This is a genomic window from Chryseobacterium sp. C39-AII1 (assembly GCF_039672645.1).
Classification (GTDB): Bacteria; Bacteroidota; Bacteroidia; order Flavobacteriales; family Weeksellaceae; genus Chryseobacterium.
This window is the reverse complement of sequence record NZ_JBDFPQ010000006.1, coordinates 1-56367: the sequence shown is the minus strand read 5'-3', so window position 1 is coordinate 56367 and position 56367 is coordinate 1. Positions and strand designations below refer to the sequence as shown.

The following is a 56367-nucleotide window of genomic DNA, read 5'->3' as shown; positions in this document are numbered from 1 at the left end:
TTCTCAGGGAATGATCTGCGCAGAAGATGAGCTTGGTCTTAGCGATGATCACGGTGGAATCATGGTCTTGGATGAGGAAAAATATGAAGTCGGAAAAAATTTCGCTGATTATTTTGAATTAACGAATGATGAGGTTTTTGAAATCGGTTTAACGCCGAACCGAACAGATGCCATGTCTCACTACGGTGTTGCAAGAGATTTGTATGCCTTTCTCTCTACCAATCAGCAAAAATCTACTTTTGAAAAAGTGTCTTCTGTTGCTTTGAATAACGAAGGTTCTCACGATTTCACATTAGAAGTTGAAGATTCAGAATTGTGCCCTAGATATATTGGTGCAGTGATTGAGAATGTAAAAGTTGCAGATTCTCCGTCTTGGTTAAAAAACAGATTAAAAGCAATCGGATTAAGCCCAATTAATAATGTTGTAGATATTACCAATTATATTCTTCACGGCTACGGACAGCCGCTTCATGCTTTTGATGCAGATAAAATTGCAGACAAAAAAGTGAAAGTAGGAACCGTAAAAGAAGGGACAAAATTCACGACTTTGGATGGTGTTGAAAGAACATTGAACGGTTCTGAGATCATGATCAAAGACGGAAAAGATACACCAATGTGTATTGCCGGAGTTTTCGGTGGTGCTACTTCGGGAGTTTCTAATGAGACTAAAACTATTTTCCTGGAAAGTGCTTATTTCAACCCGGTTGCGGTAAGAAAAGGAGCTAAATTCCATGGTTTAAATACAGATGCGTCTTTCAGATTTGAAAGAGGTGTTGACCCTAATATTACAAGAACGGCAATCACACATGCTATCAAATTGATTCAGGAATTAGCGGAAGGACAATTGGTTGGTGATTTGTTAGAAGAATATCCAAAGAAACTGGAAGATAATTATGTGATCATCAGATTCTCAAAAATCGAACAGATTTTAGGAACAAAAATTCACAGAGAGAAAGTAAAAGAAATTTTGAAAGCGTTGGAAATTCAGGTTTTAAACGAAATTCAGAATGGTCTTGAGATTTCAGTTCCGGCTTACAGAGCAGATGTGACTAGAGAAATCGACGTTATTGAAGAGATTTTAAGAATTTACGGATATAATAAAATTGATGCTCCGCAGAAGATTTCGTTCACGCCTGTAAAATTAAGTGCAAACGATCAGGATGAACTGGAAAATAACTGGGCAAGAACTTTGCAAAGTTTAGGTTTCAACGAAGTGATGAACAACTCATTAACTTCTGTAAAAGATGAAACGGATGCTGTAAAATTATTAAATCCTTTGAGCGGTGATCTGGCAATTATGAGAAAGTCTTTATTAGAAGGTCTTTTGCAAAATGCGATCTACAATATCAATAGAAAAAATCAGGATATTAAGTTTTTCGAATTCGGAAAAATTTACCATAAAAGAGAGAAATACGAGGAAAGAAAACAATTGGCAATCCTTATTTCCGGTAGAGAAGTTGCTGAAAACTGGTTGCAGCCAAAATCTGCTACAAGTTTCTATAACTTAAAAGCTTATGTGAAAGTTTTATTGGAAAGATTAGCAATTGATTTTAAAGAAGTTGCTTTGTCTGACGAAAGATTTTCTGATGCATTGGCGTATGAAGTTGATGGTAAATCTTTGGTAAGAATCGGAAAAGTGGCTCCTCAGTTAATGAAAGATTTTGACATCGATCAGGAATGTTTCTATGCTGAAATCGAGTTAGAATATGCTCAGGAATTGCGTTCTAAAAACGAATTGAAGTTTAAGGATATTCCTAAATTCAACAAAATCAGAAGAGATTTAGCATTATTGATTGATAAGAATGTAAACTATCAGGATCTTTATCAGACGGCTAAAAAGAACAAATCTCCTTATATTAAAAATATCAACTTGTTTGATGTTTATGAAGGAAAAAATCTTCCTGAAGGTAAGAAATCTTATGCCATGAGTTTTGAACTTCTAAATGAAGAAAAAACATTGGAAGAAAAAGAAATTGCTTCTGTAATGGATTCTTTAATCAAATCTTTTGAAAAAGAATTTGATGCAGAATTAAGAGGATAATTTTTATTAAAATATATCATAGAAACGGGCTTTTAAAGTCCGTTTTTTGTTTTTATATTATAACTTGTTGATAGTATTAGAAATGTCCTGCTGAGCCCGTCGAAGCATCTAAAATTTACACTCTTTTTTCTGATCTTCTAAAGAAATTTTTCAATGAAAAATAATCTTAAAAGAATAATAAAATTCACCGAAAACCGTTTAAATAATTTAATTTACGTAAATTTGGTTTAAATCAATAAAGGAAAAATGAAAAATCTTTTTTTAAGTATAGGTGCGGCTGTGGTTTTGGCATCATGTGGGACAATGACGAGTGCTTCGGCTTCTAAAGTTGGTAAAGCACAACCTTCATTATCCAGTACAAAATGGACTTTGGCTGATAATGTGAAAGGTAAAGTTCCGTCACTTAATATTGAAGGAGAAAAAATCAGCGGAAATGCAGGATGTAATAATTATTTCGGAACTGCAAAAGTAGACCCTTCAAGCGGTAATTTTTCTGCAGGTGCATTAGGATCAACAAAAATGGCTTGCGACAACATGAGCGTGGAGCAAAACTTCATGGATATGGTTGGGAAAGCTAACAAATATGTAGTTTCAGGAAATACTTTGGAACTGTATAAAGATAATCTTTTACTATTGAAATTCAATAAAGCAGAATAAAAAAACAAAAGGAACTCAATTTGAGTTCCTTTTTTATGTTTTGATTGTTAATTATTCTTCGTCCTCCTCTTCGTCGTACTTAGCTAATTCTTCATCACACCATTTGAAAGCAGCTTCTACCACTTTAGTAGCCTCATCTGCCATCGTTTCTTCATCATCACCTTCCAAATCATCTAACCACTCAACTTCTTCTTCCTCTACGTTTAAGATAAATCTTGGGTATTCTGTATGAACCACGAATAAATCTTCTGGAAATTCCGAATTATCTGCTAATAAAAACTTTGGTAATTTCATTTTTTTAATGTTTTAACTTTAAATCAAAGATAATAAAATTATTGATATTTGTTCTTGTCGATTTTAATTTTTTGTAAAACTTTGTAACGCGTTAAGGTAGTTCTCTTAAGACTGTCTTCCGGTTTGAAAGTTACCCTGATTTGTGGGTTTACGGTACTCAGCAATTCCGCAACCTGAATTTTTTCAAGGTCTTCTTCTGTTTCGAGATAAAATTGTAAAGGAACCTTATCTAATTTTTCAGCCTGTAAAAACTCCTTTGCTGCTTTTCTGTTTTCAAGATAATTTCCCTTGGAAAGCCATGTGAAGATCATCCCAGTCATTAAACTTAAAAATCCGATCACATACACTTTTGTATTAAAGATTTGGAACATTTTTTTGAAATAAACCAACCATATCGGAAAGCTGAAAGGCGCCATCAATCGATAGTCTATCGCATTTACAGAATAAAAATATTGTACAAAATAAGAGCACGCAATAGCAGAAACTCCAATTACGATGAAGAAAGATTCTGTATTTGAAAGTTTTTTCTTTATAAACAAGAATATGATTAAAAGTATATTTAATAATCCGATTCCGTAAATTCCATAATTAACGATTCCTCCTCCCGGATTTGCAATATGAACAAAAGGATTAAAAGTAGTACATAAACCCTGAAATAATTGAACCAAAAGCTCAGGAGTAGTATGCAATCCCATATTGAGGTTTTGCCCAATATAATCTTCGTTAAAATAGTCAATAAAGAGAAATTTATACAGAACAATAAAAATAAAACCGATAATTCCTGAAATGATAAAACTTGAGGCAAATTTTCTTTTCCAGTAAAGCAATCCGAAAAGTCCGGTTCCTCCCACAATGAAAAGTCCGGTATATCGAATGTTATAAATGGCAATTAAACTTAATGAAAGATAAATAATACCTTCTAATTTCCCGATTTTATCCTTAATAACAAGCATGGATGAGTAGAGTAGAAGCAGTACAAAAGGCAATGTTAATGCCTCGCTCATCGTAAAAGAGTAAATAGATAAAAAGCTGAATAATGAGCTTACAACAATCGCTTCTTTGAAATAAAAATTTTTCTTCCAGGCAAAGAGAATGATGAAAAGAAATGCTAAAATTCCCATGAGTTTACTTCCCCAAAATTCATCAAAACCAAAAAAAGTGAAAAATTTGATTGCTGCAGGATAACCCGCCGGAGTAATGGTATTATCAATTTCCGGAAGTCCGTGAGCAAATCTCATATATCGTATAGAATCCGGGCTTACTCTTCCTTTTTCGTTCAGTAAAAAACGTAAAATGGTCATCACTAAAGTAATGATGACCATTGATATTTGTATATATTTTTCTTTAATTTTTATCAAGGTTGCAGTTATTAGGTTAGAGATTGCGGGTTTTGTGGCCCAAATTTATAACTTATAAAGCACAACTTAAAAATTATTTTGAAAACATTTTTGCTACTTTTTCTGCTTTTTTACTTTCAGAGTAGTCATAAAAACCTTCGCCTGATTTTACGCCTAATTTCCCTGCCATTACCATGTTTACCAATAATGGGTTGGGTGCATATTTCGGATTTTTGAAACCGTCATACATCACGTTTAAGATCGCTAAACAAACATCAAGACCGATAAAATCTGCCAATTGAAGAGGTCCCATCGGGTGTGCCATTCCCAATTTCATTACCGTATCAATTTCTTCAACTCCTGCCACGCCGTTGTAAAGCGTTTCGATAGATTCGTTGATCATTGGCATTAGGATTCTGTTGGCTACAAATCCTGGATAATCATTTACTTCCACAGGAACTTTTCCTAAAGTTTTGCTCATTTCGTAAATTAATTCAAAAGTTTCTTTAGAAGTAGAATATCCCTTTATAATTTCAACCAATTTCATGATTGGAACGGGATTCATAAAGTGCATTCCGATTACTTTATCTGCCCTTTTGGTAGCGGCAGCAATTTTGGTAATAGAAATAGAGGATGTATTGGTTGCCAAAATACAGTTTTCAGGTGCAAATTCATCCATCTGACCGAAAATTTTCAACTTTAATTCCTGATTTTCAGTAGCTGCTTCCACGATAAGATCCGCAGATCCTACAGCATCTTGTAAAGCCGTGAAAGAGGTGATATTTCCTAAAGTTTCTGTTTTTTGTTCTTCTGTAAGGTTACCCTTTGCAATTATTCTGTCAAGATTCGTAGTAATGGTCTTTAAGCCTCTGTCTAAAGCATCTTGGGATACATCTACCAAATTTACTTTAAAACCACTTTGTGCGAAAGTGTGAGCGATACCATTTCCCATGGTTCCTGCTCCGATAACTACAATGTTTTTGATCATTTTTCCTTATTTAGTTAAAATTATTTTTTATAGATAGTTAAGTTTTTTGCGTTGGCTAGATCTTTATTGGAAACAATCGTAACCTCTTCAAAATTGACGATTCCATCCTGATTTTGCTTTCTTTTTGCATTCTGAGAAAGCACTGCAGCCTGAAGTCCTTTGATGAAAGCAGGTCTCTGTGTTTTAGAAAGAGCATCGATCCCGATATATAAATTGAATTCACCTTCTCTTCCAAGTCCAGATTGCTTCAAGACTTCAATTGATTTTATTTTGTTCTTTTTCTGAAATTGGTTTACATAATTCATTACTGGATCTGTGGACGGAGTTCCGCAACAAATGCTTCCGTACCCAATCTGTAGATAGCTTTGCCCTTTCTGCGCAAATGAAAATGCAAAACAGAAAATAGCGATTGTTAAAAATATCTTTTTCATGATAAAGTCTGCTTTTGTAAAGATTTTACTGCTTTAAAAATAAGCTTAAAATTCTATTTATTAAAATAGTCGAAAACGACTTTAGAAATATCCGAAATAACCTTGCAGTTTACCACATCAGATTCAGTGGAATTGCTTATAAATACGGCAATTGCGTAATGTTTTCCATTAGGTAGCGTCACAATTCCCATATCATTTTCAGCCACTGTCAAATCATTATCATACTTCCCGGAAGATCCCGTTTTATGAGCTGTAATTCCTTTTGGAAGCTGTTCTTTCAACTTATTGGTTCCGGTAGAAGTATTCAGCATGATATTGTACAGATAATCTGTAGATTTTTTGGAAAGTATTTTTCCGTCATAGAATTTTTTAAGCAAAGCAACCGCAGAATTGGTGGTGCTGTAGTTTTTGTATTGATTTTTCCAGTCTTTATGCATTTCGTCTTCATTTACTTTAATCTGAAAACCTTTTACACCTTTAGAATCCATGAATTTTTGAACCGTTTGAGGTCCGCCAATTAACTTCAATAAAAAATCACAACCGTTATTATCACTCCACGCAACCGTGTAATCAATGATTTCGCCTAAACTCAGCGTAATATCTCCTTTCGGATATTTCTTTTTGATGGGCGACCAGGTATTAGCTAATAATTCAGATTCTTTTAATGTATATTTCTGATTGAGCGAAAATTTTCCTTTATCTACCAAATCCAGAACCGCACAGGCAATATGAAACTTAAAAACACTTAAAGTAGGTAGATTTTTATCACCGTTCTTGTTGTATTTAAAGTTGTTTTCAAAGCCTAAAACAGAAACTCCGACGGTCGCTTTTTTATCTTTTATAATGGAATTGATTTTCTTATCTAAAACCGACTGTTGCGCGAATGTAAACATCCAAATAAAAAGAAATAACAGGCTTATTTTTTTCATAATATTTTGTTTAAAAATAAATCCCTCTTAGAAACTAAAAGGGATTTGCAATTTAAGCTATTTCTTATTTTACTTCAAAATAATTAAGGTTTACACCATCATTTTCAAAAAATATTCGGATTTTATTTTCTCCTTTTTTAAGGTTTAAACCTTTAGCAGAAACGGTTTTCCAGATTTCATTTCCGCCGGTAGAATTTAAAGAGAAAGTTGCCAGTTGTTTTCCGGAAGCATCTTCAATTCTGATCTTTGCATTGTTATTGCTCGAATATCTGATGTCAAAACCATAGGCTTTATCGGCTTTTGCATTGATGGTGTACTGAAGCCATTCTCCTTTTTCAGTTTTTCCGACATAATATTTGTTGGTGATTTTATCATTACAAAGGTAAATATCAACGCCGTCATTTCTCATCTGATTTCCTGAATTCCATTCAGATCTTTTAGCCGGATCGCTTACCCAAAGATTTACGTAATCATTATCCTGATATGCAGATCCAATTCTTCCCAAATCATATTCCGAAGCGAAAACTCTTCCCGGAACGACATGATTTTTAAATGGTTTTGTAGAGGCATCCGTTGTCTGCCTGAACATCGCATCAATCACATCATTTTTAATTTCCGTATTACTGAATTTATAATTGTCAGCAATTTTCATCAAAGCTTTTGTTGCAAATTCTTTAGATGGTTTTTCACCACCATTTTTCCAATAATCCAATAGTTTTTGATATTCAGGCGTAATTTTTACGTTTGTAATTCCGGCAATATTGTCGATTTTTTTCATTGGCCAGAACGCGTAACCTATATTATGTTTGTTCAAAAGCTGAATCAGTTCTGTAAACCAAACGTTCGAATTTTCCCCCGTTTCTCCCAGCCAAATCGGGATATTATGCTTTTCTCTTAACTCTAAAATAGGTTTCAAAGTTGCGTCATCATTATTATTCCAATATTTATGAAAGCTGAATACCAGATTTTTATCCCAAAGCGGAGTCAGCCCGTTATAATTATTTCCCCAGCCGTTTCCCTCAAGAATAACGATGTGCTTTTTATCAACCGTACGAATGGCTTCTGTAATATCTTTTTGCAGCTTCCAAAGTGGAGCATTCGACATTTCATCGGTTCCGTTCGGGTTTTTTCCTGTGAAATTAATGTTGGGTTCATTTATTAAATCATACCCACCAATCCAAGGCTCATCTTTATATCTTTCCGCTAATTTTTTCCAGAGAGCAATGGTTTTTTTCTGATTTTCTTCGCTTTCCCAAAGAGATGGTTTAGATTTATCATTATCAGAAATATTGACGTCATTTCCCTGTCCGCCAGGTACGGCGTGAAGATCGAGGATGAGATATAATTTATTGTCGGCGCACCATTTCAAAAGATCATCCGTCATTTTAAAACCTTCTTCCAGCCAGGTATTTTGTCCTTTTACAGGTTCTTTTTCAATCGGTAAAGTATATAAATTATAATGCATCGGAAGCCTGATTGAATTGAAACCTGCTTTCTTCAGAAAATCAATGTCCTGCTTCGTGATACCGTTTTTCAGATAGGCTTTGTAGAAGTTTTCCATTCCATCTCTACCGATCAGTTCAGCAATTTTTTCTTTGATTTTGTATTGCGGGCCGGCAAAGTCTGCCGTTTTCAGCATATATCCTTCCTGCAGCATCCATCCCCCTAGGCCAAGGCCTCTGAGCTGAATGTTTTCTCCTTTATCATTAACAATTTTTTGACCATCCGTTTTTAATAATTGCGATGTCCCAAATTGAGACAATAATAAAGCGGATATTAGAATGGCTCTTTTCATAGTAGTTTTAATTTATTTGAGTATTAGGGATTGTTTAAAGAATGATAATTTAAAGTATTGACAAATATATTTAAAATTATTGAATGAAAATTAAAAAATAATAAAAGAAAAATTAATCCTTTGTTTTCGCTTAAATAATTAATAATTGTAAGGTTAAGTTTTGATTTAAAATAAAACAAACCGTCTACAATAGCAGACAGTCTGTGTATATTAATTTTAATATTTCGATTAAAAATTATGAAATCAGCTTCATAATTTGCAATGCTATTTTCAATGCTTCGGTTCCGTCTTCAATAGAAACTTCTACATTTTTATTTTCGGTAATAGAATCTGCGAAAGAATTTAATTCATCCAAAATGGCATTATTCGACTGAATATTTGGATATTCAAACAAAATCTGATTTTTTTCACCATCTGCATTTTCAATAATCATATCAAATGGAGTAGGGTGCTCAGGAGCATCTTTCATTCGGATCACTTCTGCTTTTTTCTCAAGGAAATCAACAGAAATATAAGCGTCTTTCTGGAAAAAACGACTTTTTCTCATCGCTTTCATCGAAATTCTTGAAGTCGTAAGATTGGCAACACAACCATTTTCAAACTCAATTCTTGCATTTGAAATATCAGGAGTTTTACTCACTACACAAACGCCGCTTGCATGAATATTTTTGACTTTAGATTTCACAATGCTTAATAAAATATCCAAATCATGAATCATCAGATCTAAAACCACAGAAACATCCGTTCCGCGAGGATTGAATTCCGCCAGTCTGTGGATTTCAATAAACATCGGTTCTTTGATGTATTCCTTTGTTGCGATAAATGCAGGGTTATATCTTTCAACATGTCCAACCTGTGCCTTAATTCCGTTTTCCTGACATTTGCGAAGAATTTCTTCAGCCTGTTCAAGCGTTTGCGTCACTGGCTTTTCAATAAAGAAATGAAGTCCTTTTTCAATCGCTTTCAATGCATAATCATAATGATAAAGCGTTGGAGTCACGATATCCAACATATCAATTTGATCCAGCAAATCATCAAAATTTTCAAAATATTTATATCCGAATTCGGCCTCTAATTTTTTTCCGTTTTCTACATCTTTATCATGGAAACCTACAAATTCATATTTATCTGATTGATTCAGAAGTCGTAAATGTATTTTTCCTAAATGTCCGGCTCCTACCAAACCTGCTTTTAACATAGCTGTATTAAATTTCTGTAAAGATAATGATTTTAGGTATTGGGCAATAGATGATAGGTTTTAGGTTGATAAATTATGAATGTTTTTTTACTTTTGTAAAAACTGTAACCTATAACTTAACAGCTACCATCTAAATGACGCAGGATTCGTTTGTACATAAAGGAAAAAGAAAGATTTTAGTAGATTATCTTCGAAACAGAATTGGGATTGCTGACGAAAATGTACTTTCGGCAATGAACCAGGTTCCGAGACACCTTTTTATCGAAAGTATTTTTGAAGATTATGCCTATGAAGACCGTGCCTTCCCGATTCTGGCACATCAAACCATTTCGCACCCATCTACCGTGGCAGAACAATCTGAACTGTTACAAGTAAGAGAAGGTGAAAAAGTTCTTGAAATCGGAACCGGTTGTGGTTATCAGACTGCTGTTCTTTTAGCAATGAAAGCCCATGTTTATACCGTTGAAAGGCAAAAAGATCTGTTTGATTTTTCAAAGAAGAAACTGCGCGAAATGCATTTGTATCCGAAATTCCAAAGCTTTGGAGATGGTTTTGCTGGACTTCCGACTTTTGCACCTTTTGACAGAATTATCGTCACTTGCGGAGCTTCCGTTTTACCAACAGAATTATTAAAACAATTGAAAGTAGGCGGAAAAATGGTTATTCCTTTAGGTCCGACCGATGAACAGGTTTTATACCGATTTACTAAAGTTTCTCCGACTGAATTTGAAAAAGAAGAATTTGGAGCCTATAAATTTGTGCCGATGTTGGGAAGCACAAACCAATAATATTGTTTAGAAACGTGAAGAATCTATAGGGAATTGGTAAGGGGGCTGGTCTCAAAAACCAGTTCTTTATCGTATCAATAGGAACGGGCTAAAGCCCGTTTTCATAATCAAATTTTCGTTGTTTGGCTTTAGCCTAAACTTATTTTACAGGATTATTTCATAATTTTATAAGATAATTAAGGTAAAATGAATTCCGATATCCAAAATTATAATGAATCCCAATCAGAATCTGATCAGATGATTTGCGAAAAATTATCAGAACTCATCAATGAAAATCTGACTGATGCGGAATCAAAAATATGGCATGCACATCCCGTTTGGTTTCTAGATGAAAATCCAATTGTAGGTTATAGCAAGCAAAAGAAAGGAATTCGATTGATGTTTTGGAGTGGAAAATCATTTAACGAAGAATTTTTAAATATTCATGGCGAAAAATTTCAGGACGCTTCGGTTTTTTATAATGATATTGCTGAAGTGAATGAAAATGATATTAAAAGAAGTCTTGAAAAATCAAAGGAAATTCAGTGGGATTATAAAAATCTTGTCAAAAGAAAAGGAGCGTTGATTTTGATAAAAAAAATAAATATTAAGAAAGGTTCGGAATGATAATTGAATTCAAAAAAATAGAATTTATTTAATAATAATGAACTTTTTGGATGACAATCAATTTTTATATATTAAAGTTAAATAGAACCTTACTTTTTTAGGAGTGAGGTTTTTTATTTGAAAATAGTAATCAAAATAATAACAAAATAGAATGAAAGTTTTCGTAAACAAAAGAATTCCCGAGATAGGAATCAACATGCTGAAAGATGCGGGATTAGAAGTATTCATCCCCGAGCATGAGACTTTATCACATGATGAATGGCTAAGCTACTGCAAAGAAAACGATGCGATTTTAAGCGTTGGAGGTGCATTTAAATACGATCAGAATTTCTTCAACGAATGCCCGGATATCAAAACAATTGCTTTGTATTCCGTAGGATTTGATCATGTTGATATTAAAGAAGCCAACCAAAGACATATTCCGATCGGAAATACACCGGATGTATTAAGCAAAGCGACTTCCGATGTTGCCTTTTTATTAATGCAATCGGTTGCAAGAAGAGCAAGTTTTAATTTTGAGAAAGTAAAAAGCGGAAATTGGGGCGATTTTGATCCGCTTCATGCGTTAGGTCAGGAACTGTACGGAAAAACATTAGGGATTTTTGGATTGGGCAGAATTGGCTTTGAGATGGCTAAAAAGGCTCAGAAAGCATTTGATATGAATATTATTTATCACAATCGCCATCATAATGAAGAAGCAGAAAGAGAACTCAATGCAAAATATGTTTCGTTTGATGAACTCATCGAGCAGTCCGATGTTTTAAGTATTCATGCGAATTTCAGACCTGAACAGAAAGAATTATTCAATGCTTCTATTTTCGAAAAAATGCAACCGAATGCTATTTTTATAAACACGGCGAGAGGTGGTTTCCATAATCAGAAAGACCTGTATGATGCTTTGGCTGAACATAAGATCTGGGGTGCCGGACTGGATGTAACGAATCCTGAACCAATTTTCAAAGACGATCCTATTTTGGAACTTTCCAATGTTTGTGTTTTGCCACACATCGGTTCTGCAACAATAGAAGCAAGAGAGGGAATGGCGAGACTAGCTGCTGAAAATATCATTGCGTTTTCAAAAGGAGAGAAGCTTCCGCATTGTGCAAATCCTGAAGTGTATACTCAATAATGTGAATTTTACAGGCTGGAAGATGGAAGCTGGAGGTTGATTTTGAAAGACGCTTTTAAAACTTCCAGCTTCAATCTTCCATCTTCCAGCCGATAACCTCATTTCTAAATCAAAAAATTAAAATTTCATTTAAATTTTCCTTTTCAGAAAGCTTGGAATCATTTTTGAGGATTACAAATTACACTAAAATATTAATATTATGATACCAGAAGATAATCCTAAAGAACAGGAAAGAAAATTAGAACAAATGGATTATAATCCGAACGAAGATATTTTTAATCAGGAAAAACATATTCCCTTAGATGGCGACGGACATCCGATTTTTAATGAAAATAAAGATGATGACAAAATCGATAAAGGACTAGATATTCCAGGCGTTGATGACGATGATGAAATGGAAGAAATTGGTTCCGAAGATGAAGAAAATAATTACTGGAGCCTAAGTGACAATGATGACGATCATGAAGAAGAAAATGATGATGTTTTAACTTAAAAGTTCTCACTTTATATAAATGACCTTGCTGAATTTCAGCGAGGTTTTTTTGTTAAACTTAAACAGTAAATTTTCTGCTCCAAAGGAGGGGAATTCACTATACAATTCAATTTTCACACATTATTTGCACGAGTTTTCCAAATTGAATATCTTTAAAACTTTGAATTTTCAATTAACTTTTAACGTTAAATATAGAACTTTAAACTGTAATATGACATTCCAGGAACAGATACAACAAGGCATACCGAGCCAATTGCCGCAGCCAAAACCATACGACATCAATATCAATCATGCTCCGAAACGTAAGGAGATTTTAGGAGAAGAAGAGAAAAAATTAGCGTTGAAGAATGCTTTACGTTATTTCGAACCTCAATTTCATGCGGAATTATTACCAGAATTTAAGGAAGAATTAGAGAAATACGGAAGAATTTATATGTATCGTTTTCGTCCGGATTATGAGATGAAGGCGAGAGATATTGCCGAATATCCCGGAAAATCTGAGCAGGCAAAAGCCATTATGCTGATGATTCAAAATAACCTAGATTATGCGGTTGCACAACATCCGCATGAATTGATTACTTATGGAGGAAACGGTGCGGTTTTCTCGAACTGGGCTCAGTATCTTTTGACAATGAAATATCTGTCGGAAATGACGGATGAGCAAACATTAACCATGTATTCTGGTCATCCGATGGGGTTATTTCCTTCTCATAAAGATGCTCCAAGAGTTGTTGTGACGAACGGAATGATGATTCCGAATTATTCTAAACCGGATGATTGGGAGAAATTCAATGCGCTGGGCGTTACGCAATACGGACAAATGACCGCAGGATCTTATATGTACATCGGTCCACAGGGCATTGTTCACGGAACAACGATTACGGTGTTGAATGCTTTCAGAAAAATTAATAAAGAACCAAAAGGAGGATTATTTGTAACGTCAGGATTAGGCGGAATGTCCGGAGCTCAGCCTAAAGCAGGAAATATTGCAGGTTGCGTTACGGTCATTGCAGAAGTCAATCCAAAGATTACAAAAATTCGTCACGATCAGAAATGGGTGAATGAAATTCATGAAAACATTGATGAATTGGTAGAAAGAGTTAGAAAAGCTCAAGGAAATCAGGAAACGGTTTCGTTGGCTTATCTTGGAAATATTGTTGAGGTGTGGGAAAAGTTTGACCAAGAGAATTTAAGAATTGATATCGGTTCAGATCAGACTTCGCTTCACAATCCTTGGGCGGGCGGTTATTATCCTGTCGGACAAACGTTTGAAGAATCCAATATCATGATGGCCGAAGATCCTGAATTATTCAAAGAAAAAGTTCAGGAAACGTTGAGAAGACACGCAGCAGCCATCAATAAACATACAGAAAAAGGAACCTATTTCTTCGATTACGGAAACGCGTTTTTGTTGGAAGCATCAAGAGCCGGAGCCGATGTAATGGCAGAAAATCCTACGTTGGGAAGAGAATTTAAGTTCCCTTCTTATGTTCAGGATATTATGGGGCCTATGTGTTTTGATTATGGTTTCGGGCCTTTCCGTTGGGTTTGTACCAGCGGAAAACCGGAAGATTTACAGAAAACAGACGAAATTGCATGTGAGGTTTTAGAAGAAATGATTAAAAATTCTCCTGAAGAAATTCAACAACAGATGAAGGATAATATTCAGTGGATTAAAGGAGCGCAGGAAAATAAACTGGTCGTAGGTTCACAAGCGAGAATTTTATACGCCGATGCAGAAGGAAGAATGAAAATCGCAGAAGCTTTCAACAAAGCCATTAAAAACGGTGAGATCGGAGCGGTAGTTTTGGGGAGAGATCATCACGATGTTTCGGGTACAGATTCGCCTTACAGAGAGACTTCCAATATTTATGACGGTTCGAGATTCACGGCAGATATGGCGATTCACAATGTGATTGGCGACAGTTTCCGTGGGGCGACGTGGGTTTCCATTCACAATGGAGGTGGCGTTGGCTGGGGTGAAGTGATCAACGGTGGTTTCGGGATGTTGCTTGATGGAAGCGACGATGCCGACAGAAGATTAAAATCGATGCTTTTCTGGGACGTGAACAACGGAATTTCAAGACGAAGCTGGGCCAGAAATGAAGGCGCTGTTTTCGCCATCAAAAGAGCGATGGAAGCAGAACCTAATCTGAAAGTTACCCTTCCGAATTTTGTAGACGATAGTTTGTTTTAACATACTTTGTCAAAGTTTAAATCTTTGACAAAGTTTTCCAATACAAAAACCTGCTGTGAGGCAGGTTTCTTTGTTTTATATTACAATTACTTTTTTTGAGGGTAAAAATGACTTACCATTTTATAAACTGTATGAGTAAGTATACCTTCAATAGTTGCTAATGGAGCTGTTTTTGCCCATTCAGGTTCAGAGGTGACAAGATAATATGTTATGAAACATAAAATTACTGTTAATACAAAAGTCAAAAAACATTTTTGTATTATTTCTGATAAAATTTTATAAACATTTGCTTTATCTTTATCTATGCTCATCTTTTACCAATTTATAAAATTCAATTATTTTGTAATTATCTTTTTGATAAGTATATATTTCTTTACCTTCTGCTTCGCAAACGATACAAGTAAGTTCATCCGGTAACTCTTCAGAAGTATCAAAAACTTTTATAATTCTTTTGCAATCCTCATTAGTACATTCAATAGCTATTTTTTTCTCAAATAAACCTTGTCTTACGGCAGTTTCACATAAGAATTTCGCAAATCTGCTTGAAATATTAAAAAAGCTTCTTATATTTTCAATATATATCCTGTCCGGATCAGTAATTTCAATTATTCTTGTTTTGTTTTTAAAAAATTTGTTAAACATTCTAATTATTTTGAACAATTAACTTTACAATTGTTTCAATACCTTCTTTTGAAGTAGGATAGGTGTTAAAACTTAAAATACCATCTCTAGGATTTGCAGTAAAATGTTTTAAATATTCGTCATTTAAAAGATATTTAAAAACAGTAATATCAAGAGGACTTTTCATAATTTCCTTATATAACTCAGGCATTTGTTTTTTTACTAAATTATCTTCATCCATGATTTCCGATGATGTAGATTTAGATTTTTTAAATTTTACTTTGTATGCATCAATAGTATCATTTTCCCAAAGAAATTTTATTCCTTTATTTAGATCTTTTTTAATAAAGAAAATGGATTTATTAAAAGTTGCAATAGAATCTAAAATTCCATTATCATTCGATTTTCTATTAACACCTGCGGTTTTCGCTTTTACAATTGCACTTAAATCTCTTTCTAAAATGTTTATTGATATTATCGCAAGTGTACCCTTAATTACAACTTTAACAGGTCTATAAAATGATAAAGTTTGTATTTTTTCAATATCTAAATTTAGAAAAGTATGATCCTCTTTAAATAAAAAATAAAAAATTTTATGGCTTTTAGATTTTACTTCGGTTTCATATAAAAATTGATGATCTTTGAATAAATTATCCGGTACTTTACCTTGAATATCAAAAAAATATATATGCTGTTTTAGTAAATTGAAATTTTTGAATAATTGTTTTTTTATCGTTGAATCATCATTTCCTTTTTGAATATTATAAATTATATCTTTCTGCGTTCTGATTGATGAATCAATACTGAAAATATCTTTTAAATCGTTTACTGAAAAAGCTTGGAGTAATCTATTGGTAATTTCTTCTTTTGAATTCAAATTTAATATTTTTTTGAAATCTTCCATTGGTTATAATTTAATTTTAAATCTACATAAATTTAAAAAAAACAACAAATTTTCTAAATTTTTTGTTTTGAATTTTCAAATATATTAAACTTTATTCGTTAATAATTGCGGTTTCCCGTAATTGCCCTAGCTGGTGCGAGCATCTTGATTGTATTCATCAAACAGATCATAGCATGAAGCTCACGTTTTCGGACGCTATAAAAAGAATACTATTCAAAACATTCCAATCAAAACCATCCGCATCCGCAGAAACTCACAAACACTCTTAAAACAAATCTCCTGCATCTGCATTTTATTTAAAACAAAGTTGTTTGTAATCTCCTGCAATTGCAGGAAGTCTCCAACAAGTTGCGGGGAACTTCATGCAGTTGCATTTTATTCTCCACAAAATGTTTTAAACTAAATGCAGAATTATTTATATTTGTTTTAGGTAATTAATGCCTAATTAATAAATAAAACACATTTGTATTATGAAAATCTCGTTAGTTAGATTAAACACTAAAGATCTTGCGACTTTAGCACAAAGAATTATTTCAAATTCTCAATCGGGAAAATATCCTGTTATTACCAATCATCCACTTGTAACGGCTTTAGAAACTTCCTATACCGAATACGACAAGGTGTATACGAAGCAGGTCTATAGCGGAAAAGGAACGGATGTTGCCACGGCAGATCATGAAAGAGATTTGGCGTACACCAATCTAAAAGGCTTTCTGAACGGCTATCGAATGCTGACTTCCGTACCCAATTATCAGTTGGCGGAGGACTTGTATGGCGTATTTAAAACTTTTGGATTGGATCTGGATCGTTTAAGTTATTCTTCGCAAACGGCTCAAATGAAAAAGCTGATTGAAGCATTGGAGACTGCTGAAAATCAACACAAAATCACACTTCTTTCTTTAGACACTGCTTTTACAGAAATGAAATCTAAGCAGGCAGCTTTCGAAACTTTATTTGCAGAACAGGCAGAAGCGAATGCAGACCTTCGACTAATGACGAGCGCATCGGCCATTCGAAAGGATTTGGAGAAAACGCTGAAGGCTTACCTCAATCTCGTAACGGTAATGAAACAGGTTCCGGGTTGGGAACTTTTCTACCGCGATACGAACGAGCAGGTAAAGGCCGCGAAAAATTCTGAACTTAATAAGAAAGATCAAACTCCTCCTAATTCGGCTAAAATTTAAGTCATTCAAAAACCTGCTTTATGCGGGTTTTATTTTTACTTATATTCATTGATTTAACCCGTTATGCATTTTGCAAAAGTTTGGTATTAGATGCGTCAGTTCGAGTGTTTTTTCGTAACAAAGTGGAGAAAAAATGTATCGAGAACAGATTCATCTTTAAAATTACAAACTTCTCGATACGATTTTTTTCAAAAATCTACTCGAAGTGACGAAAACAAATCAAAATGTACATCGAGTTAATTTATTATATTTGTAATAAGATAATGATACTTAAAAACATAAAATAATGATAGCAGAAATAGAAAAATATATCGAAATTCAAAATAATATTGATGAGATTCTGAAAAATTCTCCTTTCAAAATGTCATATATTATTGAGAAATCAGGAATTAAGAAACCTACTTTTTTTAAGAAACTAAAGGAGAAAAGATTTACGCCGGAAGAGCTTTTGATTATTTCTAAAACGATAGAAATTAAAGAATGGCACAATGAAACGAAGGAAGAGATTTTGGAGTCTTTGAAACAGAGCGAGGAAGATTTTAAAAATGGAAAAGGTATTCCGGGTGAAGTGGTTTTGGCAAATATGAAAAAACGTATAGAAAATTATAAATCTGATGCGTTACGAAATATCTAATAAAGCAGAACAAGACCTTTTGAATATTGAAATGTACCTTTTAGAAAAATGGAATATATCTGTTTTGGAAGATTTCTTTGAGAAATTTCAGGAAGCCATAAAAATATTGTTGGAAAAGAAAGTTCTTTTTCAGAAATATGAGGATACTCATTTTCATAAGTATCTTCTTACAAAGCATAATTCAATTATTTATAGTTATGGAGATGAAGTATTGTACATTCATAGAATTCTTCAAAATTTCCAAAATCCAGAAGAAAATTATGAGTCATTAAAATAATAGCATAGAATAGTAAAGATGATAAATAGAATAATTTTTTAATTTAGACCATAATGATAGCAGAAATAGAAAAATATATCGAAATTCAAAATAATATTGATGAGATTCTGAAAAATTCTCCTTTTAAAATGTCATATATTATTGAGAAATCAGGAATTAAGAAACCTACTTTTTTTAAGAAATTGAAAGAGAAAAGATTTACGCCTGAAGAGCTCTTGGTAATTTCTAAAACGATAGAGATTAAAGAATGGCGCAATGAAACGAAGGAAGAGATTTTGGAGTCAATCAAACGTTCTGAAGAAGATTTTAAATACGGTCGAGTTCATGACTATCAAGAAGTGATGGAAGCGTCAAGATTACGTTTAGAAAAATACAGAAATGAAAATAAAATTCTCTGATGAGTCACTTTCTGATTTACGAAATATAGAGGATTACCTTCTTCATCATTGGAATGATAAGGTTTTAAATGATTTTCTTATAAAGCTGGATGAAATTGTGCAGATAATTTGTGAAGGAAATATTGTGTTTCAAAAATATGAGGATAGCAGGTATCATAAAATTTTAATTACAAAACATAATACACTTATTTACATCATTGAAAATGATGTTCTGAAAATTGTCCGTATTTTACAAAATTTCCAAAACCCAGAAGACAATTACGAATCACTAAAATAATACGATTAAAATAACGAAATAAACTAATGAAAAAACTAGGAATTATTGGCTGCGGTTGGCTGGGAACACATATTGCAGAACGAGTGGCAGGGCGATACGAAATATTCGCGACCACAACTTCCGAATCTAAAATAGAAGAATTTTCTTCAAAAGGATATCACACCACATTAGTAGATTTTCCGGATGCTCCTTCTAAAATAAATGAATGGGAAGTCGCTTCAGAATTAGACGCGATCATTATTACGGTTCCTATTTCAGGAATCAGAGGAGCGCAGATTTCGATGAAAGAAAGATATGACAACCTGTTAAAATTCCTCGGAAATTATAAAGGTCAATTATTTTTGATGAGTTCCACGGGCGTTTATCCTCAGAGGGAGGAAAAAGAACTTACAGAAGAAAATCAGCCTGCGGAAAATGTAGAAAGCGAGAATTTTATTTTAACGAAATTTCCTCAAGCCAATATTTTAAGATTAGCCGGATTAATGGGAGATCAACGATTGTTGAAGAATTATAATATTTCCAATTTAGATCAATTGGTGAATCATATTCATTACGCTGATATTGTTTCGGTACTTGAAAAAATGCTCGACAATCAATCGCAGTCTAAAGTGTATAATGTGGTTGCGCCAGTTCATCCGAATAAAGAAGAGATCATCAATGCTCAGAAGGATTTACCCTATTTAGGAGAGCGAACAACGAAAGGAAGATTGATTTCACCCGCGAAATTAATTTCAGAACTTAATTATGAGTTTCAATATCCTGACCCGAGGTATTTTCATCTTTAAAATAGGATAGGTATTTGTCATTCTGACGAAGGAAGAATCTATGCAGATATTATTAGAGATTCTTCAATCCGCTTCGCTACTTTCAGAATCATAAAGAAAACCTTAGTTAAAATTTAACAGGGTCTTAAAGGAAAAATTAATCTCGTAATGAAATAATCTGAGCCCTTTCCAACCTTTTCCGTTTTTCGTGCATCTTTACATAAAAAAGGAAATTATGAATATCACTATACCCAAACCTTGCCACGAAAACTGGAACTCGATGGCTACTGAAGAAAAAGGAAGGTTTTGTGCAGTTTGTTCAAAGACTGTCAGAGATTTTACGACTGCTTCTGACGAGGAAATTATCAATACTTTTTCAAGCTCTTCCGAGAAAAATATTTGTGGTTATTTTAATGAATCACAATTGAATATAGACTTACAGTATTCTTATATCAATTCACTTTTTGTAAAGTTTGCAGTGGGTTTTATTCTAACGACAGGAGGTTTTATGGCTGTGAATGCACAGGAAAATAAAACGCAAGATACTTTGAAAGCTGAACAATTAGACGAGGTTGTTTTGACTGGGTTGAAAACTGTAAGACATACCATGGTTTTAGGAAAACCTGCGGTAATGACAGTTGATGAAAATAAGTTGCAGCAAGTAAAGAATGATAGCCCGAAAAATAAATCAATAAAAATTGGAGGAGCTATCGGAACCTTAAAAGAAGACCAACATCCTATCGTGATTTTGGATGGAAGAGTTACTAGCCTTGAAGAATTAAGAAAAATAGACTCTCAATTAATAGAATCGGTTAATATTTTAAAGGATAAAAAAGCTAGAGCTTTGTATGAAGAAGATGGAAAGAATGGAGTAATTTTGGTAACGACGAAAAAGAAGTAAAAAGTTTTAAAATTACAAAAGAAACTGTTTCAAATGAAACAGTTTCTTTTGTAATTCTTATGTTGTAGGAAGGACTCTTGGTTTACATGCACATAGACAATCTTCTACACCTGAAATTTCATCACATTGACCCACTGCCTCACAAACATAATATAAGCCAGGACCACAAACTGGTGTTGAACCTCCTCCCTTTACTTCTTTTAATTGATTTCTTGAAATCTTTTTTAAATTTTTCATAGTAATTGTTTAATTTGTTAAAATCAAATATAATAAAATTCTCCATATAAAGAATTATTTTTACTAATAATTTAAACTGATTTCTTTGACTATATAATCTACTTCTTCACCGCAGCAATCGCCTTTTCATAATTCGGTTCATGCGACATATCGGCAACCTGCTCTTCATAAACAATTTTCCCTGAAGGATCAATCACGACAACCGCTCTGCTCAATAATCCTTTCATGGCAGAATCTGTAATTTCTACACCATAGGTTTTTCCAAAATCTGAACGGAAATCAGAAAGCATTTCAACATTTTTGATACCTTCAGCACCGCAAAATCTTTTTTGAGCAAAAGGTAAATCTTTGGAAATACAAAGCACCACGGTATTCGGAAGATTAGCCGCATCTTCATTGAAATGACGTACAGAAGCAGAACAAACCCCAGTATCTACACTCGGAAAGATATTCAAAATCAAATATTTCCCTTTGTAAGAATAAAGAGTCTGGTCTTTCATTGTCACGTCGGTAAGCGTGAATTTAGGAGCAGCTTTGTTTACTGCCGGTAATTTAGCATAGGTGTGAACTGGCTTTCCTCCTGCTAATACGGTGTTTTGTGTTTTAGATTGCTGCGCCATTGTAAATACTGAAAACAGTAATAAGGCATTGAAAACGAATTTTAAAACCATGAATTTTATTTTTTTAGTATGTTTAGATTAGTAAATGCTGTGAAAATTATTTCAAATAAATTTTAGATGAATGTAAGATTTTAAAGTTAAACATATGGTAAAAATATTCTTTTTATCACTTATGTTAAGTTTGTTTTAAATAGAGCAAATCTATTAAACAGCTATTTTTAAACTCAAATTTTCCATCTACCTTTATTCTATTCAAATTTTACACACTATTAAACATTAAAAATTTATGAATTCAGCAAACACATCTTCATTTCAAGAAATATTTAAATCAGAAAACGAAATTCCCGAAGAATATAAGGTTCCCGAAATCCATCAGAAAGTTTATCTCTTAAACGGAGAGCTTGTAGAATGGAACGGGGAGGTTCAGGAAATTTATTCGCCAGTCTGCATTCAGACTGAAAACGGACTGGAAAGAAAATTGTTGGGAACCATCCCGAATATTGGCCCTAAAGAAGCGATGGAAGTATTGGAAGCTTCCGTAAAAGCCTACGATAACGGATTAGGAGAGTGGCCTACAATGTCTGTAGAAGGCAGGATAAAATGTATGCAGAAATTTGTATACCTCATGATTCAGCAGCGTGATTTGGTGATCAGATTATTGATGTGGGAAATCGGCAAAACGTTGGCAGATTCAACAAAAGAATTCGACAGAACGGTAGATTATATCAATCAAACGATGGATGCATTGAAGGATCTTGACAGAGAATCTTCACGTTTTCAGCAAGCAGAAGGAACCATTGCTCAAATCAGAAGAGCGCCGCTTGGTGTCGTATTGAGTATGGGACCTTTCAATTATCCTCTAAACGAAATTTTCACCACATTGATTCCTGCTTTAATTATGGGAAATACAATTTTGTTTAAACTTCCTAAACATGGCGTTTTAGCGCATTATCCGTTGTTAAATGCTTTCAAAGAAGCTTTCCCCAAAGGAACGGTAAATGCATTATACGGAAAAGGTTCAGAAATCATCACTCCAATTATGGAAAGCGGAAAAGTGAATGTTTTAGCGTTCATCGGTTCAAGTAAAGTGGCTAATGGATTGAAAAAACTGCATCCGAAGGTTAATCGTTTACGTGCTATTTTAAGTTTAGATGCTAAAAATGCTGCGATTGTAACTAAAAATGCTAATTTGGATGTTGCGGTAAGCGAATGTATTTTAGGAGCTCTTTCATTCAACGGGCAAAGATGTACTGCGCTGAAATTAATTTTCGTTCAGAAAGATGTTGCGGAAGAATTTACTCAGAAATTAACGGCTGCAGTTTCTGCTTTAAAACCAGGGTTGCCTTGGGAAAAAGATGTGAAAATTACACCGCTTCCGGAAGTGAATAAACCTCCATATTTGAAAGAATGTATTGATGATGCTTTGGCAAAAGGAGCAAAAGTTTTGAATGAAAATGGTGGATTTACAGAAGAGTCTTTTGTTTTTCCGGCAGTGGTTTATCCTGTAAATAATGAAATGAAATTGTATCATGAAGAACAATTTGGTCCGGTAATTCCTGTGGTTCCTTTTGATGATATTGAAGAACCGATCGATTATCAGGTGAATGCAGACCACGGAATGCAGGTAAGTATTTTCAGCGAAGATCCATTGGAGGTTTCAAAATTAATTGATCCTTTTGTGAACTTGGTAAGCCGTGTGAACATTAATTGTCAGGCTCAGCGAGGCCCGGATGTTTTTCCTTTTACCGGAAGAAAAGATAGTGCAGAAGGTACGCTTTCTGTTTTTGATGCGCTTCGTTCATTTTCCATCCGCTCATTGGTTGCGGCTAAAATTACAGATTCAAACAAAGAATTATTAAATACAATTGTGAGAGATCATGATTCTAATTTCCTGAGCACGGATTATATTTTTTAAGAATTTTAGTTTGAGAGTTTTAGGGTAATAGAGTTTTAGAATGGGAGTGTTTTAGAGTTTTATTTTGAGTTAGAGTAAAACTTTAAATAACTTTTTACTTCAAATAAAATTATAAGCAAGCTTTATATAAAATTAAAATCCGCAATAGAAAGTATTGCGGATTTTTTTTTGATTCCAAAGAATCTTTTTTATTGAAAGAAAATTTATTGTTCTGTTAAAAACCGACTTAAAACACTATTCAGGTCGTCGGCATGCGTGACATTCAAGCCATGTGGAGCACCGTCAATAATTATAAAATCGTTATTTGCAATTCCTTCAGCAGCCTGTTTTCCTGCGGTTTCTATCGGAACTATTTTGTCGGCATCTCCATGTACGATTAATGTTTTCACATTTATATTCGGGAGTTCCGGACGGAAATCTGTATTTGCCCAGCTTTCAGCACATTTTATGGTGGCAATTGGGTTGGCAAATGCAGCGATTGTCCAGTCATAGTCCAACTGTTTTTGGCTTACGGACTGTGAAAGTAATCCGTAATTATAAAAATCTTTATGAAATGATTCCAGAAAAGTGATTCTGTCGGTTTTCAGATTTTGCATAATCTCATTCAGCTTTTCTTGCGGAACCCCATCAGGATTATCTTCTTTTTGTTTGACTAAAGGAATTATTGACGATATTAAGGCTATTTTATCTACATTTTCCGAACCATAATTCGTGAGATAACGCACCACTTCACCACCTCCCATGGAAAAACCGAAAAGAATAACGTTTTGTAATTCTAACTGTGAAATTAATTCGTGTAAATCGGCTGTTAATCCATCGTAATCGTATCCGTCTGTGGATAGTGAAGATTTTCCAAAACCTCTTCTGTCGTAAGAAATGACTCTATATCCAAGATTGAGCAATACCGGAATCTGCATTTCCCAAGATTTTCCGCTCAATGGCCAACCGTGAATTAAAATAATAGGTTGTCCGGAACCGAAATCTTCATAATATAATTGAAAATTTTTGTCGCTTTGTTTTGTAATGTAAGGCATATTTATATTTTTTGGTGTGATAGGTTACACACAAATTTTAAGCCATGAAAAATGAAAATTAGGTTAAAACTGATAATGTGGTATTTGTTTTTATTAATTAGTGGTCAACTTTTGTTATTCAAAATTTTTGACTGTTGATTTTATGGATAATTTTAAAATGAAAGATAATCTTCCTAGCCCTGATTGCAGTGAAAATCCCGGAATGGAGCGGCGAAGCGAAGCGGAGCCGAGTAATGAGGAATTGTAACGGAAAGCAGGAAATAGCTTCAAATAAAAACGATTAATAAAGTTTTTTTTCTCTAACTGAAATATTTTCGTAAAATTTCTGTAACATATTTTTGAAAGACCAACTAACTCTTCAGAGTAAGCAGCCATGACCTTAGAACAAGAATTTTTAACTAAAATTGAACAGCATAAAGGAATCATTTTCAAGATTTCTAAGATGTATATGGATAATAAGGACGACCGGGATGATCTTTTTCAAGAGATTACGTTTCAGGTCTGGAAAGCGTATCCAAATTTCAAAGGTGAAAGTGAATTTTCTACATGGTTATACAGAATCGCATTAAATACGGCCATTATTTTCCTGAAATCTGAGAAAAAGAGAAGTTTTATAGGAAACGAAGATTTCACTAATTATAAGATTGTTCAAGACGAATATGATCATGAAAAAGAAGAGAAACTGGGCAAAATGTATGATGCTATTCATGAATTAAATCCCATCGATAAGGCTTTTATATTTTATTATCTCGAAGATTTTTCGGGAAAAGAAATTGCGGAACAGATGGGAATCTCGGAAGGAAATGTCCGCGTAAAAATGAATCGCGCCAAGAATAAATTGAAAGATATCTTAAACTCAAAATAAAAAAGTTTGGAATTTTTTTAATCTGAACTTCAATATTAACTTTTTAAATCAACAACAATGAATATAGACGAACTAAAAAATACCTGGAATGAGGATGATTCTCTTGAAGAAACTCCCGAAATCAGCATTGAACAGAAAAATAAGATCAATCTACCGCTAGAAAAAATACGTAAAAATATGCGGATGGAATTTTGGTCAACCGTTGGGATTTTTGTATTTGCTTTTGGTCTGATTGCTTTGTCTCCGGGACCTTTTAAGTTTAAATTTTACATCACGATTCTGGTTGCATCCATGGTTTTTGTAACGTTTTTCTTTTACAGTCAGTTTTTTAAGCTGTATAAAAATATGAGCGACACCATGATGAACACATCTGATAGTTTACGAAATCTGCTGCATCAGTTTGATCTCAATAAGCAGTATTACCTGTCATTTTACCTTTCCTTTGTACCGTTTTTGGTATGCGAAATCATTATTGTGCTTGAATTTATTCCGCGACCGATTCCTTTGTCAGATATTAAAATTGCAAGTATTTTGATTGGGACGATGGTTGTTGTGATGCCGCTATTATTTTTAGTGGGAAAATATTGGTTTAAAGCTTTTTACGGAAAATATATCAAGCAAATTGAAAATCTTTTGTTGGAATTGAAAAAATAGGGTTTCGGCGGACTGAAAGTCCGCCGAAACTATTTAACAGTATTCTCTTTTGCAATTTCTTTTTTCACCCATTCAAGCTGCGGATCTTTCTTTTCAATAATATCTTCCATCGTTTCAGTCACTGTAATATCAGGAGTTACCCCTTTTTTAGTATGGGTAAATTCAATATTGGGCTGCACCAAAAGAAGCCCAATCGGTAAATCAATTTTAGAATTCGGAAGTTTCTGATAAGAGTAAAATCCCGCAACAGTTCCGTCATTGGCGCCGCCTGTTTCTTCGCCCACCAAAAAAATTCGCTTATCATTTTTTAATTTTGAAGTAATAATTGATGAAGCGGAAAAACTGCCGCCATTAATCAAAACGAAAACCTTACCATTAAAAGCATTTTTATTAGGTTTTGTAGATTTATCTGCCTTCATTTTATAGTAAACTTTTCCGTCTTTTTTATAGGTGCTGAAAGCCTGACTGAAGAAAAAACTAGGATAAAAAATACTTTTTAAAGCATATTGAAACGGTTTACTTTTTCTAAAATAGTTTGTTTTTAAAGGGGTGATTTTGGAGGTAACCTGCGAGGGTTTAATTAAAACATAAGGTTCTGGAGCCAAATAGGAATACAAATTATTAATTTCCTCTAAAGAACCTCCATAATTATTTCGAACATCGATGATGAGGTATTTTGCATCTGATTTTTTAATGTTTTCAAAACTATTTTTATAAAATTTATCAGAATATTCCCTTGAAAAACTTTTCACTTTTATGTAAGCAATCGAGCTGTCTTTATCTAAAAATTTAAAATTTCTGTTATAAGAATTATCAAAAGCTACATAATCGTTTACTTTTTTCTCCTGAGTTCTTTTTTCCTGTTCTTTGTCTTTTGCCAGATCGGTTTTAGATTTTAATTCTCTTGTTAAAGTATACGTTTTTTTTTCACCTTTATAAAGGGTTTGAATGGTTGCTTTATCTTCAAAACCATTTTCTGCGGTATAAAAATTAAAGAATACATCTTTTAAAAAATAAGGCTGAAAAGTAGTATTAAATCCATCGCTGCTGATTAACGAATTATATTTTTTCATAAAATCAGCCACGGGAATAGTATTGATGGCTACTATTTCGGTTCCCGGTTTAATATTTTCTACAGAGTCTTTATTTTTAATGATATACAAATGCTCACCTTTTACATAATATTCAAATCGACTGAACATAGGCTTTTTAGTTTCCAGAACTTTTATTTCCTTTTTGGTAAATTTCCTTCGGGGAATTCGTAACGAAAGATGTCCTTCACGAACTTGCGCAATTACAGGTTGTAATTTAAAATAAAACTGAATTGGCGTTAAAGGTTGATCAATAGTTTGTTTCAGACTATCAAATTTATAATCCAAGTCCTTTTTAGAAATATACCAATAAAGTTGCGGATGAAGTTCTTTTAATTTTGAATGGGCAAAATCTACATCATCTTTAAGTTTTTCGGGCGAAATTAAAGAAGTAGTCTGTTCGTTATGCTTCCTCACCGATATACAGGAGGCAAGCGATAATGCGAACAATATCAGGATGTAATAATTTTTCAAGTCTTGGTTTTTTTTGAATTGCTAAGATAAAAAGTTTATCATTATAAGTTGAGTTTTAAGAAATAAAATCTTTTCAATTTTTATAAATTTAGTTAAAATTAAAGGCATTTTTATTTTAGTTCGTCATATATGATAATGTCATACATTTGATGTTCAATTAAAGAAAATGATCTATTTAGTTATTGCAGTCGTAGCGATTGTCTTGTTATATTTTATCATCACCGGTCAGCAGGTTTTCGGTGCAGAAGCAAAAGGAGAAAGATTGGAAAGAATGCAAAAATCAAAGCATTATAAGAACAACCAGTTTCAGAATTTAAGCCCTACACCGTCTATTGCAGAAGGATATAGCATGCCGAAAGTGATGTTTGATTTTATGGTGAAAAAGAAAGATCCGTTATTAAAACCTTTGCATAATATTCCTTCAATTCATACCGATTTGAAGAGCTTTTCAAAAGATCAGGATGTATTTATCTGGCTTGGGCATTCTTCATATTATATTCAGACTGATGGAGTTTCATTTTTAATTGATCCTGTGCTGAGTTTATATGGTTCTCCGTTTAAATTTTTCAACAAAGCTTTTTCGGGAGCTGATATTTTTAAGCCTGAAGATATTCCGAATATAGATTATCTGGTGATCACACACGATCATTATGACCATTTGGATTATCCCACAGTGAAAGCTATTAAAGATAGAGTAAAGAAAGTAATTTTACCATTGGGCGTTGGTGCTCATTTGGAAAGATGGGGCTATGAATATGAACAGTTAATTGAAGAAGAATGGGGTGGTGAGGCTATTTTAAAGAATAATCTGAAAATAACTTTTACTCCTGCAAGACATTTTTCCGGTCGAAAAGTGAAAAGAAATGTTACGCTTTGGACTTCCTATGTTTTGGAAACGCCTACAAAAAAACTATTCCTTGGAGGCGATAGCGGCTACGACACACATTTTAAAATGATGGGTGAAAAATACGGGCCTTTCGATTATGTTTTTATTGAAAACGGCCAATACAACGAAGCCTGGAAATACATTCACGGTCTTCCCGAGGATGTTATCCAGGCTTGTATAGATTTGAAATCAAAAAATGTTATTCCGGTTCACTCTTCCAAGTTTGCATTGGCTCTTCACGCATGGAATGAGCCATTGAAAAAGGTAACAAGCCTTGGAAAAGATAAAAATCTGAATATTTTAACCCCAATGATCGGTGAACCTGTTGATTTGAATAAATCAGACAATGTGTTCAGAATCTGGTGGGAAGATTAAACTATGCGTGCCAGATTTGTTTATATCTTGTCGGGTGATTTTCAAACTGTTGTCTTACAAAATCACACTCAGGATCTACTAATAAATCCTTTTCTTCAACATAACGCACCAGCTCATCGAGAAGCATTTTTGCATATCCTTGCCCTTCATGTTCTTCCTCGAGTTTTGTGTAGTAAACGATGAGCAATTTACCATCAATTTCTATGGACATATAACCTGCCTTTTTATCATCTATTAATAGCTGCAATTCATCTTGATAAGGTGATATTTCAAATTTTACATTTTCCATACGATTGAGATTTGATTGGTTAAACTTTGATTGTAAAAATCATTATCTCCTTTAAAATTACAAATTAAAATAATATAATGTATTAGTTTTCAGTAATATTTAACAGAATTTATATTCGTTTTAAATTATTTTGAGTACAAAAGATATAATTAAAAAAACTTTTTGAAAAATAATGACAAAGAATGTCAATTACTTACAAATTATTTAACAAATATTGGCAATAGGTACCACATCTTTGGCATTCTAATTGAAAATTCAACAGTAGTTTAATTTAAAATGAAGTGAAATGAAAAAGTTATTATTAACAGCAATGCTTGTCGGAACATTTGGTTTAACATATGCGCAATCAGATTATTATAACTATTATAACGATTATAGAAGGAGTATAACCGATGTCAATTGGCAAAGTGTAATTGCGGATTTGTTACTGTCAAAAACTCAGGCTAATGAAATTTATTCTTTGAACGACAGGTATCACGATTATAATTCATGGAATAAAGTCTATGTTAAAAATCCAGATCATTGGAGAGACGACCGATATGTGGAGCTTGAAAGAATTATGGGGCGTGAGAAATATTTAAAATTTAAAAATAAATATTACAAAGGTCAAAATCCGGTGGCAGTTTATAACCGAAACAACAATAATGGCAAAAAATATAAACATAATAACAAGAAAGCTTATGTTTATAAAGAAAAGCATGGCAAAGGACATGACCATCATTAATTCAACTATCAACTATACATTCAATTTTCAAACGGCTGGTCATTCGATCGGTCGTTTTGCTTTTTTTATTTAATCTGGTCTGTCATTTCGACGCAGGAGAGATTTAATATTCAAAATTGCCTAAACCTTCCATCATCCATCTTCCAGCCTCTGAATAATTTTATCCACTTTAATTATTTTCACATCATTGTTTTGTTTGAATTTTATAACTTTGAACTATGGATTCCAGAGAAACAATAAAAGGTTTTTATGAGCGAAATGCTCACAATCAAAATTTGATATCTGTAATAACACCTGGGGTAGGGCATTTCAATGTTTTTTCACGGGATTATTGCTCATCAATTACGCCTTATAGTCGAAGAGACTATTATAAAATTTCACTAATTATTGGAAAAGGAAAGCTTCATTACGCAGACAAATGGATCTATGTTGATCGGCCTGCTTTACTGTTTTCAAATCCTGTGATTCCGTATTCATGGGAAGCTGATAATGATGATCAGAAAGGTTTTTTTTGCCTTTTTACCGATCAGTTTTTGCATGCTGGCAGCCATTTGGGCATGCTTCCGGACTCGCCACTTTTCAAAATCGGAGGAACGCCGATCTTTTTTGTGAATGAATCTCAGCAGCAAATTATTTCAGATATTTTTATTAAAATGATGATTGAAATTCAGTCAGATTATCTGCATAAATACGACATGTTGCGTGCGTATCTTCATTTGTTGATTCATGAAACAATGAAAATGAACCCCGCAGAAAATTTTGAACCTTATCAAAACGCTTCTCAAAGAGTAGCTTCTTTATTTATGGAATTGCTTGAAAGGCAATTTCCTATCGACAGTCCGGATCGTTTTTTAAAGCTAAAAAGCCCTGTGGATTATGCGGAAAGTTTATCTATTCACGTTAATTCGCTTAATCGTTCTGTAAAAGAGATCACAGGAAAAACTACGAGTCAGCAGATTATTTCAAGGATTATTCAGGAAGCTCATGCCTTATTAAAACATACCGATTGGAATATTGTTGAAATTGCTTACGCATTAGGCTTCGAAGAACCGTCTTATTTCACCAATTATTTTAAAAAACAAACGGGAATGACACCAAATGCGGTTCGAGTTACGATTGTTTGATTTTTATAATTTTTTGTTTGAATTCTATATTATGATCCTTGCATTTCGGTTATAATTTTGTCCTATAAATTTTAAATCACAAGCTATCATGAAATTTAGAAAATTAGGAAATACAGGCGTGCAGTTATCTGCAATTGGATTAGGATGTATGGGAATGAGCTTTGCGTATGGCCCGACAGACGAGCAGGAAAGTATAAGCACTTTGCATAAAGCATTAGATTTAGGAGTGAACTTTCTTGATACCGCAGATATGTATGGAAACGGTGAAAATGAAAAACTGATCTCCAAAGTTTTGGTTCCGAATCGTGACAAAATTTTTATCGCAACCAAATTTGGGTTTAGATTTAAAGATGGAAAAGCCAGTCATAGCGGTGCTCCCGGCACTTATTTTGACGGTTCGCCGGAATGGATCAAAAAGGCAGTGGATTTAAGTCTTCAGAGACTACAAATTGATGAAATCGATTTGTATTATGCTCACAGAGTAGACCCGAATATTCCGGTTGAAGAAACAGTCGGTGCAATGGCAGATTTGGTGAAAGCCGGAAAAGTGAAATATTTAGGCTTATCGGAAGCTTCTCCTGCGTCTATCAGGAAAGCGAATAAAATTCATCCAATTACCGCTTTACAGTCAGAATATTCGTTATTAACGAAAGATATTGAAAGTGATATTTTGCCAACGATCAGAGAGTTGGGAATTACATTGGTTCCGTATTCTCCTTTGGCAAGAGGGCTTTTTTCAAATATCAATGATGTTCAGAATTTTGGTGACGAAGATTTCAGAAAGTCACTTCCTCGTTATCAGGAAGAATATTTGGAAAATAATAAAAATTTAGCCAGAGAACTTAATGATTTTGCTTCGTCAAAAGGAATAAAAGGAACTCAGTTAGCTTTAGCTTGGGTTTTGAATCAGGGTGAAGATATTATTCCGATTCCGGGAACAAAACGTATCAAATATCTTGAAGAAAATATTGCTGCGGTAAATGTAGTCCTTTCACAATCAGATTTAGAAACTATCGATACGATCTTAAAAAAGTATCCGAATGTGGGTGAAAGATATAGCGAAGGTTCTATGAAATTAGTGAATAATTAAAACAAAAAGGTTCTAGAGATTACGGAATTATTTTCTTGAATATTTCGAAAATTATTAAAATTTTCTACAGCCTTTTTTTAACAATAAATCCTCTCAATAAAATGAGAGGATTTATCTTTTTTAATATCAGGAATGCCTGAAAAGTTGTGTGCATTATAAAAGACGTGTGTATTTTATTTTTACTTTAAATTTCTCCAAAAATTAATTCTGGTGTATACAATTTTCTGAACATCAGGTAAGTAACTGAAAGAACTGTAAAGGCTACAATTGCGTCAATCGTTGCCGGAAAACCCAATACAGCAATTTTTGAAAAGAAGGCGAAAATAATATCAAAGAACATTCCCGCGAAAACCCATTCTTTCAATCGTAGTAATCGGTTGGGAACTAATAAAACCAAAATTCCTGATAATTTAAATACACCTAAAATATAGATAAAATGTGGTGGATAGCCTAACTGTCGTGTGATATCCCAAACTGCAGGATTTTTTGTCAGTTCAAAGAAACCGCTTGCTCCAAACCAAAGTGACATAAAAATTGCGCCTGACCAAAAGATGATTTTTGTTGTTTTTGTTTTCATTTTTTTATTGTTTTAAATTGTTAATTATTTTTTATTTTGAATATTTTTGATTAAAATATTTTGACATAGATGTCGTGAATGTTTTTCACTAATTTCTATGAATGTTATAATTGTGTTTAGAAAGAAGATTTTGTAGAACCCAAGATTTCTCCGGTTTTTACATTTTGAATCATTCCGATAATTTCCCAATTAGCAGGATTGAAGTTTTCCGGCAGTTTAAAGCGCGTTGCTCCTTCTGAAGAATTTTTTAATGAAATTTGATTTTGTTGATGAACAATTTGCCAATGAATCAAATGACGACCTTCATTTTCTCCTCTCTGCACATTAGTGGAAGATTTTTTTTCAATTAGAGTGATTAGTAATTTGTTTGAAGAATTATTTTCATCTGTTTTAAAATTAACATTGATTTCTTTCTCAGAAACTTTAGCAGACAAATCAATTTTAGCATTGTTAGAATTTAAAAAGGCAGTTTGAATTGCATTTTCTACTGCATTTCGGTCTGAACCTACAAACTCTTTTTTACCATTCACAATTAACTGAGGTGTATATACTTGTGATCGTAAAATCTGTGCATATTGTTGCTGTCGTTTCGAGTTTTCGATATTGCTGAATTTATCTTTCCAACCCAAATTATTCCAGTAATCAACATGATAAGCGAGAATATAAACGGGCTGACCCTGATATTGTTTTTCAATGTCACCCATCAATTGATCGGCGGGCGGACAGCTTGAACAGCCTTCGGAAGTAAACAGTTCTAAAACGGCAAAGCCTTGATTATTCGAAGTTAAATTTTGATGAATTTCTTCAGTTTTATCGGTACATGAAAAAGCTGAAACGGTGAACATAATGGCTACGAAAGCGGCGGTTCCTATTAGATTTTTAAGTATCATTTCTTTTAATTTGATTCAAAAGTAGATACCCTGAAGACGCAAAAGAATACAAAAAAGGTTCAACCGGACAATTTGTGAGGTGAACCTGTATTTTATAAACTTTAATTTTTTAGATGGAGAGTTGGAGTTGAAAGTTCGAGGTTAACGATCTTCCAGCCAAGTAAAGAAACTGTGGGATTTTTCTTTATTAATTAAAAGTTGCTCAGGAGTTTCAACGGTTAATTTAACCAAAATCTTTCGCTGAAAATAATGCTCCATTTCTTTAATTGCATTGAAATTTATGATGTATTGTCGGTTAACTCTGAAAAATTGTTTTTGAGAAACCTGTTCGGCAATTTGTCCTAATGTCTGTGTAAGCTGAAATTGCTGTTTATCGAAAGTCATCAAATGCGTAATTTCATTATGAATAAAGAAATACGCAATATTTTCCGTTGAAATGGTGGTGTACTTTTGATTTTTAAAAACTAAAAAACTAGATTTTGCCGTAGTTTGTGGTTGAGTAATTTTCTGTAAAAGAGCTTCGAGTTCCGGAAGTTCTGTTTTCTGAAAAAATTTCTTTAATTCTTCCACTTTTCGGAAAGCTTCGGCGATGTCGTCGCGTGAAAATGGTTTTAAAACATAATCTACCCCTTTACTTTTAAAGGCATCGAGCATATATTGATCGAAAGCGGTACAAAAAACAACTGGACAAGTAATTTCAACTTGCTTAAAAATTTCAAAGGAAAGTCCGTCTGATAAATGGATATCCATGAAAATAAGATCGGGTTTATTTTCTTTAAGCGCTTCAATGCTCATTTCTATGCTGTCGTAAACTCCCATGATTTTGGCTTCAGGTTTTAATTCTGCAATTAAATTCTGGAGAGATTTGGCTGCTCTGAATTCGTCTTCAATAATGATTATATTCATGGATAAAAGGTAGTTTTATTTGAAAGATTTTTTCGTTTGAATTAATTTCAATTTCCTGTTCAAGCAGGTGTTTGTATCGTAGTTTTACATTATCAAGTCCAATTCCTAATGAATCTTCAACGGTCATTTTTTTCTGAATTGGATTTTCAATGATCAATCTGTTTTCAGAATTATAAATCTTGATATGTAAAGGTTTGCTTTGTGAAACAATATTATGTTTAATGCAATTTTCAACTAATAATTGTAAAGTAAAAGGAGGAATTAATGTTTTTAAAACATCATCACTTAATTCTTTCGTAAGCGTAATTCCTTCACCAAAACGGGCTTTTTGTAGGAAAATATACGAATCAATAATTTTCATTTCTTCCTGCACGGTAATTAAATCCAGTTTTCTACTTTCCAATGTAAATCGGTAAAAATCAGAAAGTTTCATAATAAAGTCAACAGTCTCAGAATCATTGGTTTCTGCCATTGATTTTAAGGTGTTTAAACTGTTAAAAAGAAAATGTGGATTGATTTGCTGTTTTAATAATTCAAACTGAGCGCCAAGATTATCACTTTTTACTTTTTCCAATTCAAGCTGAACTTGTTGTCCTGCGTAATTATTTTGCAATAAAGTCAGAAACATATAACAGACAAGGTTGATCAAAATCCCGCGAACCTCGATCATTAGCATGGTTGGACCAAAATTGATATGTGATAAAATAAGTTGCTGAATCCAAGCCAGACCGAACATGATGATCATCCCGAAAGCCAAAACGACCATCAGTCTTGAATATGAAATATTTTGTCGTCTTTTTCCGGAATTTTGGTTCAGCATATAAATGTTGAGATACCACATAATAACAGAAAAAGCAGCTGTAATTGTCGAATTGACAACGGCTTCCTCCCAATTGAAAGCGTGAGAAGCCAGCTGTGGAACCGATGATAAAACTCCTAAGAAAATAGAACTTATCCAAATGACGGCTTGTGAAATTTTTATTTTTTGTTGCTGCATGACAACTGCGAATTTAAAGGTGTTAAGGTAGGTAAAATGCGTTAAATTTAATAGTGAATTGTGAATTTTGCTTAGTAAGTCGTAAGTCAATTGTAAATTTGTTAACTGAAAAAAATCACAAGTGAAAAGAATAGAGGATTCACTTTTCACTTTACAAAAATCCAGAGCCGATTTTCTCAACTCCGGATCTTCACATTTCACTTTTACTATTATTACGGTCTTACGACAGGTTTATAACTCATGATATATTTTATCCTTTCTTCTTTATTAGGTTGAATTTTTTCTTTTTCAGAAGAGTTTTTCACCGAATAAGAAATATTTCCTTTTTTATCTGCATTCATAGTTTCTACGCTTAATAATTCCCCTGTAATCGTTCCTCCGATGTATTGAGGATTTTCATGGTATTTCCAGGTGACTAATTTAAATTCAGAATTGGGTTTCGGTTGATTATTTTCATTAGTTAAAGATTCCAGCGCTTCCTGGTTTCCATACAAAGCAGATGAGGTTTCCTTTGTAGTATTTAATGAAGTCGAAATGAACTTTAAATTTTCGGGATCAAAAACAACACGATGTAAATCTTTATCCGGTTCGTCAATTTTACAGGCAGTGAATATGGCACAAATTGATACGATGATAAGCAATATTTTTTTCATTATTTCTGAAGGTTTTTAATTAATCTTTCGGTATTTACTTTCATGGGAACATCAAATAGATATCCTGTTTTTTCGGCTAATTGTCGGTGACAAGCGATGCATGATTCTTTTGCAAATGATGCTGTTTTGCCAGTAGGATGAAGATCGTTTCCTGAAAATTTTGCAAATCCCCAACCTTCGGTATCTGTATATTTTTTAGAATCTTTAACCATAAATTGTGCATTTACAAATTCTCCGGCTCTTACTTCTCCGTCCGCTAATTTTTCTTGTTTCCAAACAGATTTTACAACGATGCTTCCATCTGGCCACGGATGAAAATCTTCGGTTTCAATGGCTTTTACGGCAATATCATTTCCATAAATTACACGAACCGAATTATCAAAAAGAGTACTCATACTAATGACTCTCCAATTTTTATAATCGTCTGTATACTTTACGCCATTGGGAGAAACTGGAAATTTTGAAGATGTAGTATTTTCTTTAATATTGATATTTTGGTGAATATATTTAATTTCTTTTTTTGAAGGAACAGCACTGGAAAGAGAAAGTGTATATTTTTTAATCACTTCGATATCTTTTGCTGTAATTTTTGCAGATTGATGAAGCAATGTATATTCATGAAGCGGCATTTTTCCGCTTTGCATCATGTTGAGAATGGCGTACATATTTCCTTTATGTTCGCTGGGAGAATCTGTATATTCGGAAAAATTAAGAACTTCTCTCGCTCTTTTCACATCCTTGTCTACAGCCCATGAAATCGGAGCAATTTTATCGTACCAACTTAATTTTTGTTCGTTGGAATGACAACTGAAACATGAATTTTCCAAAATAGTTAAAACTTCGCGAGGTGCTTCGATCTTTCTTGTAACTGGTTTTCCTTCTAATGGCTTGTTGAAAAGTTGTAAAGTTCCAAAGATTATTAAAACCGCCAAGAATACTATGGCAATGGGTTTTACGTTTCTTTTTTTCTTTATTGAGTCCATAATAGTTGATTTTTTTTATGGATCAAAAGTAGGGGAGTGAAGGTAGTTTTGAAATCAGAAATTAGGTGAACCGGACAAATGGAAAGGTGAAAATGGAATTTTGAAGGATTAAGAAGAAAGGAAGCTGGATGCTGGAAGAGGGAAGTTTTTTCTGCATATTTAGCTTCCAGCTCCCATCATCCAGCTTCCATCCCAAAATTTACAGTTCTCTACAACAGCATTCCGCCGTCGATGACGATTTCGGTTCCTGTCATGAAACTTGAAACACGATCATCAGATAAGTAAACAACCAATTTTGCAACATCTTCTGCTGTTCCCATTTTTTTCAGAGGAATAAGGTCGATTAAATAATCATTTAAGCCGTTTAAGGTTGCTTCGTCTAATCCAGCTTTCGTCATTACCTCCGTTTTTGTCGGTCCCGGGCTTACCATATTTACACGGATTTTTCTCGGAGCTAATTCTGCCGCAGCCGTTTTTGCAATAGAATTTAAAGCTGCTTTACTTGCCTGATATGCTGAACTGTTAGGTTTGTAAGTTGATGCTACAATCGAAGACAGGAAAACGACAGAAGCACCATCATTCAATAATGGGATGAATTTACTCAAAGTAAAATAAGCTCCTCTAAAATTAATGTTCATCACACTGTCAAAATTTTCGACCGGCATATTTTCAATTGGAATTAAACCTCCAGTAATTCCTGCGTTGATAAATAAAATGTCAACTTTTCCGTATTTGTTTTCAACTTCGTTTTTTAATAAATCAATATCATCAAGATTTGCCTGATCCGCAACAAACGGTATTGCTCCCAATTCGTCTGCTGCTTTTTCAACGGCTTCTTTTCGTCTTCCGGTGATGATTACTTTTGCTCCTTCTTCGATTAATTCTTTTGCGGTTGCATATCCGATTCCGCTGTTTCCGCCAGTTACGATGGCTAATTTGTTATTAAACTTTTTCATTTCTTTAAAATTTTTGACAAAGTTATTTCAAATTGATATACTTTTGTAATCAGTATAACAGAGTATATCAGTATCATCAATTATATCATTTAACTTTGCAGACATGGAAAGAGATCAAACCGAAGAGCTTAGAGCATTGCAGGACACGCTTTATTTTATTGGAGGAAAGTGGAGAATTCCTGTTATTAATTCACTCTGCAACGGCAACAGACGTTTCCGTGAAATCGAAAGAAGTATCCCCGGAATTACAACAAGAATGCTTTCAAAAGAGTTGAAAGACATGGAATTAAATAAATTAGTTAAACGCAATGTTTATCCCGAAACTCCTGTTTTAATCGAATATGAAGCAACGGATTATTGCAGAACGTTTGGAAATATTATCAGTGAAATGATCAGTTGGGGTAGGGAACATCGAAGAGTGATTGTAGAGGATGGTTTTAAACACTAATGACGCGAATGTTTTAACGAGTATCATAAATTTGATTGTTTATTTTTTTAACCATTAAGAATATTTAAGTTGTTAAGGTTAATTAAGAAAAAATCAAATTGATTTTAATTAAACATCACGCTAAAAGCAAAGCTCATCTTAATATTCTAAATTTCTTAATTAAAATCTTAATGGTTTAAAATAAAGATTCCATAATAAAATAAACTTTATAACATTATTAAATTTAAATAGTGAAATATTCGTGAAAAATACTTGTGTCATTAGTGTTTAAGAAAGTTTTGAGCAAAAAAAGCCCCTTAAAAAAGGAGCTTTTCATTTATATCAAGATCGAAAATTAAATTCCGTCGATGATTTCATTTAAAACCGTACTTGGTCTCATAGCTGCATACGTTTTGTAAGTATCAGTTTTGAAGTAACCGTCAATTTGTTGTGGTTTCCCTTGAGCGCCAATTAATTCAGCATTGATTACTTCTTCGTTTTCATGCATTGCTTCTGCAACCGGAGCGAATTGTTTAGCTAAATCAGCATCAGCCGTTTGGTTTGCCAACGCTTCCGCCCAATACATTGCTAAATAGAAGTGAGAACCTCTGTTATCGATTTGTCCAACTTTTCTTGCAGGAGACTTGTCTGTCGCTAAGAATTTAGCATTTGCTTCGTCTAATGCATCAGCTAAGACCTGAGATTTTGTATTCCCTTGAGTTTGTGCCAAATGCTCTAAAGAAGCCTGTAAAGCCAAGAATTCACCTAGAGAATCCCATCTCAAATAACCTTCTTCGATGAACTGCTCAACGTGTTTTGGAGCAGAACCTCCAGCACCAGTTTCGAACAAACCACCACCATTCATTAATGGAACGATAGAAAGCATTTTAGCAGAAGTTCCAAGTTCAAGAATAGGGAAAAGATCCGTTAAATAATCTCTCAAAACATTTCCTGAAACAGAAATTGTATCTTTTCCTTCTCTAGCTCTTTGCAACGTTTCTGTCATTGCATCTTTTACGTCAAGAATTTTAATATCAAGACCGTTGGTATCGTGATCAGCTAAGTATTTTTCAACTTTTTTGATCATTTCTCTGTCGTGCGCTCTTCCTTTATCCAACCAGAAAATCGCAGGCGTATCAGATAATCTTGCTCTGTTTACTGCTAATTTTACCCAGTCCTGGATTGGTGCATCTTTCGTTTGACACATTCTGAAAATGTCACCTTTTTCTACTTTTTGAGAAAGAAGAACGTTTCCGTTTTCGTCCTGAACTTCAATTGTTCCTTCCGCAGAAGCCTGGAACGTTTTATCGTGAGAACCGTATTCTTCAGCTTTTTGAGCCATCAAACCAACGTTCGGAACAGAACCCATTGTTGTAGGATCTAATTTTCCGTGCGCTTTCATATCATCAATTACTGACTGGTAGAAACCTGCATAAGAACGGTCTGGAATGATACAAACTGTATCTTCTTCATTTCCATCTTTGTTCCACATTTTTCCTCCGCCTCTTACCAAAGCAGCCATAGAAGCATCAACAATGATATCAGAAGGAACGTGGAAATTAGTAATTCCTTTATCAGAATTTACCATTGCCACTCTTGGTCCGTTTGCCAAAGCAGTTTCAATATCAGCCTTGATTTCAGCTTCCTGAGCATTTCCTTTGATTTTATCGAAAAGATCTGCAAGACCGTTGTTTGGATTTATATCTAAAGACTTGAACGTTTCAGCATATTTAGTGAAAACTTCTTTGAAGAAAGTTTCTACGATCGCTCCGAAAATAATTGGATCAGAGATTTTCATCATCGTAGCCTTAAGATGAGCAGAAAGAAGTACGTTTCTGTTTTTAGCCTCATCAATTGCCTGCTGAACGAAAGCTTTCAATGAGTTTAAGTTCATTACAGAAGAATCAATAACTTCTCCAGCCTGAAGAGCCGCGAAATCTTTTAATTGAGTTTCAGAACCGTCATTTCCTTTGAAAACGATTTTGAATTTTGTAGCGTTTTCTACCGTTGTTGAAGTTTCAGTTCCGTAGAAATCTCCGCTTTCCATGTGAGCAACGTCAGTTTTGCTGTCTGAAGCCCAGTTACCCATTCTGTGAGGGTTTGCTTTTGCATAGTTTTTTACCGCTTTTGGAGCACGTCTGTCAGAATTTCCTTCTCTTAATACAGGGTTTACGGCACTTCCTAAAACTTTAGCATATTTAGCTTTAATTGCTTTTTCTTCATCATTTTTAGGTTCTGCAGGATAATTTGGAACTGAGAAACCTTTAGCCTGTAATTCAGCAATAGCAGCATCTAACTGAGGCGCTGAAGCTGAAATATTTGGTAATTTAATAATGTTTGCATCAGGTTGAGTAGCCAATTGACCCAATTCTGCCAATGCATCACCAATTTTTTGGTCATCTTTCAAAAATTCAGGGAAGTTTGCTAAAATTCTTCCTGCCAAAGAAATATCCGGAACTGCAATCTCGATATTTGCTGATTTTGTAAAAGCTTTTACAATCGGTAAAAACGAGTGTGTTGCCAACATTGGAGCCTCATCCGTAAGTGTGTAATAGATTTTTGATTTGTCTGACATTATAGTGTAATTTATTATTTGATTTTTTAAGACTCACAAATTTAGTGATTATGATTCTTTTTTCAACTTATTTTGCATAAAAAAAGAGGCTGTTGCCTCTTTAAATTTATATTTGGGTAATCGTGTAAGATCCGGTAGCATCAAAGTTGATGTTGAATTCTATTTTAAAGTTTTTTGGTGTTGATGTTAAATTGGGAATCATGATCGGGCTTCCTCCTACATCAAAATTTCCATCGCTTAAATTATCCCCTAAATATTCAGGACTTAAAAAAGTAGAAGCTGTAGAAGGTAAATAAATTCTGAATCCTGAAAAATTTGAAGATGTGACACCGTTTACCGTAACAGAAAATTTATTGGTAGAAGAATTATATGTTACAGGAGACGTTGAAATCGAAGAATTATTAACTTCTATTTGTGGACTAATATTTTCCGTAAAGATCAAGGTTGTACTGTTTACTGGATAAAATATTGTAAAAACTCTATAAAATCCGTTTGATGCAATATTTAAAAAACTTCCATTGGGGGCTAAATAACCTTGCGAATCAGCTCCATAAACTTGTGAACCGTTACCTTGTGAGGCTATAAATTTTAGTTGGGTATTTGAAGGTAAATACTTGTATCCTATTCTTGTATCTGGCCCATTAACATTTCTTAATAATTCAGCATTAGAAGCATTAAAACTATTATACGAACCATATAAATACAAATTGGCAGGTATAGATGAATTGGAAGCAGATGTTGTAGGCAAGCTCAAAGCTCCGTTATCATTCACGTTCAAAGTATAAGCCGTTCCATTTGGAGAAGTAAGGATAATTCCCTGTCCTGCGCCTGTCACAACCGTTTTACTCACCTGAGCATAAGGAACACTCATCAATTGATTTACCCCTACATTTACATAATTAGAACCACCTTGAGGATCAAGTTCTACTTTTACAAATTTAGGATTACTTCCCCAGTTAATGGCTCCGAAACTCCCTGTTGAAGCTGTTCCCTGACCGATATTTAAATTAACCAAACCTTTAGAGTTGGTTGTTTTCGTATGAGTTTCAGAATAGAGAACATTTCCCGTTGCAGTATTGTCTAAAATACTAACTTTTAAAGATACATTTCCGTTTGAAATAGGTGCTCCTGAAGCATTGAAAGCAATCGTCTGATAGCTGAAAGCCTGCGGAACCTGCGCGCTTAATAAAGTTGCTAGAAATAATCCTATAGTAGCGTAAAGTTTTTTCATGATAAAGAGTTTTTTTTAAGGTTTTTTGATAATTTTAATAGGTTTGATTTCAGGATTTTTAAATGATAACATATAAATTCCCGGGTTTAAGTTGCGAAGATCAAGCTTGTCAGAATCAAGTTTTGCTTTAAAAACAAGTCTTCCGGCAGTATCGTACGCTTCCGCTTCTTCAATTTTTGTTTTAGAATCGAGCTTTACATACACGAAATCTGTGGTCGGGTTTGGATAAATCTTAAGGTTTTCTTTCTGAAGTTCATTCACTCCCAAAACCTGTAAAACAGTTTGATAAAGCATTCCCATTGTTCCTGAATTTGCCTGCTCAGGATCAGTCGGGATTACATAGATTTCTCCCACAGAATGCGTAAAATTATCCGCAGAAACAGCTCCAGAATTGATATTTCCAATCGCAGACTGGGCAAAACCAAAAACAGGAACTCCAAATAATAAAAGAGTAATTTTTTTTCGCATGATTATTGATTTTTTTAGGACTGCGAATATAGATAAAATTTTAGTTAAAAAACTGATTCCTAGATTAAAGAATTTTTATTTCCACTTTAAGATTAATTTAACCATTATTTGATTGAAAAAATTTATCATTTTAATTAAATTTGAAAAACTTTAAATATAAATTTATGTCAACAATCACTTTAAAAGGAAACGCAGTTAATACCATAGGAACTTTACCATCAGTAGGAACTACCATTAAAGATTTTGCTTTGGTAGATTCAGGGTTAAATGTAAAAACATTGGAAACTTTCGAAGGAAAGAAAAAAGTGTTCAATATTTTCCCAAGTATTGATACGCCCACTTGTGCATCTTCTGCAAGAAAATTCAATGAAGAAGCTTCTGCGTTGGAAAATACTGTGGTAATCAACGTTTCTAAAGATTTACCTTTTGCTTTGGGAAGATTTTGCGCAGCTGAAGGTTTAACAAATGTTGAAACTCTTTCAGATTTCAGAAGCAGTTTTGGTGATGATAATGAAGTAACCATTACAGATTCTCCTTTGAAAGGACTTTTAAGCCGTGCCGTTATCGTTACGGATGCGGATAACAAAGTGGTTTACACAGAGCAGGTTTCTGAAATTGCAGACGAGCCAAACTACGAAGCAGCTTTAGATGCTTTAAAATAAAATAGTAGAAATAAAAATTTCTAAAAAGTCTTGTGAAAATATTCGCAGGGCTTTTTTGTAATTTTACACCATAAACATCTGTGTAATCCGCCAAATCCGCGAGAGTATATTTAAACTTAAATTATTAAAAAATAGGCAAAAAACCTTTGTGAAATTAGTGTGAAAAATTGGTGTCATTCGTGTTTAAAAAATGATTCCAATCATCAAACAATCAATATCAAAAGTCCTACCTTTACAAAATGAAACGCTCCGGAACCGCAGATTTACCCCTTCACTACGGCAAAGTACCACCTTGGCTGTACGAGCGTATGTCTACCTTGGGGCTTTCAATCGTTGAGGTGATCTTAATGGATTACGGAAAAGACGAAGTTCTTCGCCGATTGGCAGATCCGTTTTGGTTTCAAAGTTTTGGCGCGGTGATGGGAATGGATTGGCATTCTTCCGGAATTACAACTTCAGTAATGGGCGCTTTAAAACGTTCGATCAATCCCAATTCTCAGTCACTTGGCTTGTATATTTGTGGTGGAAAAGGCAAATTTTCACGAGAAACTCCTTCAGAACTATTGCAAATTGCAGATAAAACGGGTCTAAACGGAAACGATTTGGTAAAAGCCAGTAAACTTTCTGCGAAGGTTGATAATACGGCTATTCAGGATGGTTATCAATTATACTTGCACAATTTTATTTTGTCTGATAACGGAAATTGGAGCGTCGTTCAACAAGGAATGCACGAATCCGACGGAACGGCAAGACGCTATCATTGGCATTCTGAAAACATAAAATCCTTTATTGAAGAACCTCACACGGGAATCAACGGAATTTCAAGAGGACAAATTTTAAATTTAACCGATTCTGAAGCTTCCGAAAACCGAAAAGGAATTTTAGATATTTCTCACACGGATTCTGCGAAAATTATGAGCGATTTTGCCAGACTAATTCTTCCGAACCATCATGATGTTCAGGCTTCTGATGTAGATTTAAAACGTCTTGGAGCGCTTTTATATGTAACCCGCGAACAACAACCTCAAAATTTCGAGGATTTATTGATGTTGGAAGGTGTCGGTCCGCGAACGATGCAATCTTTGGCTTTGGTAAGTGAAGTCATTCACGGAGCGCCTTCGAGATTTAAAGATCCTGCAAGATTTTCCTTTGCTCATGGCGGAAAAGACGGTCATCCGTTTCCTGTTCCGACCAAAATTTATGATGAAAGTCTTCAAATTTTAAAATCAGGAATTGAAAAATCAAAGCTTGGAAATTCAGATAAATTAAAAACGTTGAATAAACTTCATCAAATTATTGAATCAACAGAAAAAGATTTTATCCCAAATTTTGATATTCAGGAAGTCATTGAAGAAGAAAGACAAAATTCATGGAGATTTGGCGGAAAAACAGTCTTTGGAGATGCCCAGAAACCTTCGAATCCAAAACCAATTCAGCTTTCTTTGTTTTAAATTTAATAAACATAACGATTTAACTGTCTTTTGTCATTCTGAACGAAATGAAATGGAGTGAAGAATCTCTAAAGATATGGCTTAGATTCTTCCTTTTTCAGAATGACAGAAATAATATATTTTTGAGGTTAAAATTAAAACGTTTAATAGTATAGAATTAATTCAAACAGCCTTTAACGCTAACATGCAAAGGATTACACAAAAATCAACTACAACAAATCATCATTTTGTTTAATAATTACTTTATCAAGTCCAATAAAAATTCTATTTTTAAAAATCTAAAAAAACATTGACTTGATGAGCAATAAAGCCTTAGAAATCTGCTACGACTTCCCATTTTTCCTAGACGAAGAGCTTGAAGAGATATTTCAGGCTCACGAAAAAGTAATTTTCAGAAAAGGAGATTTCATCCTTGAAGAAGGTAAAATTGCGAATGCGTATTATATTTTGGAAAAAGGCTTGGCTCGTTCATTTGTCAATGATTTTAATGGAAACGAAGTCACGACGCACTTTTTCGTGGAAAATGAAATTATTATTGAAGTTTCTTCATTATTTCAAAGAATTCCGACTCAGGAAAATATAGTTTGTATCTCCGATTGCGAATGTTGGAGATTTGATTTTGAAACTTTTCAGGAGTTATTTCACAAAATCCCAAACCTTAGAGAATGGGGAAGAGCCTGGATGTCGCAGCAACTTTTCGTCTACAAACAGCGTTCCGTGGAGATGTTTACACTTTCTGCTACAAAACGTTACCTTAATCTTTTAGAACAAAAACCTCATGTCATACAATTTGCTCCGCTGAAGCAAATTGCTTCCTATCTGGGAGTTACGGATACTTCCTTAAGCAGAATTCGTAAAGAATTGGTTTCTCATCCGAAGAAAATTTAAATCTTGTCTTATGGCAAGTTGACTTTCACAGCAACTTGGTAATTTTGGTTTAAAGTTAAACACTAAAAAATTACAAAATGGAAATCAATCAGATTTATGTTAATCTTCCGATAAAAGATGTTCAGAAAACGAGAGAGTTTTGGACGAAGCTGGGCTTTTCTATCAACGAACAATTTTCCGATGAAAAGGTAATTTGCGTAATAATGAAAACAGATCATATTTATACGATGTTTTTAAAGGAAGAGTTTTTTCAAGCCTTTACAAACAGACCTATTGCAAATGGAGAAACTACTCAAACACTTCTTTGTATTGGGGCAAACAGCCGCGAAGAAGTTGATGATATGGTGGAAACGGCTGTTGAAAATGGAGGTTCAACATATAGCGAACCGCAAGATCACGGTTGGATGTATCAAAGAGCTTTTGCCGATTTGAACGGGCATCAATGGGAAGTTATGTTTGCAGATATGTCTAAACTTCCGACTGAATAATATTTCTAAAATTAAAACAAAACCTTAAAAAATTACAAAATGAAAATTAATCAAATTTTTGTCAATCTTCCGGTAAAAGATATTCAAAAAACTAAAGAATTCTGGACAAATATTGGGTTTCCAATCAACGATCAAATCTCGGATGAAAAAGTGGTGTGTATTGTGATGAGCGATAATATCCAAGTGATGTTTTTAGAAGAAGAATTTTTCCAGACTTTTTCGGAAAGACCTGTTCCAAAAGGAGATACAACGCAGGTTTTGGTAGCAATCGGCTTAGATAGCCGTGAAGAAGTAGACCAAGTGGTGAATGTTGCTGTAGCAAACGGAGCGTATCAACACGAAGAAGCGCAGGATCACGGTTGGATGTACCAAAACTCTTTCTGGGACATCAACGGACATGGCTGGAATGTCATTTTTGCCGATCCTTCTCAGATTCCTACAGAGTAAATTGATTTCACTCAAAACTGTTGAAAGCACTCCAAAATTCCCCTCCAATGGAGGGGTGGCGAAAATTCGAAGAATTTTTGACGGGGTGGTTAATTAAAGAAAATAAGTTTTTCAAACACCAAAATCCAAAAAATATGAAAAACGATATCGAAATTATCAAAATTCAGATATCCAGCAATTATCACGTAATCTCGATGAACATTGAAGGAATCATGAATGAAGAAGCAATGATTTTTCCAAACGGTGAGGCCAATTGCATGAACTGGATTTTAGGACATTTAATTTACATTAGAAATCCTTTAATCAATATTTTAGGTGAAGAATCGGTTTGGGACAGCGAAAAATTTTCATGTTATAATCGTGGCGAAATTCCTTTGAAAAGGAAAGATGAATTTATCTCTTTTGAAGAATTAAAATCATATTTAAAACAATCTCAGGAAAAATTAGAAGCAAAACTTAACACGATAGAAAGCTTTAATCCTGAAACAATTAAAGATATTTCCACGCTTTGCCTTCACGAAATTTATCACAGCGGACAACTCGGTTATCTCCGAAGAATTCTCGGAAAACCTGGTGCAATAAAATAAGCTTAAACACAAATTCCACGAATATTTTTCACAAATAAACATAAAAAAATAAAACACAATCATCTGCAAAATCTACGAGAGTAAAAATAAGTAGTATAAATTAAGTGAGAATTCGTGGCAAAATCAAAAAAATAATCAAATGGATACACCAAAATCAAAAAAATTAGAAATCATCATCCCTGCATTTCGAGGTCATAGTCAGAATTTTCTTATGGTTCTCGACGGAATTTCAGAAGAAGATGCCTTAAAAAGAATTGAAGGTAGAACCAACCATATTATTTGGATGGGCGGAAATTTTCTCGATATGCGTTATGCAATGGGATTCGTTCTTGGATTACAGGAAGATTTTGAATTCAAAGACTTTTTCTTGCAGGGAAAAGCATTGGATGAAAGTTTAAATTACCCGACTTTACAACAATTAAAAGAATCTTTTCATAAAATTTCACCATTAGTTTATCAAAGATTATTGGAAGTTACGGACGAAGAATTAGACAAAGCATTTCCAATGGGAATGAACACCGATTTCTTCCCAGAAACTGCCCTGAATTTCGTTGGAATGTGTATCGGTCGTGAAGATTATTTGTGTGGACAAATCGGGTTGATGCGCAGAATTCTGAGTTATGAAGGAATGAAATACGACTTTGATAAAAATTTAAAATACTAAATATGAATCCGGTTGAAAAAGGTCATAAGCCAATCAATGGAATCAAGATATATTACGAAATCTATGGTTCCGGAAAACCTTTGGTATTAATTCATGGCGGCGGAGGTTCAATTTTGTTTGATTATAAAGAAGTGATTTCAAGATTGGAAAACAAATTTCAATTAATTGGAATCGATTTACAAAATCACGGAATGTCCGAACATCGTGATATTCCTGAAACTTTCGAGCAAGACGCTCATGATGTTGCTGCTCTTTTGAAAGAATTAAATATTAAAAAAGCTTCATTTTTGGGTTTCAGTAACGGCGGAAGTACAGTGATTCAAATTGCTCATCTTTATCCCGAAATGATAGATAGATTAATCGTGGCATCTGCATTTTACAAAAAAGATGGAATGATGGATGGCTTTTTTGAGGGAATGACAGACGTAACTTTTGAGTCGATGCCGGAACCTTTGAAAATTAACTTTTTAAACTTAAATCCAGATTTTTCGGCATTAGAAAATATGTTCGATAAAGACGGCAAAAGAATGCAGACTTTTGAAGACTGGAGCGAAGATATTTTGAGAAGTATTAAAGCTCCAACTTTATTTATTTCAGGAGATAAAGATATTATAAAACCAGAACACGTTGTGGAAATGTGGCGTTTGGTGGAAGGTTCTCAAATGATGATTCTTCCCGCGACTCATGGCTCTTACATGATGGCTGATTTTGGAGGTAATCTTGATGAAAAATTAATTGACTTTACAGTAAACGAGGTTGAGAAATTTTTGAATAAATAAACTTAAAATTAACTATTAAAGAAAATTTTTCAATCCAGTTTGCTTTTTTCAGAACGAAAAATAAGCATATCAAAAAAACATTCAACCTTTGCTGAGTGAAAAGCCTTTGCGAACAAAAAATATTCTCAAACATCTTAAAGAAAATCTTTGCGCACTTTGCGTTTAAAAAAACAGAAGATTGCCACGTCGCAAGCTCCTCGCAATGACAAACTTTTAAAAATACATATTATGGCTAAATTAAATCCGTATTTAAATTTTGATGGGAAAGCAGAAGAAGCTTTCAATTTTTACAAATCCGTTTTTGGTGGAGAATTTTTAGGTGAAATTCACAAAATGGGAAATGCTCCCGGAACTGAAAATTTATCCGACGAAGAAAAAAACAGAGTGATGCACATCGCGCTTCCGATTGGTGGAGATTTGTTGATGGCATCGGACATCGTTCCAAGTTTCGGACAAAATCTGACTGTTGGAAATAACAATTATGTTTCTATTTTTCCGGACTCAAGAGAAGAAGCAGACCGACTTTTCAAGGGACTTTCGGAAGGTGGAAATGTAGAAATGCCTATTGAAGATCAGTTTTGGGGAGATTATTTCGGAAGCTTTCAGGATAAATATGGAGTTCATTGGATGGTGAACTATAATGAAGAATACACAAAATAATCTTATCTTTAACTAAATTATTAAAAAGGGTAACTGAAAATTTTTCGTTGCCCTTTTTACTCTACTTAAAAAAATACAATTATGGAACCTATTAAAATTGACATTACGATTTTAGCGCCTGTTCAGAAAGTTTGGGATTATTATAATGAGCCTAAACATATTACAAAATGGAATTTTGCCCACGAATCCTGGCAATGCCCAAGTTCTGAAAACGATCTTCGTGTGGGAGGAAAATTCAAAAACAGAATGGAAGCAAAAGACGGAAGTTTCGGATTTGATTTTGAAGGAATTTATGATGAAGTAATTCCAGATGAGAGAATAAAATATCATATGGAAGATGGTAGAAATGTTGACATTACCTTCGATAAGATTGATGAAAACACAACGAAAGTAAAGATCATTTTTGATCCCGAAAAACAAAATTCATTGGAAATGCAAAGAGAAGGTTGGTATGCGATTTTGAATAATTTCCATAAATATGTAGAAAATAATTAATTATAATCTTTTCAAAATCATGATAAATTTAGTAATAATGGCGAAGTGTTTAAGTTCCATTTGCGCTGTGAATCATGTTGCTAAGGGAGTTTTTTTGCAAGGTGTTATTGCGATGCCTGCAAGAAAAGCTTTGGAAAGAGAGAAGATTGATTCTTTGGAAAAACTTTGTGGTTATTCCGAGAAAGAAATTATGCAGCTGCATGGTTTTGGGAAAAATACAATGCAAAAACTGAAAATTTACATGAATGAAAATCATGTTTCTTTTAAAAATACATAATTTGTCATTCTGACGAAGAAAGAATTTATTTAAAAACGAGAGATTACTTCACTTTGTTAGCAATCACGATCTAAATTAAAAACTATATGAATAACGATATTTTCCCGTGCCTTTGGTACGATGGAGACGCCAAAGAATCTGCAGAGTTTTACTGTAAAGTATTTGACGGAAAAATTACCGCAGATACACCTGTTGTAATGAATATTGATCTTTTTGGTCAAAAATTAATGTTATTAAACGGAGGGCCGCAATTTAAGAAAAATGCTTCCGTTTCATTTATGGTCATTTGTGAAACGGAAGATGAAGTTCAGAGATATTGGGATCAATTGCTGGAAGACGGAATGGCTTTAATGCCTTTAGATTCTTATTCCTGGAGTAAAAAATATGGCTGGGTTAAAGATAAATATGATGTAACCTGGCAAATATTTTTAGGAGAAAAACAATCGGAGCAAAAGATTATTCCGACTTTGATGTTTATTCATGAAAATAATGGAAAAGCACAGGAAGCAATGGAATTGTATACTCACACTTTTCCAAACTCCAATATTGAAAATATTCTAAGGTATGGAGATGGAAGTGAAGGTCATCCAATCCCAGAACCTGCTGAAAATATTCAACATGCACATTTTGAAATTGATGGTTACAGTTTTTTCTGTATGGATAATTCGTATGACCACAAGTTTGATTTTAATGAAGGAATTTCAATGGTTATCATGACCAATGATCAGGAAGAAACCGATAAATATTGGAATACTTTGACTTTGGATGGCGGAAGAGAAAGCATGTGCGGTTGGCTGAAAGATAAATATGGTTTTAGCTGGCAAATTGTCCCGAAAAAATTGATCCAGTTAATGAGCGATCCGGATGCGATAAAAGCGCAAAAGGTTGTTCAGGCGATGATGAGAATGCAGAAAATTATTATTCAGGATTTAGAAAATGCTTATGATTCTTAAGATATAGGCTGGATGATGGAAGCTGGAGGTTGGAAGTTTTTTTCGACCGTTAAAAACTTCAAGCTTCCATCATTTAGCCTCCCAACTTTCTTCTTCGGCTTGCTGTTTGATGTATTTAGAAAAAGATTTGCATATGAAAACACAGAACAAGTCACAATCTAAATCGAAAGTTCCTAAAGATGGACTTTATCCTGAGATTATCCGAAAAAACTATTTGGGAAGCAAGAAGCTTTTCAATAAAAAAGCAGTCATTTCAGGTGGTGATAGCGGAATCGGGCAGGCAGTTGCTGTTCACTTTGCAAGAGAAGGGGCTGATGTTGCAATTATTTATAACGAAAGCGATAAAGATGCTAAAGAAACAAAGAAACTGGTAGAGAAAGAAGGTAGAAAATGTACTTTAATTAAAGGTGATGTAACCAAAAAAGCTTTCAGAACAAGATGCGTGGAAAAGATCAAAAAAGATTGGAGAACACTGGATATCTTGGTAAATAATGCCGGAATTCAGTTTCCTAAAAATAATATAGAAAATATTTCTGAGGATCAGATTCAGAAAACTTTTGATACCAATATTATTTCAATGATTGCTCTAACCAGAGATTTTTTATCATTAATGCAAAAAGGAGCAAGAATTATTTGTACAACGTCGGTTACAGCATATCGAGGAAGCGATCATCTGATCGATTATTCTGCTACTAAAGGAGCAATTGCAACCTTCATCAGATCTTTAGCTGTTAATATTGCTGAAAGAGGTATTTTGGTGAATGGAGTTGCACCGGGCCCGATTTGGACGCCACTTGTGAAAGAAACTTTCGATGAGCTTTCAACATTTGGAAAAGACAATCCGCTGATACGCGCTGGCCAGCCCTCGGAAGTGGCACCTGCCTATGTTTTTCTGGCTTCGGAAGATGCCAATTTTATCACCGGCGAAATCATTCATATTAATGGAGGCGACTTTGTCGGAGGATAATTACAATTTAAAAATCAAAATAACTCAATTTTTAATCACAGCTAATTTTAAATATTAATAATGGAAATTTTAAATTTTGACATTGAAATCAATGCATCACCCGAAAAAGTTTGGAGTGTACTTTGGGCAGATATTTCTTTTAGACAATGGACTTCGGCTTTTACGAAAGGTTCTTTCTATGAAGGAACACTTGAGGAAGGAAGTATCGTAAAATTCCTTGATCCTGATAATAATGGAATGTATAGCAGAGTAGAGAAAAACATTCCGAATGAAGAAATGAAATTTCTGCATTTAGGAGAAATTTATGATGGTGTAGAAACTGCACAAGAATGGGGAGAAGCAACAGAAACCTATATCTTGGAAGAAAATGAAGAAGGTGTTTTATTGAAAATTATTATTAATACTTCTGATGAGTTTAAAGAATTTTTTGAAGATAAACTTCCTTTAGCTTTATCAAATGTGAAACATCTTTCGGAAAATCAACTTTAATTAATTGTATTAGTCAAAAAACATCAATTCAATAAAAGCAAAATTATGGAAACTTTATCTTACGAAATAGTAATCAATGCCTCTCAACAGAAGGTTTGGGATGTGCTTTGGAATGAGCAAACCTATGCTCAATGGACGAAATTTTTCAATCCGGCTTCTGATTCTTTTATGAAAACCGATTGGAAAGTTGGTGGTAAAACATACTTTACCAATTCAGATGGTGAAGGGATGGTTTCCACAATTGACAGTCTTGAAGAACCGAATCAAATCATTTTCAAACATTTAGGAATGATTGATAAGGAAGGGAATGAAGATACGGAAAGCATGGAAGTCAAACAATGGAGCGGCTGTTTTGAAAAATATATCTTGATTGATTTTGATGGAAAAACAAAGCTTCATGCTGAGGTTCAGGTGGAAAAAGAATGGCAGGATCATATGAATACAGGTTTTACAAAAGGTTTGGGAATTGTGAAAGATCTTGCTGAAAATCAGATGTAATCATTAAAAACAAAAATCAAGTATGAAATTATTAACCATTCTTTTTATAACCTTTATTATAGCTTTACTAGGAACGAAAATCTTTCAGGGAAGTTGGAATTTTTTATTTTCCGGAAACTTAGGAATGGCAGTTTTCATCATATTTACGGGATTTGCCCATTTCAAATTTCAAAAAGGCATGGCGATGATGATTCCGGATTTTATTCCTGCTAAAATGTTTTGGGTATATTTTACAGGAATCATTGAAATTGGTGCAGGAATTGGGTTGATGTTTCCTTCAACAAGAGAAATTACAGCAGTTTTGTTAATTATTTTCTTGATTTTGGTTTTTATAGCGAATATTAATTCATCAAAGAAAAAAGTAAATCTTTTCAAAGCAGATTATTCCGGGCCGGGAATGAATTATCTTTATAAAGAGCGACTTCCAATGCAGATTATCCTAATTGCATGGACTTGGTTTTTTGGAATTTATTTGAATTAAATAATATTGGAAAGTAAGGGCTTTCCTTTTTTAATGTTAAAAAATTCACAAATTGTAGACAAAATGTAACATTTTAGACTTAAAAAATGTCTTATAGTAAAAGTTAGTTCGTTTAACCAAAACCATGAAATATGAATTTAAATTCTAAGATTTTCGGAATCACACAGGTTGTAATTTCTACCATTATGATGAACGCACAAAGTACGAATGCCCAACTACCAGGCGATCCCGCGCTGGTTTCTAACAAGGCAACAATAGACAAGCTTATTAATTATGACAAAGGAAACTTCAAATATAAAGTGGAAGATTACTTTGCCCGACCTAAAGCTTCTCAGTTTAAAATTTCTCCTGACGGACAGTATCTTTCCTATAAAGAAAAGGACAAAGACAGTAAAAATCATGTGTATGTAAAAGACCTGAAATCAGGGAAAATTACAAAAGCATTAGTTGAAAAAGATGATCTGATCAGAAGTTACGGCTGGCTGGATAAAAAACGATTATTTTACACCCAAGATCGTGGTGGGAATGAAAATATTCATTTGTATGCTGCGGATATTGATGGGAAAAATTTAAAGGATTTAACACCTTTTGACGGAATTACTTTAGGAATGGTTCGCCTTATAAAAGATACCCCTTTTGTGATTGTGACCATGAACAAAAATAATAAGCAGATTTTTGAGCCCTACAAGATCAATTTCAACACGGGTGAAACTACTCAGCTGTATGAAAATAAAGATGTTAACAGCCCGATTGATGATTATCTTTTTGATAAAGACGGAAATTTAAGAGGCTACAGCATTCTTGAAAATGGGTTGACTACCAAATTGTATTACAAAGATTTAGCGACAGGAAAGTTTAATCTTTTAAAATCTACAGATTGGAAAGATGGCTTCAATGTGATCAGTTTTAATGATAATTCTAAAAATAAAGATGAATCATACGTTGTCACCAATCTTGATAGTGATAAATCGAGAATTGTACTGTATGATTTAAAGAAAAATTCTATTATTAAAGAAATTTATTCTAATCCGACTTTTGATGTAAGTTCAATAAGTAAAGCCGGGAAAAACAGAAATTATGAACTGGATTACATCAGCTATAATGGGATTAAAAATGAGACGATTCCTGTAAGCAGTTTTTATAAGACCATTCATGATAAACTGAGTTCAGAGTTTGGTGACAAACAGTTTTCTATTGTTTCTTCGGATGATAATAATGATAAATTGCTTGTGGTGGTTGATAGTGATAAATTGTACGGAAAGTACTATGAATACGATACAAAATCTAAAACAACCAAGCTTCTTTTTGATCTGATGCCTCAATTGAAAGAGGAAGATATGGCAGAAATGCGTCCGATTGAGTTTAAGAGCAGAGACGGTTTAACGATTCATGGATATATTACCTTACCAAAAGCGGCTTTGGAAGGTAAAAAAGTTCCATTGATTGTGAATCCTCACGGCGGTCCGCAGGGAATCAGAGATGATTGGGGCTTTAATCCTGAAACGCAGTTGTTTGCAAGCAGAGGATATGCTACATTGCAGGTTAATTTCAGAATTTCAGGAGGTTATGGTAAAAAATTCCAGACTTCGGGTTATAAGCAGATTGGAAGAAAAGCAATGGACGATGTGGAAGATGGTGTAAAATACGCGATTGAGCAAGGCTGGATTGATAAAGATAAAGTGGCCATCTACGGCGGAAGTCACGGTGGTTATGCTACATTGATGGGTTTAATTAAAACTCCGGATCTTTATTCTTGTGGCGTTGATTATGTTGGAGTTTCCAATATTTTCACGTTTTTCGATTCTTTCCCAGAATACTGGAAACCTTATAAAGAAATGGTAAAGCAAATCTGGTATGACCTTGACAATCCTGAGGAAGCAAAGATTGCTAAAGAAGTTTCACCAGTCTTTCAGATTGATAAAATTAAGAAACCATTGTTTGTAGTTCAGGGTGCAAATGATCCGAGAGTAAATATCAACGAATCTGATCAGATTGTAAAAGCGTTGAGAGGAAAAGGTTTTGAAGTTCCTTATATGGTAAAATATGATGAAGGTCACGGGTTTGGTAAAGAACCTAATCGACTGGAATTTTATAAATCGATGTTAGGGTTTTTCGCGGAAAATTTTAATAAGTAAAATCCAAAGTTTTTATAATTAATTAAACGGAAAGTGATTGCGCTTTCCGTTTTTTTATTTTGTATAATAATAACATTATGAAAATTTCCCTTCTTTGAAGGGGTGGATTTTTGCGAAGCAAAAAGACGGGGTAGTTTATACATAATAAAGTAATAACTATAATACTAAGTTTATAAGACCACCCCGTGAAAATTCTTTGAATTTTCGCCACCCCTCTACTGGAGGGGAATTTTTCAGGACTGACTATCATTAAAGTAAAAGACTTAACCCTAGCCCTGATGTTCTATGTTAAATTGCAAATTATTTAGGTTAAAATTTTAAAGTTTTTTTGATAATCCGGTTGATATTTCGTCTTATTCTTCACCACTCCAAAACAGATTCTCAAAAGTTTATTACAAACCGCTATCAAAGCCAATTTCTTTGCCTTCCCTTGAGAAAGAAGCTTTTCATAAAACTCCTTGCAATGCTTGTTATACCGAATTGCCGACCACGAACAAACATACAACAAACCACGGATATGAGTCTTGGATGTCCTACATTTTCCAGGTGAATAAGATTTCTT

64 protein-coding genes and 1 pseudogene (1 of these 65 only partly in view) are annotated in these 56367 nt (G+C 33.8%); 39 read left to right on the top strand and 26 right to left on the bottom strand.

What is annotated here, in order from left to right; translation table 11 throughout:
* Together pheT and ABEG63_RS11365 are read left to right on the top strand one after the other, a co-directional pair.
* Positions 1-2041, top strand: partial view of a phenylalanine--tRNA ligase subunit beta gene (gene pheT, locus ABEG63_RS11370; protein ID WP_346584869.1) — the 3' portion only. The gene continues 362 nt to the left of window position 1, outside the view; 2041 of the gene's 2403 nt are visible here — the last part of the coding sequence; its start codon lies beyond the left edge, outside the window; it ends in the stop codon at positions 2039-2041.
* 246 nt (positions 2042-2287) lie between these two features.
* Positions 2288-2698 carry an META domain-containing protein gene (locus tag ABEG63_RS11365; RefSeq protein WP_267402569.1) on the top strand — a complete coding sequence of 137 codons (411 nt, stop codon included), beginning with the start codon at positions 2288-2290 and terminating at the stop codon, positions 2696-2698.
* Between the two features lie 51 nt (positions 2699-2749).
* On the opposite strand, the gene ABEG63_RS11360 is transcribed toward ABEG63_RS11365, so the two are convergent.
* The 7 genes from ABEG63_RS11360 to ABEG63_RS11330 all read right to left on the bottom strand — a co-directional run bounded on the left by ABEG63_RS11360 (position 2750) and on the right by ABEG63_RS11330 (position 9670).
* Positions 2750-2992 carry a hypothetical protein gene (locus ABEG63_RS11360; RefSeq protein ID WP_267402570.1) on the bottom strand — a complete coding sequence of 81 codons (243 nt, stop codon included), beginning with the start codon at positions 2990-2992 and terminating at the stop codon, positions 2750-2752.
* A 38-nt stretch (positions 2993-3030) separates the two neighbouring features.
* On the bottom strand, positions 3031-4314 hold the full coding sequence (locus tag ABEG63_RS11355; protein ID WP_346584866.1) for a hypothetical protein: 1284 nt from the start codon (positions 4312-4314) through the stop codon (positions 3031-3033).
* A gap of 109 nt (positions 4315-4423) precedes the next feature.
* Positions 4424-5314: a 3-hydroxybutyryl-CoA dehydrogenase gene (locus ABEG63_RS11350; protein ID WP_346585131.1), complete on the bottom strand. Its 891-nt coding sequence runs from the start codon at positions 5312-5314 to the stop codon at positions 4424-4426.
* Between the two features lie 23 nt (positions 5315-5337).
* Positions 5338-5748 carry a hypothetical protein gene (locus ABEG63_RS11345; RefSeq protein WP_346584864.1) on the bottom strand — a complete coding sequence of 137 codons (411 nt, stop codon included), beginning with the start codon at positions 5746-5748 and terminating at the stop codon, positions 5338-5340.
* Between the two features lie 53 nt (positions 5749-5801).
* Positions 5802-6677, bottom strand: coding sequence for a CGA/CIA family class A beta-lactamase (bla-A, locus tag ABEG63_RS11340; protein ID WP_346584862.1), 876 nt, complete (start codon positions 6675-6677; stop codon positions 5802-5804).
* A gap of 64 nt (positions 6678-6741) precedes the next feature.
* A complete protein-coding gene (locus ABEG63_RS11335) occupies positions 6742-8472 on the bottom strand; it encodes a cellulase family glycosylhydrolase (protein WP_346584860.1) in 1731 nt (576 codons plus the stop codon).
* Between the two features lie 235 nt (positions 8473-8707).
* Positions 8708-9670, bottom strand: a complete 963-nt coding sequence (locus tag ABEG63_RS11330) for a Gfo/Idh/MocA family oxidoreductase (protein WP_267402575.1) — start codon at positions 9668-9670, stop codon at positions 8708-8710.
* A 134-nt stretch (positions 9671-9804) separates the two neighbouring features.
* Between ABEG63_RS11330 and ABEG63_RS11325 the strand changes: the two genes are divergently transcribed.
* From ABEG63_RS11325 to ABEG63_RS11305, 5 genes are all read left to right on the top strand, one after another.
* Positions 9805-10458, top strand: coding sequence for a protein-L-isoaspartate(D-aspartate) O-methyltransferase (locus ABEG63_RS11325; protein WP_267402576.1), 654 nt, complete (start codon positions 9805-9807; stop codon positions 10456-10458).
* Between the two features lie 186 nt (positions 10459-10644).
* Complete coding sequence (locus tag ABEG63_RS11320) at positions 10645-11064, top strand: DUF1801 domain-containing protein (RefSeq protein WP_346584857.1); 420 nt, start codon at positions 10645-10647, stop codon at positions 11062-11064.
* Between the two features lie 151 nt (positions 11065-11215).
* Positions 11216-12193 carry a D-glycerate dehydrogenase gene (locus ABEG63_RS11315; protein WP_346584855.1) on the top strand — a complete coding sequence of 326 codons (978 nt, stop codon included), beginning with the start codon at positions 11216-11218 and terminating at the stop codon, positions 12191-12193.
* Positions 12194-12392: 199 nt separating this feature from the next.
* Positions 12393-12686 (top strand): hypothetical protein, encoded by a 294-nt coding sequence (locus ABEG63_RS11310; RefSeq protein WP_346584853.1) that lies wholly within the window; start codon positions 12393-12395, stop codon positions 12684-12686.
* A 211-nt stretch (positions 12687-12897) separates the two neighbouring features.
* Positions 12898-14883, top strand: a complete 1986-nt coding sequence (locus tag ABEG63_RS11305) for a urocanate hydratase (protein WP_346584851.1) — start codon at positions 12898-12900, stop codon at positions 14881-14883.
* A gap of 86 nt (positions 14884-14969) precedes the next feature.
* Here ABEG63_RS11305 and ABEG63_RS11300 read toward each other — a convergent pair whose 3' ends face one another.
* Genes ABEG63_RS11300 through ABEG63_RS11290 form a run of 3 tightly spaced genes read right to left on the bottom strand, consistent with a single transcriptional unit; the run spans position 14970 to position 16408 of the window.
* A complete protein-coding gene (locus ABEG63_RS11300) occupies positions 14970-15194 on the bottom strand; it encodes a hypothetical protein (protein WP_346584849.1) in 225 nt (74 codons plus the stop codon).
* Positions 15181-15525 carry a hypothetical protein gene (locus ABEG63_RS11295; protein WP_346584847.1) on the bottom strand — a complete coding sequence of 115 codons (345 nt, stop codon included), beginning with the start codon at positions 15523-15525 and terminating at the stop codon, positions 15181-15183. Before ABEG63_RS11295 ends, ABEG63_RS11300 begins: the two co-directional genes overlap by 14 nt.
* Before the next feature lies 1 nt (position 15526).
* Positions 15527-16408: a hypothetical protein gene (locus tag ABEG63_RS11290; RefSeq protein WP_346584846.1), complete on the bottom strand. Its 882-nt coding sequence runs from the start codon at positions 16406-16408 to the stop codon at positions 15527-15529.
* A gap of 470 nt (positions 16409-16878) precedes the next feature.
* Here ABEG63_RS11290 and ABEG63_RS11285 point away from each other — a divergent pair, with 470 nt between their 5' ends.
* From ABEG63_RS11285 to ABEG63_RS11255, 7 genes are all read left to right on the top strand, one after another.
* Complete coding sequence (locus tag ABEG63_RS11285) at positions 16879-17592, top strand: DUF6261 family protein (RefSeq protein ID WP_346584844.1); 714 nt, start codon at positions 16879-16881, stop codon at positions 17590-17592.
* 286 nt (positions 17593-17878) lie between these two features.
* Positions 17879-18226, top strand: coding sequence for a hypothetical protein (locus ABEG63_RS11280; RefSeq protein WP_346584842.1), 348 nt, complete (start codon positions 17879-17881; stop codon positions 18224-18226).
* Entirely contained in the window at positions 18207-18503 is a 297-nt protein-coding gene (locus tag ABEG63_RS11275; RefSeq protein WP_346584841.1) for a type II toxin-antitoxin system RelE/ParE family toxin, read from the top strand. Before ABEG63_RS11280 ends, ABEG63_RS11275 begins: the two co-directional genes overlap by 20 nt.
* A gap of 53 nt (positions 18504-18556) precedes the next feature.
* Positions 18557-18901, top strand: coding sequence for a hypothetical protein (locus ABEG63_RS11270; protein WP_312391052.1), 345 nt, complete (start codon positions 18557-18559; stop codon positions 18899-18901).
* Complete coding sequence (locus ABEG63_RS11265) at positions 18882-19178, top strand: type II toxin-antitoxin system RelE/ParE family toxin (protein ID WP_312391050.1); 297 nt, start codon at positions 18882-18884, stop codon at positions 19176-19178. Before ABEG63_RS11270 ends, ABEG63_RS11265 begins: the two co-directional genes overlap by 20 nt.
* Positions 19179-19204: 26 nt before the next feature.
* Positions 19205-19963 (top strand): hypothetical protein, encoded by a 759-nt coding sequence (locus ABEG63_RS11260; protein WP_346584838.1) that lies wholly within the window; start codon positions 19205-19207, stop codon positions 19961-19963.
* Positions 19964-20177: 214 nt separating this feature from the next.
* Entirely contained in the window at positions 20178-20843 is a 666-nt protein-coding gene (locus ABEG63_RS11255; RefSeq protein ID WP_346584837.1) for a hypothetical protein, read from the top strand.
* A 57-nt stretch (positions 20844-20900) separates the two neighbouring features.
* Here ABEG63_RS11255 and ABEG63_RS11250 read toward each other — a convergent pair whose 3' ends face one another.
* A complete protein-coding gene (locus ABEG63_RS11250; RefSeq protein ID WP_267402588.1) occupies positions 20901-21080 on the bottom strand; it encodes a hypothetical protein in 180 nt (59 codons plus the stop codon).
* Positions 21081-21178: 98 nt separating this feature from the next.
* Positions 21179-21751, bottom strand: a complete 573-nt coding sequence (gene tpx / locus ABEG63_RS11245) for a thiol peroxidase (protein WP_346584835.1) — start codon at positions 21749-21751, stop codon at positions 21179-21181.
* 235 nt (positions 21752-21986) lie between these two features.
* On the opposite strand from tpx (ABEG63_RS11245), the gene ABEG63_RS11240 reads away from it, so the two are divergent.
* Entirely contained in the window at positions 21987-23615 is a 1629-nt protein-coding gene (locus ABEG63_RS11240) for an NADP-dependent glyceraldehyde-3-phosphate dehydrogenase (RefSeq protein ID WP_346584834.1), read from the top strand.
* Between the two features lie 203 nt (positions 23616-23818).
* Here the strand turns inward: ABEG63_RS11240 and ABEG63_RS11235 are convergent, their stop codons facing one another.
* Positions 23819-24649: an alpha/beta hydrolase gene (locus ABEG63_RS11235; RefSeq protein ID WP_346584832.1), complete on the bottom strand. Its 831-nt coding sequence runs from the start codon at positions 24647-24649 to the stop codon at positions 23819-23821.
* A gap of 373 nt (positions 24650-25022) precedes the next feature.
* On the opposite strand from ABEG63_RS11235, the gene ABEG63_RS11230 reads away from it, so the two are divergent.
* Together ABEG63_RS11230 and ABEG63_RS11225 are read left to right on the top strand one after the other, a co-directional pair.
* Entirely contained in the window at positions 25023-25514 is a 492-nt protein-coding gene (locus ABEG63_RS11230) for an RNA polymerase sigma factor (RefSeq protein ID WP_346584830.1), read from the top strand.
* A 57-nt stretch (positions 25515-25571) separates the two neighbouring features.
* Positions 25572-26168, top strand: coding sequence for a hypothetical protein (locus ABEG63_RS11225; RefSeq protein ID WP_346584828.1), 597 nt, complete (start codon positions 25572-25574; stop codon positions 26166-26168).
* Positions 26169-26197: 29 nt separating this feature from the next.
* On the opposite strand, the gene ABEG63_RS11220 is transcribed toward ABEG63_RS11225, so the two are convergent.
* Positions 26198-27733: a S41 family peptidase gene (locus ABEG63_RS11220; RefSeq protein WP_346584826.1), complete on the bottom strand. Its 1536-nt coding sequence runs from the start codon at positions 27731-27733 to the stop codon at positions 26198-26200.
* 166 nt (positions 27734-27899) lie between these two features.
* Here ABEG63_RS11220 and ABEG63_RS11215 point away from each other — a divergent pair, with 166 nt between their 5' ends.
* Complete coding sequence (locus ABEG63_RS11215) at positions 27900-28994, top strand: MBL fold metallo-hydrolase (protein ID WP_346584824.1); 1095 nt, start codon at positions 27900-27902, stop codon at positions 28992-28994.
* A gap of 1 nt (position 28995) precedes the next feature.
* Here the strand turns inward: ABEG63_RS11215 and ABEG63_RS11210 are convergent, their stop codons facing one another.
* Positions 28996-29283, bottom strand: a complete 288-nt coding sequence (locus ABEG63_RS11210; protein WP_267402596.1) for a GNAT family N-acetyltransferase — start codon at positions 29281-29283, stop codon at positions 28996-28998.
* A gap of 286 nt (positions 29284-29569) precedes the next feature.
* Here ABEG63_RS11210 and ABEG63_RS11205 point away from each other — a divergent pair, with 286 nt between their 5' ends.
* The 3 genes from ABEG63_RS11205 to ABEG63_RS11195 all read left to right on the top strand — a co-directional run bounded on the left by ABEG63_RS11205 (position 29570) and on the right by ABEG63_RS11195 (position 32221).
* Positions 29570-30007 carry a hypothetical protein gene (locus tag ABEG63_RS11205; RefSeq protein WP_346584822.1) on the top strand — a complete coding sequence of 146 codons (438 nt, stop codon included), beginning with the start codon at positions 29570-29572 and terminating at the stop codon, positions 30005-30007.
* Positions 30008-30225: 218 nt separating this feature from the next.
* Positions 30226-31131 (top strand): helix-turn-helix transcriptional regulator, encoded by a 906-nt coding sequence (locus ABEG63_RS11200; protein WP_346584821.1) that lies wholly within the window; start codon positions 30226-30228, stop codon positions 31129-31131.
* An 88-nt stretch (positions 31132-31219) separates the two neighbouring features.
* Positions 31220-32221, top strand: a complete 1002-nt coding sequence (locus ABEG63_RS11195) for an aldo/keto reductase (protein ID WP_346584820.1) — start codon at positions 31220-31222, stop codon at positions 32219-32221.
* Between the two features lie 184 nt (positions 32222-32405).
* On the opposite strand, the gene ABEG63_RS11190 is transcribed toward ABEG63_RS11195, so the two are convergent.
* The 7 genes from ABEG63_RS11190 to ABEG63_RS11160 all read right to left on the bottom strand — a co-directional run bounded on the left by ABEG63_RS11190 (position 32406) and on the right by ABEG63_RS11160 (position 38183).
* Positions 32406-32798, bottom strand: coding sequence for a DoxX family protein (locus tag ABEG63_RS11190; protein ID WP_312391014.1), 393 nt, complete (start codon positions 32796-32798; stop codon positions 32406-32408).
* A 116-nt stretch (positions 32799-32914) separates the two neighbouring features.
* Positions 32915-33688: a DUF1223 domain-containing protein gene (locus ABEG63_RS11185; RefSeq protein WP_346584818.1), complete on the bottom strand. Its 774-nt coding sequence runs from the start codon at positions 33686-33688 to the stop codon at positions 32915-32917.
* Between the two features lie 141 nt (positions 33689-33829).
* Entirely contained in the window at positions 33830-34594 is a 765-nt protein-coding gene (locus ABEG63_RS11180; protein WP_346584816.1) for a LytTR family DNA-binding domain-containing protein, read from the bottom strand.
* Entirely contained in the window at positions 34575-35591 is a 1017-nt protein-coding gene (locus ABEG63_RS11175; RefSeq protein WP_346584814.1) for a sensor histidine kinase, read from the bottom strand. The genes ABEG63_RS11180 and ABEG63_RS11175 overlap by 20 nt, the downstream gene beginning before the upstream one ends.
* Before the next feature lie 212 nt (positions 35592-35803).
* The gene (locus ABEG63_RS11170) at positions 35804-36244 is read right to left on the bottom strand and encodes a hypothetical protein (RefSeq protein WP_346584812.1); all 441 of its coding nucleotides are present in this window, start codon (positions 36242-36244) and stop codon (positions 35804-35806) included.
* Positions 36244-37227 (bottom strand): heme-binding domain-containing protein, encoded by a 984-nt coding sequence (locus ABEG63_RS11165; RefSeq protein ID WP_346584810.1) that lies wholly within the window; start codon positions 37225-37227, stop codon positions 36244-36246. Before ABEG63_RS11165 ends, ABEG63_RS11170 begins: the two co-directional genes overlap by 1 nt.
* Positions 37228-37436: 209 nt before the next feature.
* The gene (locus tag ABEG63_RS11160; RefSeq protein ID WP_346584809.1) at positions 37437-38183 is read right to left on the bottom strand and encodes an SDR family oxidoreductase; all 747 of its coding nucleotides are present in this window, start codon (positions 38181-38183) and stop codon (positions 37437-37439) included.
* A 103-nt stretch (positions 38184-38286) separates the two neighbouring features.
* On the opposite strand from ABEG63_RS11160, the gene ABEG63_RS11155 reads away from it, so the two are divergent.
* On the top strand, positions 38287-38631 hold the full coding sequence (locus ABEG63_RS11155; protein ID WP_346584807.1) for a helix-turn-helix domain-containing protein: 345 nt from the start codon (positions 38287-38289) through the stop codon (positions 38629-38631).
* Between the two features lie 334 nt (positions 38632-38965).
* On the opposite strand, the gene ABEG63_RS11150 is transcribed toward ABEG63_RS11155, so the two are convergent.
* The 3 genes from ABEG63_RS11150 to ABEG63_RS11140 form a co-directional block, all read right to left on the bottom strand.
* On the bottom strand, positions 38966-41185 hold the full coding sequence (locus ABEG63_RS11150; protein ID WP_346584805.1) for an NADP-dependent isocitrate dehydrogenase: 2220 nt from the start codon (positions 41183-41185) through the stop codon (positions 38966-38968).
* A gap of 106 nt (positions 41186-41291) precedes the next feature.
* On the bottom strand, positions 41292-42416 hold the full coding sequence (locus tag ABEG63_RS11145; RefSeq protein WP_346584804.1) for a hypothetical protein: 1125 nt from the start codon (positions 42414-42416) through the stop codon (positions 41292-41294).
* A 15-nt stretch (positions 42417-42431) separates the two neighbouring features.
* Positions 42432-42884: a T9SS type A sorting domain-containing protein gene (locus ABEG63_RS11140; protein ID WP_346584802.1), complete on the bottom strand. Its 453-nt coding sequence runs from the start codon at positions 42882-42884 to the stop codon at positions 42432-42434.
* A 164-nt stretch (positions 42885-43048) separates the two neighbouring features.
* Here ABEG63_RS11140 and tpx (ABEG63_RS11135) point away from each other — a divergent pair, with 164 nt between their 5' ends.
* From tpx (ABEG63_RS11135) to ABEG63_RS11055, 17 genes are all read left to right on the top strand, one after another.
* The gene (tpx, locus tag ABEG63_RS11135; protein ID WP_267402611.1) at positions 43049-43546 is read left to right on the top strand and encodes a thiol peroxidase; all 498 of its coding nucleotides are present in this window, start codon (positions 43049-43051) and stop codon (positions 43544-43546) included.
* 239 nt (positions 43547-43785) lie between these two features.
* Complete coding sequence (locus ABEG63_RS11130) at positions 43786-44997, top strand: DUF763 domain-containing protein (protein ID WP_346584800.1); 1212 nt, start codon at positions 43786-43788, stop codon at positions 44995-44997.
* A gap of 297 nt (positions 44998-45294) precedes the next feature.
* Positions 45295-45885 carry a Crp/Fnr family transcriptional regulator gene (locus ABEG63_RS11125; protein ID WP_346584798.1) on the top strand — a complete coding sequence of 197 codons (591 nt, stop codon included), beginning with the start codon at positions 45295-45297 and terminating at the stop codon, positions 45883-45885.
* Between the two features lie 77 nt (positions 45886-45962).
* The gene (locus ABEG63_RS11120; protein ID WP_346584797.1) at positions 45963-46373 is read left to right on the top strand and encodes a VOC family protein; all 411 of its coding nucleotides are present in this window, start codon (positions 45963-45965) and stop codon (positions 46371-46373) included.
* Between the two features lie 39 nt (positions 46374-46412).
* A complete protein-coding gene (locus ABEG63_RS11115; RefSeq protein ID WP_346584795.1) occupies positions 46413-46820 on the top strand; it encodes a VOC family protein in 408 nt (135 codons plus the stop codon).
* Between the two features lie 134 nt (positions 46821-46954).
* On the top strand, positions 46955-47407 hold the full coding sequence (locus ABEG63_RS11110) for a hypothetical protein (RefSeq protein ID WP_346584793.1): 453 nt from the start codon (positions 46955-46957) through the stop codon (positions 47405-47407).
* Positions 47408-47546: 139 nt separating this feature from the next.
* The gene (locus ABEG63_RS11105; protein ID WP_346584791.1) at positions 47547-48071 is read left to right on the top strand and encodes a DinB family protein; all 525 of its coding nucleotides are present in this window, start codon (positions 47547-47549) and stop codon (positions 48069-48071) included.
* Between the two features lie 2 nt (positions 48072-48073).
* Positions 48074-48850 carry an alpha/beta hydrolase gene (locus ABEG63_RS11100; protein WP_346584789.1) on the top strand — a complete coding sequence of 259 codons (777 nt, stop codon included), beginning with the start codon at positions 48074-48076 and terminating at the stop codon, positions 48848-48850.
* A gap of 228 nt (positions 48851-49078) precedes the next feature.
* Positions 49079-49510 carry a VOC family protein gene (locus tag ABEG63_RS11095; RefSeq protein WP_267402618.1) on the top strand — a complete coding sequence of 144 codons (432 nt, stop codon included), beginning with the start codon at positions 49079-49081 and terminating at the stop codon, positions 49508-49510.
* Positions 49511-49591: 81 nt separating this feature from the next.
* Complete coding sequence (locus ABEG63_RS11090; RefSeq protein ID WP_346584787.1) at positions 49592-50005, top strand: SRPBCC family protein; 414 nt, start codon at positions 49592-49594, stop codon at positions 50003-50005.
* Positions 50006-50042: 37 nt separating this feature from the next.
* Entirely contained in the window at positions 50043-50282 is a 240-nt protein-coding gene (locus ABEG63_RS11085) for a hypothetical protein (RefSeq protein ID WP_346584785.1), read from the top strand.
* An 86-nt stretch (positions 50283-50368) separates the two neighbouring features.
* Complete coding sequence (locus tag ABEG63_RS11080; RefSeq protein WP_346584783.1) at positions 50369-51235, top strand: VOC family protein; 867 nt, start codon at positions 50369-50371, stop codon at positions 51233-51235.
* Between the two features lie 133 nt (positions 51236-51368).
* Positions 51369-52202, top strand: coding sequence for an SDR family oxidoreductase (locus tag ABEG63_RS11075; protein ID WP_346584781.1), 834 nt, complete (start codon positions 51369-51371; stop codon positions 52200-52202).
* A 60-nt stretch (positions 52203-52262) separates the two neighbouring features.
* Positions 52263-52691 (top strand): SRPBCC domain-containing protein, encoded by a 429-nt coding sequence (locus tag ABEG63_RS11070; RefSeq protein ID WP_346584779.1) that lies wholly within the window; start codon positions 52263-52265, stop codon positions 52689-52691.
* Positions 52692-52736: 45 nt separating this feature from the next.
* Positions 52737-53189, top strand: coding sequence for an SRPBCC domain-containing protein (locus ABEG63_RS11065; RefSeq protein WP_346584777.1), 453 nt, complete (start codon positions 52737-52739; stop codon positions 53187-53189).
* Positions 53190-53211: 22 nt separating this feature from the next.
* Positions 53212-53670, top strand: coding sequence for a hypothetical protein (locus ABEG63_RS11060; RefSeq protein ID WP_346584775.1), 459 nt, complete (start codon positions 53212-53214; stop codon positions 53668-53670).
* A 131-nt stretch (positions 53671-53801) separates the two neighbouring features.
* Entirely contained in the window at positions 53802-55805 is a 2004-nt protein-coding gene (locus ABEG63_RS11055; protein WP_346584773.1) for a S9 family peptidase, read from the top strand.
* A 304-nt stretch (positions 55806-56109) separates the two neighbouring features.
* Here the strand turns inward: ABEG63_RS11055 and ABEG63_RS11050 are convergent.
* A pseudogene (locus ABEG63_RS11050) lies at positions 56110-56367 on the bottom strand (hypothetical protein); the annotation flags it as partial.

Excerpts from the sequence above, each read along its gene's own strand:
- ABEG63_RS11100 (WP_346584789.1), top strand. The coding sequence starts at position 48,074 with ATGAATCCGGTTGAAAAAGGTCATAAGCCAATCAATGGAATCAAGATA.
- ABEG63_RS11180 (WP_346584816.1), bottom strand. The coding sequence starts at position 34,594 with ATGAATATAATCATTATTGAAGACGAATTCAGAGCAGCCAAATCTCTC.
- ABEG63_RS11330 (WP_267402575.1), bottom strand. The coding sequence starts at position 9,670 with ATGTTAAAAGCAGGTTTGGTAGGAGCCGGACATTTAGGAAAAATACAT.
- ABEG63_RS11140 (WP_346584802.1), bottom strand. The coding sequence starts at position 42,884 with ATGCGAAAAAAAATTACTCTTTTATTATTTGGAGTTCCTGTTTTTGGT.
- ABEG63_RS11235 (WP_346584832.1), bottom strand. The coding sequence starts at position 24,649 with ATGCCTTACATTACAAAACAAAGCGACAAAAATTTTCAATTATATTAT.
- tpx (WP_267402611.1), top strand. The coding sequence starts at position 43,049 with ATGTCAACAATCACTTTAAAAGGAAACGCAGTTAATACCATAGGAACT.
- ABEG63_RS11145 (WP_346584804.1), bottom strand. The coding sequence starts at position 42,416 with ATGAAAAAACTTTACGCTACTATAGGATTATTTCTAGCAACTTTATTA.
- ABEG63_RS11090 (WP_346584787.1), top strand. The coding sequence starts at position 49,592 with ATGGAACCTATTAAAATTGACATTACGATTTTAGCGCCTGTTCAGAAA.
- ABEG63_RS11125 (WP_346584798.1), top strand. The coding sequence starts at position 45,295 with ATGAGCAATAAAGCCTTAGAAATCTGCTACGACTTCCCATTTTTCCTA.
- ABEG63_RS11255 (WP_346584837.1), top strand. The coding sequence starts at position 20,178 with ATGAATATCACTATACCCAAACCTTGCCACGAAAACTGGAACTCGATG.
- ABEG63_RS11085 (WP_346584785.1), top strand. The coding sequence starts at position 50,043 with ATGGCGAAGTGTTTAAGTTCCATTTGCGCTGTGAATCATGTTGCTAAG.
- ABEG63_RS11075 (WP_346584781.1), top strand. The coding sequence starts at position 51,369 with ATGAAAACACAGAACAAGTCACAATCTAAATCGAAAGTTCCTAAAGAT.
- ABEG63_RS11185 (WP_346584818.1), bottom strand. The coding sequence starts at position 33,688 with ATGATACTTAAAAATCTAATAGGAACCGCCGCTTTCGTAGCCATTATG.
- ABEG63_RS11250 (WP_267402588.1), bottom strand. The coding sequence starts at position 21,080 with ATGAAAAATTTAAAAAAGATTTCAAGAAATCAATTAAAAGAAGTAAAG.
- ABEG63_RS11155 (WP_346584807.1), top strand. The coding sequence starts at position 38,287 with ATGGAAAGAGATCAAACCGAAGAGCTTAGAGCATTGCAGGACACGCTT.
- ABEG63_RS11130 (WP_346584800.1), top strand. The coding sequence starts at position 43,786 with ATGAAACGCTCCGGAACCGCAGATTTACCCCTTCACTACGGCAAAGTA.
- tpx (WP_346584835.1), bottom strand. The coding sequence starts at position 21,751 with ATGGTTTTAAAATTCGTTTTCAATGCCTTATTACTGTTTTCAGTATTT.
- ABEG63_RS11280 (WP_346584842.1), top strand. The coding sequence starts at position 17,879 with ATGATAGCAGAAATAGAAAAATATATCGAAATTCAAAATAATATTGAT.
- ABEG63_RS11355 (WP_346584866.1), bottom strand. The coding sequence starts at position 4,314 with ATGGTCATCATTACTTTAGTGATGACCATTTTACGTTTTTTACTGAAC.
- ABEG63_RS11315 (WP_346584855.1), top strand. The coding sequence starts at position 11,216 with ATGAAAGTTTTCGTAAACAAAAGAATTCCCGAGATAGGAATCAACATG.
- ABEG63_RS11170 (WP_346584812.1), bottom strand. The coding sequence starts at position 36,244 with ATGAAAAAAATATTGCTTATCATCGTATCAATTTGTGCCATATTCACT.
- ABEG63_RS11365 (WP_267402569.1), top strand. The coding sequence starts at position 2,288 with ATGAAAAATCTTTTTTTAAGTATAGGTGCGGCTGTGGTTTTGGCATCA.
- ABEG63_RS11060 (WP_346584775.1), top strand. The coding sequence starts at position 53,212 with ATGAAATTATTAACCATTCTTTTTATAACCTTTATTATAGCTTTACTA.
- ABEG63_RS11105 (WP_346584791.1), top strand. The coding sequence starts at position 47,547 with ATGGATACACCAAAATCAAAAAAATTAGAAATCATCATCCCTGCATTT.
- ABEG63_RS11300 (WP_346584849.1), bottom strand. The coding sequence starts at position 15,194 with ATGAGCATAGATAAAGATAAAGCAAATGTTTATAAAATTTTATCAGAA.
- ABEG63_RS11345 (WP_346584864.1), bottom strand. The coding sequence starts at position 5,748 with ATGAAAAAGATATTTTTAACAATCGCTATTTTCTGTTTTGCATTTTCA.
- ABEG63_RS11290 (WP_346584846.1), bottom strand. The coding sequence starts at position 16,408 with ATGGAAGATTTCAAAAAAATATTAAATTTGAATTCAAAAGAAGAAATT.
- ABEG63_RS11110 (WP_346584793.1), top strand. The coding sequence starts at position 46,955 with ATGAAAAACGATATCGAAATTATCAAAATTCAGATATCCAGCAATTAT.
- ABEG63_RS11200 (WP_346584821.1), top strand. The coding sequence starts at position 30,226 with ATGGATTCCAGAGAAACAATAAAAGGTTTTTATGAGCGAAATGCTCAC.
- ABEG63_RS11055 (WP_346584773.1), top strand. The coding sequence starts at position 53,802 with ATGAATTTAAATTCTAAGATTTTCGGAATCACACAGGTTGTAATTTCT.
- ABEG63_RS11295 (WP_346584847.1), bottom strand. The coding sequence starts at position 15,525 with ATGTTTAACAAATTTTTTAAAAACAAAACAAGAATAATTGAAATTACT.
- ABEG63_RS11260 (WP_346584838.1), top strand. The coding sequence starts at position 19,205 with ATGAAAAAACTAGGAATTATTGGCTGCGGTTGGCTGGGAACACATATT.
- ABEG63_RS11095 (WP_267402618.1), top strand. The coding sequence starts at position 49,079 with ATGGCTAAATTAAATCCGTATTTAAATTTTGATGGGAAAGCAGAAGAA.
- ABEG63_RS11275 (WP_346584841.1), top strand. The coding sequence starts at position 18,207 with ATGCGTTACGAAATATCTAATAAAGCAGAACAAGACCTTTTGAATATT.
- ABEG63_RS11270 (WP_312391052.1), top strand. The coding sequence starts at position 18,557 with ATGATAGCAGAAATAGAAAAATATATCGAAATTCAAAATAATATTGAT.
- ABEG63_RS11165 (WP_346584810.1), bottom strand. The coding sequence starts at position 37,227 with ATGGACTCAATAAAGAAAAAAAGAAACGTAAAACCCATTGCCATAGTA.
- ABEG63_RS11360 (WP_267402570.1), bottom strand. The coding sequence starts at position 2,992 with ATGAAATTACCAAAGTTTTTATTAGCAGATAATTCGGAATTTCCAGAA.
- ABEG63_RS11265 (WP_312391050.1), top strand. The coding sequence starts at position 18,882 with ATGAAAATAAAATTCTCTGATGAGTCACTTTCTGATTTACGAAATATA.
- bla-A (WP_346584862.1), bottom strand. The coding sequence starts at position 6,677 with ATGAAAAAAATAAGCCTGTTATTTCTTTTTATTTGGATGTTTACATTC.
- ABEG63_RS11175 (WP_346584814.1), bottom strand. The coding sequence starts at position 35,591 with ATGCAGCAACAAAAAATAAAAATTTCACAAGCCGTCATTTGGATAAGT.
- ABEG63_RS11190 (WP_312391014.1), bottom strand. The coding sequence starts at position 32,798 with ATGAAAACAAAAACAACAAAAATCATCTTTTGGTCAGGCGCAATTTTT.
- ABEG63_RS11150 (WP_346584805.1), bottom strand. The coding sequence starts at position 41,185 with ATGTCAGACAAATCAAAAATCTATTACACACTTACGGATGAGGCTCCA.
- ABEG63_RS11230 (WP_346584830.1), top strand. The coding sequence starts at position 25,023 with ATGACCTTAGAACAAGAATTTTTAACTAAAATTGAACAGCATAAAGGA.
- ABEG63_RS11195 (WP_346584820.1), top strand. The coding sequence starts at position 31,220 with ATGAAATTTAGAAAATTAGGAAATACAGGCGTGCAGTTATCTGCAATT.
- ABEG63_RS11080 (WP_346584783.1), top strand. The coding sequence starts at position 50,369 with ATGAATAACGATATTTTCCCGTGCCTTTGGTACGATGGAGACGCCAAA.
- ABEG63_RS11225 (WP_346584828.1), top strand. The coding sequence starts at position 25,572 with ATGAATATAGACGAACTAAAAAATACCTGGAATGAGGATGATTCTCTT.
- ABEG63_RS11335 (WP_346584860.1), bottom strand. The coding sequence starts at position 8,472 with ATGAAAAGAGCCATTCTAATATCCGCTTTATTATTGTCTCAATTTGGG.
- ABEG63_RS11240 (WP_346584834.1), top strand. The coding sequence starts at position 21,987 with ATGAATTCAGCAAACACATCTTCATTTCAAGAAATATTTAAATCAGAA.
- ABEG63_RS11285 (WP_346584844.1), top strand. The coding sequence starts at position 16,879 with ATGAAAATCTCGTTAGTTAGATTAAACACTAAAGATCTTGCGACTTTA.
- ABEG63_RS11210 (WP_267402596.1), bottom strand. The coding sequence starts at position 29,283 with ATGGAAAATGTAAAATTTGAAATATCACCTTATCAAGATGAATTGCAG.
- ABEG63_RS11065 (WP_346584777.1), top strand. The coding sequence starts at position 52,737 with ATGGAAACTTTATCTTACGAAATAGTAATCAATGCCTCTCAACAGAAG.
- ABEG63_RS11215 (WP_346584824.1), top strand. The coding sequence starts at position 27,900 with ATGATCTATTTAGTTATTGCAGTCGTAGCGATTGTCTTGTTATATTTT.
- ABEG63_RS11070 (WP_346584779.1), top strand. The coding sequence starts at position 52,263 with ATGGAAATTTTAAATTTTGACATTGAAATCAATGCATCACCCGAAAAA.
- ABEG63_RS11320 (WP_346584857.1), top strand. The coding sequence starts at position 10,645 with ATGAATTCCGATATCCAAAATTATAATGAATCCCAATCAGAATCTGAT.
- ABEG63_RS11120 (WP_346584797.1), top strand. The coding sequence starts at position 45,963 with ATGGAAATCAATCAGATTTATGTTAATCTTCCGATAAAAGATGTTCAG.
- ABEG63_RS11115 (WP_346584795.1), top strand. The coding sequence starts at position 46,413 with ATGAAAATTAATCAAATTTTTGTCAATCTTCCGGTAAAAGATATTCAA.
- ABEG63_RS11325 (WP_267402576.1), top strand. The coding sequence starts at position 9,805 with ATGACGCAGGATTCGTTTGTACATAAAGGAAAAAGAAAGATTTTAGTA.
- ABEG63_RS11160 (WP_346584809.1), bottom strand. The coding sequence starts at position 38,183 with ATGAAAAAGTTTAATAACAAATTAGCCATCGTAACTGGCGGAAACAGC.
- ABEG63_RS11310 (WP_346584853.1), top strand. The coding sequence starts at position 12,393 with ATGATACCAGAAGATAATCCTAAAGAACAGGAAAGAAAATTAGAACAA.
- ABEG63_RS11205 (WP_346584822.1), top strand. The coding sequence starts at position 29,570 with ATGAAAAAGTTATTATTAACAGCAATGCTTGTCGGAACATTTGGTTTA.
- ABEG63_RS11305 (WP_346584851.1), top strand. The coding sequence starts at position 12,898 with ATGACATTCCAGGAACAGATACAACAAGGCATACCGAGCCAATTGCCG.